Source organism: Coprococcus sp. LG101-27 (assembly GCF_027695515.1).
GTDB lineage: Bacteria > Bacillota > Clostridia > Lachnospirales > Lachnospiraceae > Allocoprococcus > Allocoprococcus comes.
The window spans coordinates 57672-101638 of the sequence record NZ_JAQEUJ010000009.1 but is presented as its reverse complement, the minus strand read 5'-3'; the positions used below and the strand labels follow the sequence as shown (position 1 = coordinate 101638).

44 protein-coding genes and 1 pseudogene (1 of these 45 only partly in view) are annotated in these 43967 nt (G+C 41.8%); 39 read left to right on the top strand and 6 right to left on the bottom strand.

The window, feature by feature from the left end:
• The first annotated feature begins 49 nt into the window (after positions 1-49).
• Genes PG766_RS08550 through PG766_RS08540 form a run of 3 tightly spaced genes read left to right on the top strand, consistent with a single transcriptional unit; the run spans position 50 to position 1222 of the window.
• Positions 50-355 carry a hypothetical protein gene (locus tag PG766_RS08550; RefSeq protein WP_117555854.1) on the top strand — a complete coding sequence of 102 codons (306 nt, stop codon included), beginning with the start codon at positions 50-52 and terminating at the stop codon, positions 353-355.
• A gap of 47 nt (positions 356-402) precedes the next feature.
• Complete coding sequence (locus PG766_RS08545; protein WP_055158424.1) at positions 403-696, top strand: hypothetical protein; 294 nt, start codon at positions 403-405, stop codon at positions 694-696.
• Position 697: 1 nt separating this feature from the next.
• Positions 698-1222: a 2'-5' RNA ligase family protein gene (locus PG766_RS08540; protein WP_117834349.1), complete on the top strand. Its 525-nt coding sequence runs from the start codon at positions 698-700 to the stop codon at positions 1220-1222.
• An 81-nt stretch (positions 1223-1303) separates the two neighbouring features.
• On the opposite strand, the gene PG766_RS08535 is transcribed toward PG766_RS08540, so the two are convergent.
• A complete protein-coding gene (locus tag PG766_RS08535; protein ID WP_118198988.1) occupies positions 1304-2692 on the bottom strand; it encodes an MATE family efflux transporter in 1389 nt (462 codons plus the stop codon).
• 180 nt (positions 2693-2872) lie between these two features.
• On the opposite strand from PG766_RS08535, the gene PG766_RS08530 reads away from it, so the two are divergent.
• The 5 genes from PG766_RS08530 to PG766_RS08510 all read left to right on the top strand — a co-directional run bounded on the left by PG766_RS08530 (position 2873) and on the right by PG766_RS08510 (position 6373).
• Entirely contained in the window at positions 2873-3661 is a 789-nt protein-coding gene (locus PG766_RS08530) for an SseB family protein (RefSeq protein WP_055261386.1), read from the top strand.
• A 20-nt stretch (positions 3662-3681) separates the two neighbouring features.
• Positions 3682-3966 carry an RpiB/LacA/LacB family sugar-phosphate isomerase gene (locus tag PG766_RS08525; protein ID WP_082421164.1) on the top strand — a complete coding sequence of 95 codons (285 nt, stop codon included), beginning with the start codon at positions 3682-3684 and terminating at the stop codon, positions 3964-3966.
• A 164-nt stretch (positions 3967-4130) separates the two neighbouring features.
• Complete coding sequence (locus tag PG766_RS08520; RefSeq protein ID WP_118199032.1) at positions 4131-4817, top strand: TVP38/TMEM64 family protein; 687 nt, start codon at positions 4131-4133, stop codon at positions 4815-4817.
• Positions 4818-4829: 12 nt separating this feature from the next.
• On the top strand, positions 4830-5534 hold the full coding sequence (locus PG766_RS08515; RefSeq protein WP_118198989.1) for a TVP38/TMEM64 family protein: 705 nt from the start codon (positions 4830-4832) through the stop codon (positions 5532-5534).
• 140 nt (positions 5535-5674) lie between these two features.
• A complete protein-coding gene (locus PG766_RS08510) occupies positions 5675-6373 on the top strand; it encodes a site-2 protease family protein (protein ID WP_243006388.1) in 699 nt (232 codons plus the stop codon).
• Between the two features lie 175 nt (positions 6374-6548).
• Here the strand turns inward: PG766_RS08510 and PG766_RS08505 are convergent, their stop codons facing one another.
• Positions 6549-7763, bottom strand: a complete 1215-nt coding sequence (locus PG766_RS08505; protein WP_118198990.1) for a DUF4317 domain-containing protein — start codon at positions 7761-7763, stop codon at positions 6549-6551.
• Positions 7764-7923: 160 nt separating this feature from the next.
• On the opposite strand from PG766_RS08505, the gene PG766_RS08500 reads away from it, so the two are divergent.
• The gene (locus PG766_RS08500; protein ID WP_044998617.1) at positions 7924-8166 is read left to right on the top strand and encodes an AbrB/MazE/SpoVT family DNA-binding domain-containing protein; all 243 of its coding nucleotides are present in this window, start codon (positions 7924-7926) and stop codon (positions 8164-8166) included.
• 3 nt (positions 8167-8169) lie between these two features.
• On the top strand, positions 8170-8469 hold the full coding sequence (locus tag PG766_RS08495) for a type II toxin-antitoxin system PemK/MazF family toxin (protein WP_055158410.1): 300 nt from the start codon (positions 8170-8172) through the stop codon (positions 8467-8469).
• 44 nt (positions 8470-8513) lie between these two features.
• Here PG766_RS08495 and PG766_RS08490 read toward each other — a convergent pair whose 3' ends face one another.
• Positions 8514-8960, bottom strand: a complete 447-nt coding sequence (locus tag PG766_RS08490; protein WP_008369771.1) for a GatB/YqeY domain-containing protein — start codon at positions 8958-8960, stop codon at positions 8514-8516.
• 167 nt (positions 8961-9127) lie between these two features.
• On the opposite strand from PG766_RS08490, the gene PG766_RS08485 reads away from it, so the two are divergent.
• The 3 genes from PG766_RS08485 to PG766_RS17105 are packed head-to-tail and all read left to right on the top strand — an operon-like array spanning position 9128 to position 10858.
• On the top strand, positions 9128-10021 hold the full coding sequence (locus PG766_RS08485; protein ID WP_173686679.1) for a radical SAM protein: 894 nt from the start codon (positions 9128-9130) through the stop codon (positions 10019-10021).
• 14 nt (positions 10022-10035) lie between these two features.
• Positions 10036-10689: a YkgJ family cysteine cluster protein gene (locus PG766_RS08480; RefSeq protein ID WP_022221085.1), complete on the top strand. Its 654-nt coding sequence runs from the start codon at positions 10036-10038 to the stop codon at positions 10687-10689.
• Positions 10690-10720: 31 nt separating this feature from the next.
• A complete protein-coding gene (locus PG766_RS17105; RefSeq protein ID WP_118199033.1) occupies positions 10721-10858 on the top strand; it encodes a helix-turn-helix domain-containing protein in 138 nt (45 codons plus the stop codon).
• A 94-nt stretch (positions 10859-10952) separates the two neighbouring features.
• Here the strand turns inward: PG766_RS17105 and PG766_RS08470 are convergent, their stop codons facing one another.
• Entirely contained in the window at positions 10953-12023 is a 1071-nt protein-coding gene (locus PG766_RS08470) for a CdaR family transcriptional regulator (protein ID WP_330428623.1), read from the bottom strand.
• Between the two features lie 421 nt (positions 12024-12444).
• Complete coding sequence (locus tag PG766_RS08465) at positions 12445-13572, bottom strand: glycerate kinase family protein (protein WP_118198993.1); 1128 nt, start codon at positions 13570-13572, stop codon at positions 12445-12447.
• A gap of 271 nt (positions 13573-13843) precedes the next feature.
• Between PG766_RS08465 and PG766_RS08460 the strand changes: the two genes are divergently transcribed.
• From PG766_RS08460 to PG766_RS08350, 23 genes and pseudogenes are all read left to right on the top strand, one after another.
• The gene (locus tag PG766_RS08460) at positions 13844-14701 is read left to right on the top strand and encodes an aldo/keto reductase (protein ID WP_118199034.1); all 858 of its coding nucleotides are present in this window, start codon (positions 13844-13846) and stop codon (positions 14699-14701) included.
• Between the two features lie 167 nt (positions 14702-14868).
• Complete coding sequence (locus PG766_RS08455) at positions 14869-16848, top strand: sodium-translocating pyrophosphatase (RefSeq protein ID WP_022221079.1); 1980 nt, start codon at positions 14869-14871, stop codon at positions 16846-16848.
• A gap of 197 nt (positions 16849-17045) precedes the next feature.
• On the top strand, positions 17046-17480 hold the full coding sequence (locus tag PG766_RS08450) for a C-GCAxxG-C-C family protein (RefSeq protein ID WP_182438617.1): 435 nt from the start codon (positions 17046-17048) through the stop codon (positions 17478-17480).
• Entirely contained in the window at positions 17481-18164 is a 684-nt protein-coding gene (locus PG766_RS08445) for a TIGR04282 family arsenosugar biosynthesis glycosyltransferase (RefSeq protein ID WP_022221077.1), read from the top strand. It abuts the gene before it with no gap.
• On the top strand, positions 18157-19134 hold the full coding sequence (locus tag PG766_RS08440; RefSeq protein WP_022221076.1) for a (Fe-S)-binding protein: 978 nt from the start codon (positions 18157-18159) through the stop codon (positions 19132-19134). Before PG766_RS08445 ends, PG766_RS08440 begins: the two co-directional genes overlap by 8 nt.
• 18 nt (positions 19135-19152) lie before the next feature.
• Positions 19153-20034 carry a LysR family transcriptional regulator gene (locus PG766_RS08435; protein ID WP_117555897.1) on the top strand — a complete coding sequence of 294 codons (882 nt, stop codon included), beginning with the start codon at positions 19153-19155 and terminating at the stop codon, positions 20032-20034.
• 105 nt (positions 20035-20139) lie between these two features.
• Positions 20140-21399 carry an ABC transporter substrate-binding protein gene (locus PG766_RS08430; protein WP_118198994.1) on the top strand — a complete coding sequence of 420 codons (1260 nt, stop codon included), beginning with the start codon at positions 20140-20142 and terminating at the stop codon, positions 21397-21399.
• A gap of 1 nt (position 21400) precedes the next feature.
• Complete coding sequence (locus PG766_RS08425; protein ID WP_118198995.1) at positions 21401-22264, top strand: ABC transporter permease; 864 nt, start codon at positions 21401-21403, stop codon at positions 22262-22264.
• A 13-nt stretch (positions 22265-22277) separates the two neighbouring features.
• Complete coding sequence (locus PG766_RS08420; protein WP_118198996.1) at positions 22278-23087, top strand: ABC transporter permease; 810 nt, start codon at positions 22278-22280, stop codon at positions 23085-23087.
• Positions 23088-23100: 13 nt separating this feature from the next.
• Positions 23101-24126 carry an ABC transporter ATP-binding protein gene (locus PG766_RS08415; RefSeq protein ID WP_118198997.1) on the top strand — a complete coding sequence of 342 codons (1026 nt, stop codon included), beginning with the start codon at positions 23101-23103 and terminating at the stop codon, positions 24124-24126.
• Positions 24127-24141: 15 nt separating this feature from the next.
• Entirely contained in the window at positions 24142-25029 is an 888-nt protein-coding gene (locus tag PG766_RS08410) for a nucleoside hydrolase (protein ID WP_117834322.1), read from the top strand.
• Positions 25030-25034: 5 nt separating this feature from the next.
• Positions 25035-25712 (top strand): annotated as a pseudogene (locus tag PG766_RS08405) (TIGR04283 family arsenosugar biosynthesis glycosyltransferase); the annotation flags it as partial.
• Positions 25713-25851: 139 nt separating this feature from the next.
• The gene (locus PG766_RS08400; protein WP_118198999.1) at positions 25852-26628 is read left to right on the top strand and encodes an ABC transporter permease; all 777 of its coding nucleotides are present in this window, start codon (positions 25852-25854) and stop codon (positions 26626-26628) included.
• A gap of 8 nt (positions 26629-26636) precedes the next feature.
• Positions 26637-27374, top strand: a complete 738-nt coding sequence (locus PG766_RS08395) for an ABC transporter ATP-binding protein (protein ID WP_117834316.1) — start codon at positions 26637-26639, stop codon at positions 27372-27374.
• Positions 27375-27383: 9 nt separating this feature from the next.
• Complete coding sequence (locus tag PG766_RS08390; RefSeq protein ID WP_117822980.1) at positions 27384-27965, top strand: hypothetical protein; 582 nt, start codon at positions 27384-27386, stop codon at positions 27963-27965.
• Between the two features lie 21 nt (positions 27966-27986).
• Entirely contained in the window at positions 27987-30443 is a 2457-nt protein-coding gene (locus tag PG766_RS08385; protein WP_118199000.1) for a glycosyltransferase family 2 protein, read from the top strand.
• A gap of 3 nt (positions 30444-30446) precedes the next feature.
• Positions 30447-32240 (top strand): glycosyltransferase family 2 protein, encoded by a 1794-nt coding sequence (locus PG766_RS08380; protein ID WP_118199001.1) that lies wholly within the window; start codon positions 30447-30449, stop codon positions 32238-32240.
• Between the two features lie 18 nt (positions 32241-32258).
• Complete coding sequence (locus tag PG766_RS08375) at positions 32259-33608, top strand: undecaprenyl-phosphate glucose phosphotransferase (RefSeq protein WP_118199002.1); 1350 nt, start codon at positions 32259-32261, stop codon at positions 33606-33608.
• Positions 33605-34540, top strand: a complete 936-nt coding sequence (locus PG766_RS08370) for a glycosyltransferase family 2 protein (protein ID WP_118199003.1) — start codon at positions 33605-33607, stop codon at positions 34538-34540. Before PG766_RS08375 ends, PG766_RS08370 begins: the two co-directional genes overlap by 4 nt.
• Complete coding sequence (locus tag PG766_RS08365; RefSeq protein WP_243002752.1) at positions 34533-35822, top strand: LCP family protein; 1290 nt, start codon at positions 34533-34535, stop codon at positions 35820-35822. Before PG766_RS08370 ends, PG766_RS08365 begins: the two co-directional genes overlap by 8 nt.
• 15 nt (positions 35823-35837) lie before the next feature.
• On the top strand, positions 35838-36767 hold the full coding sequence (locus PG766_RS08360) for a rhodanese-like domain-containing protein (RefSeq protein ID WP_117555927.1): 930 nt from the start codon (positions 35838-35840) through the stop codon (positions 36765-36767).
• On the top strand, positions 36767-38101 hold the full coding sequence (locus tag PG766_RS08355) for a glycosyltransferase (RefSeq protein ID WP_182438618.1): 1335 nt from the start codon (positions 36767-36769) through the stop codon (positions 38099-38101). The genes PG766_RS08360 and PG766_RS08355 overlap by 1 nt, the downstream gene beginning before the upstream one ends.
• A 110-nt stretch (positions 38102-38211) precedes the next feature.
• Positions 38212-39120 (top strand): rhodanese-like domain-containing protein, encoded by a 909-nt coding sequence (locus PG766_RS08350; protein WP_117834298.1) that lies wholly within the window; start codon positions 38212-38214, stop codon positions 39118-39120.
• A gap of 115 nt (positions 39121-39235) precedes the next feature.
• Here the strand turns inward: PG766_RS08350 and PG766_RS08345 are convergent, their stop codons facing one another.
• Entirely contained in the window at positions 39236-41551 is a 2316-nt protein-coding gene (locus PG766_RS08345; protein WP_118199005.1) for a rhodanese-like domain-containing protein, read from the bottom strand.
• 191 nt (positions 41552-41742) lie between these two features.
• On the opposite strand from PG766_RS08345, the gene rfbA reads away from it, so the two are divergent.
• The 3 genes in view from rfbA to rfbD are tightly spaced (at most 16 nt apart) and all read left to right on the top strand, a layout consistent with a single transcriptional unit that may run on beyond the window.
• Complete coding sequence (rfbA, locus tag PG766_RS08340; protein ID WP_118199036.1) at positions 41743-42639, top strand: glucose-1-phosphate thymidylyltransferase RfbA; 897 nt, start codon at positions 41743-41745, stop codon at positions 42637-42639.
• A 16-nt stretch (positions 42640-42655) separates the two neighbouring features.
• Complete coding sequence (gene rfbB, locus PG766_RS08335) at positions 42656-43654, top strand: dTDP-glucose 4,6-dehydratase (RefSeq protein WP_008369702.1); 999 nt, start codon at positions 42656-42658, stop codon at positions 43652-43654.
• Positions 43648-43967 carry the 5' portion of a dTDP-4-dehydrorhamnose reductase gene (rfbD, locus tag PG766_RS08330; protein ID WP_118199006.1) on the top strand. Its footprint extends 604 nt past the window's final position, so 320 of the gene's 924 nt are visible here — the first part of the coding sequence; it begins with the start codon at positions 43648-43650; its stop codon lies off the right edge, out of view. The genes rfbB and rfbD overlap by 7 nt, the downstream gene beginning before the upstream one ends.

Genomic DNA, 43967 nt, shown 5'->3' with positions numbered 1-43967 from the left:
ACATAGAAGTTTGTAACTTTTTATAAGTTTTCAGTAACGGTGGATCGGTATGGACATTGCAACAATGGTTGCAATCAATAATCTGAATATGATGACAATGATGCAGGCCATGCAGCAGAGACAGAATGTAATTACGATTTTAAGCAATGGAAAGGAAGAGCGGATTATGGAAGGTTCAATGTTAGATCAGTATATGGGAAAAAGTTGTACAGTAAGTCTTTTTAACGAAGTAGGTGCAATTAAAGGAACACTTATGGAAGCTGATTCCCAGTGGATCAAAGTGGATGCAGGGAAAAAGGGAATACAGCTGATCAACCGGAATATGGTCAGAAATATTACATTTGATAACAAATAAAAATATGCTATACTGTTCTTGAACTTTGAGTAAGGAGGAACAAACAGATGGGAAATGTACACAGTATAGACGTAGAAGAGGATCAGTTTGCATACCGTTATGATACGCAGCTTTTGATTGACAGAAGAGATGAAGATCTGGATGAAGATGAGATTGCAGAATATATATCCGAACATTTTGAAGGAAACTGTCTGATCGCGGTAGGAGATGAAGATCTGATCAAAATTCATTTCCATACAAACGAGCCATGGAAGATTCTGGAATATTGTAATAGTATTGGCGAGATTTACGATATCGTAGTGGAAGATATGATCCGGCAGTCAGCTGGGCTAAAAGGATAGTATGTACCTGATATCACTTTATTTTGACGAAGGGACAAACAAGAAGATCCAGTTATATATGGAACAGATTGCGCAAAGAACGGGCAATATGGCGATGATTGACGGAAAGGTTCCGCCACATATTACCTTGTCGGCATTTGATATGGCAGAAGAAGAGAAAGCAATCGCCGGCTTTACGGCAATGGAACAGGAATTTGAAAAAGGACAGATTTTCTGGTGCTCGGTAGGGATGTTTCTGCCACATACAATTTATTTGTCACCGGTTTTAAATGCATATCTTCAAAAGCTGTCAGAGTCTGTTTTCTCAAAGATCAGATATCTGGAGGAGGTACGGATCCAGATCAGATACCAGCCGTTTTCCTGGTTCCCGCATACAACACTGGGAAAAAGACTGAACCAGGCGGAAATGCGGGAGGCATTTGTTGTGATGCAGAACCAGTTTGCACCGTTTACAGGTGAAGCGGTTGAGATTGGGCTTGCGAGGACGAATCCATACAGGGATTTATGTAAGATAAAGTTAAAATAAAAAGAAGATTTTCGCGGATCTGAATCGACACGTGAAAATCTTCTTTTTCGCTATCAGAGGAACTATCCGAGCACAGTTCTACTAAAGTTTTCCCTCTGGAACCCTGGAAATGATCGTCCGGTTGATCCGTACCAGGAAGAAGGAGGATACCATAAGTGAAATGACCTCCGCAATCGGGAAGGACCACCACACTACATGAAGACCGCCAAGCTTTGCAAGGATATATGCGGCAGGAATCAGTACAAATAACTGACGCATAATGGAGACGATCATACTGAAAAATGCTTTTCCAAGAGCCTGAAATACTGTTCCTGATACAATACAGAACCATGCGATCAGATAGTGGATTCCGATGATCCGCAGGGCAGGAACTCCGATGGTGAGCATCTCGTCCGATGCATTGAACATACCTAAAAGTATCTGTGGGATTCCTTCAAAGCAGAGGAATCCGATGAAGGTGAGGCAGAAGGCAACCAGCATACTGAGCTTGATCGTCTTGAGCATACGTTTTCTCTGACCGGCACCATAATTGTAGGCAATGATCGGAGTAATCCCATTGTTGAGACCGAATACCGGCATGAAGAAGAAACTCTGTAGCTTAAAGTAAACGCCGAATACAGCAGTTGCGGTTGATGAAAACTCGATCAGGATGCGGTTCATGCAGTAAGTCATAACCGATCCGATGGACTGCATAATAATCGTTGGAATTCCAACTGCATAAATGGTGCCGATAATATGGAAATCGAGTCTGAACCCATGAAATTTCAGTTTCACATCATGATTGTACCGGTGGTTACAAAATCCGGCGACAAGTGCGGCAACGCATTGTCCGATCACGGTTGCAACAGCAGCTCCGGTCACACCCATTTTTGGAGCTCCGAGAAGTCCGAAGATCAGGATTGGATCAAGAATGATGTTAGTGATTGCCCCTGTCAGCTGGGAAGTCATACTGAAGATGGTTCTTCCGGTTGAAGTAAGAAGACGCTCAAAGAAGACCTGTGCAAGCAGCCCGAAAGAAAAAATCATGACGGTGCTTAAGTACTCAATTCCGAGTTTCATGATCTCCTGGTCAGCATTTCCAATCTGACTTGCGTAAAAAGGACGGACGATCGTAAAGCCAAGAATGAAAAATACGAGATAGCTGAAAAAATATAAAACGGCAGCGTTGCTTGCAGTTGCATTTGCTTTTTTGAAATTTTTCTCTCCAAGTGATTTGGAAAGGAGTGCATTCATGCCGACACCGGTTCCGGTTCCAACTGCAATAAGCAGTGTCTGGAGTGGAAAGGCAAGTGAAACGGCGGTCAGTGCATTTTCCGATAATTTAGCGACAAAAATACTGTCTACGATGTTGTACAAAGCCTGTACCAGCATAGAAATCATCATAGGCAGAGACATATTAAATAATAGTTTTCCGATGGGCATGGTACCCATTTTGTTTTCTGCAGGTGCAGATGTATTTTCCTGATTCATTTTCTCATTCCTTTCTGTTCTGATAAAAGAGTAAAAATATTGTAAAAACAGCCACTAAACACATATGATATAGGAAAATACGAAGATAATCAAGTGGAATAAGGGAGTATAAATTGACTTCTTTCGGACAGACGGGTATAATTCTTGTTATATGGAGAAATAGGAAAGGGATATACTAGAATGAGTAATACAAATCAGAAAATCGAAACTTTAAATAAACTGCGTACTACAGAGGCAATTTATGTACTGATGTCATCCTGTACAAGAATGCCATATGTGGTCTGCGATCCGGAGACATTTGATGATGAGATCCTTCTTTATTACACAGAAGCGGAAGCGAAAGAAGAGGCTATGAAGCTTCAGAAGGAGGGAAATCCAATGCAGCTTGTCAAGGTGGATGAAAATTCCCGCCTGTCATTTTTTACCGGGTTGTTTCCAATGGGAGTCAACTGTATTCTGGTGGACAAAGGTTTGGACGGACAGATTACTGTGCAGCTTGACGAATTGATCACGAGACCGAAGGATGAAGAACTGCCAGAAGGAAAAATACGTGTAGAGAATCCGGAACTGGTGCTGACTGCAGCGTATTTTATGCAACAGATGAGAAAGCCGGATAAACCGGAGATGACGGATGAGTTAAAAGAACTGAACGAAGAAATGCTTGCCCATTATCAGGAGGGGCGTTATATTGTGACTGTTCAGGAGGACAAAGGAATTCCGATTCTGAAACAGAAAGATGGAAAAGTGTATCAGCCAATCTTTACGGATGTGCAGGAAGTTAAGAAATTCCAGAACCTGAACAAGGGTGTGACATTGAAAACCGCTGTTGTAGAAGGAAGTAAGATTCCGGAAATTCTTTCGCCGGAAGCATTTGGCGTTGCAGTCAATCCGTTTGGGGTGAACCTGCAGTTGCAGATAAAGAGAAAACCGGCGAAAACGAAAGAAAACGAAAACAAAACACAAGAATAATCGAAAATAAAAAAGAAAAAATGAAAATTGCAAGAGGAATCCTGATCTGCGGAACAGGTATCGGGGTAAGCATTGCTGCCAACAAAGTTCCGGGAGCTTATGCAGCACTGGTTAACAATGTATATCAGGCTCAGAGAGCACAGCTCAGTAACAATGCTAACATTATCACACTTGGTGCACAGGTTACAGGAATTGAGCTCGCAAAATGCCTCGTAAAAGAGTACTTAAGCGTAACTTTCGATCCGGAATCCCGTTCTATGCCAAAGGTGGCAAGAATTACAGAATACGAAAAAGAAGGTAAATAATCTGAGTTATTCAGAAAGCGTAAAGGGCAGTCCATCAAGGGCTGCTTTTTGCTATAGAAAAACACGATAAGGATATACAATTATAGTATAAATGTATTTGAGATAGAAGGGAAAATGTGATAACATTAGATAGCAAAATTCAAAAAGGGGAAAAGGAAAAAGAGATGAAAAACAAGAAGCTATGGATATTTGGGGGAATCATCCTTTTGATTGTGATCCTGAATCATATTTTTGACTGGTCTTCTTACATAAGTACTGCAGAAAATCTTGAATTTATGAAGCGGATAGTGCAGAATAATCTTCCTCTGGCAATTCTATTGTATATGGTATTGACAGTTGTTGGGTGTGTGGTGCTTGCGCTTCCGGGAGTGACGTTTGCGATACTGGCAGGACTTCTCTTTGGACCAGTAATCGGTACGATTTGTTGTTCTCTGGCAACAACGATCGGGGCGGTTCTTGCATTTATTGCAGGACGTTTTTTCTTGAAAGACAGTATTGGACCAGTGGTTGCAAAAAACCGTATCTTGAAAAAATGGTTGTTTGACGATACTGGCTGTAATGAATTATTTGTTCTTATGATTACACGTCTGGTTCCGGTATTTCCATTTAATCTGCAGAATTTTGCGTATGGTATTACAGATATCCGTTTTAGTACGTATGCAATTGGTTCGTTGATATTTATGCTACCTGGTACAGCGATGTATACGGTTGGTACAGCAGGCCTTGCGGATAAGGAGAATAGGTTGCTTTATATTGGAATAGCAGTAGTGCTGGCAGTTGTAGTCACGATAATCGGGATGATCCTGAAAAAGCGTTACCTGAAAGATGACCTGGAAGAAAATAAGGAATAAGGAGTAAAAAGTATGGAAAAAAAGAAAAATATTTGGGTGGGGAAAATAGTAGTGATCGTTTTGATTATTGTATCAATCGGAAGTTATTATGTATTTCCGTCCGTAAAACATGTGATGAATCAGGTATTTAAGATGTTTGCTAGTGGAGACTTTGCAGTGGTCAGAGACTTTGTAGCATCTTATGGGGCATATGCGGCATTGATTTCATTTTTGCTTATGATTTTTCAGTCGATTGCAGCGCCACTTCCGGCATTTCTGATTACATTTGCAAATGCGAATCTTTTTGGATGGTGGCAGGGAGCTATTCTGTCATGGAGCAGTGCGATGGCAGGAGCAGCGGTATGCTTTTTCATTGCAAGAATACTTGGACGTGATGTGGCAGAAAAGCTTACGAGTAAAGCTGGAATGCGGCAGATAGATACATTTTTTAAAAAATATGGAAAGAATACAGTTCTGATCTGTCGTTTGCTTCCGTTTGTTTCGTTTGATATTGTAAGTTATGCAGCAGGACTTACTTCGATGTCGTTTATATCTTTTTTTGTGGCAACTGGTGTGGGACAGCTTCCGGCAACGATTGTATATTCTTATGTTGGAGGAATGCTGACAGGAGGAGCGAAGCTTCTGGTGACAGGACTGCTGATCCTGTTTGCTCTGTCGGCACTGATTTTTATGGGGAGAAAGATCTACATGGACAGACAGAATAAAAAAGCAAAATAAATGGTATAAAAAAGTCATTATCTATGGATGGGATAATGACTTTTTCTGTACAATCTTTAGAAAAAATTTACATAATCTTTCTTGAATCCGTTTTCTCTTGGGACTATAATAAACGTTACTAAGAAAATCGGGAGGATATTATGCTGTTTCAGAATATAGGACTGACCAGGGCAATGTATCAGTTTTTCCAGACTTTAATCTACGTTGCGCCTGCTACATTACTTGCAGTTTCGTTGCATGAATTTGCACATGGATATGTGTCATATAAACTCGGGGATATGACACCAAAATATGACGGAAGACTGACCTTGAATCCATTTAAGCATCTGGATGTGTGGGGAACGTTATGTCTGCTTGTCTTTCATGTGGGATGGGCAAAGCCGGTAAGGATCAATACCAGGAATTATAAGAATAAAAAAAGAGATACGATTCTTGTGGCAGCAGCGGGAGTAGTCATGAATTTCCTGCTTGCGTTTGTCTGTATGATTCTGCACGGGCTTTTGTATAAGTACGGATCGAGTGGGTTGATTCTGAATTATCTTTATGTGCTTACTTATTATGGAGCAGTGCTGAATATTGGACTTGGTGTGTTCAATCTGATTCCGATTCCGCCCCTTGACGGATCGAATATTCTTGCTGAGATCTTTCCGAGGGTAGCAGAGTTTTACTGGAAGATCCGACCGTATAGTATGTGGATTCTGCTTCTGTTACTTGGAACAGGAATTCTGGATGTGCCGATCAGTCTGCTGAATTCTGCAGTAATCAATGGAATGTGGAGTTTTGTGAAAGCAATTCTGAGAGTTGGATTTGTGACGACCGGTGGAGGAACTGTGATTTAGGAAAAGATGAAAAACGGGAATTGTAGTAAATGAGAATGAAAAATGCGTATAGAATAATGCAGGTAGTCGAGAGGATTACCTGCATTTTTCGTATACATTGTAAAACTGAAAAGAAATTAGGAAATATTACGAAAGACATTCAATAAAAATGTCTTTCGTATAATATGTAAGGCATTTAGAATGGAACATCCATTTCATTTTCGGATGTATCGCTTTTGGATTCATCAGATTCATCAGGGGTAGAAGACTTTGGAAGTCCTCCGGATACGGCAGTCTTTGCACTGATTCCGTTGATCTCAACGCGGTCGTCAACGACAATGACCAGGCATTTCTGACCATCGATAATACGTGTTTCTACAAGATCTGCGCATTCCGGGTTTATCTGAATGGTGATGTCCGGAGTTTTAATCTCGAATTTTTTGAGGCTTGCAATATTGGAGGCAAGGAGTGTACCGTGCTCGCCGGCAGCGGAATCGTACTGCGTATCGAATGTTTCCAACTTTTCTTCTTCGACACCGCTTTTTGCAAGGAGGTATTTAACTTCTGCTTTGTCAAGGGCGAGTGGTTCCGGATTTTCAGAATTCTGTTCAATCATTTCATTCAAGTTTTCGTGGATATTTTTGACCGTATCGTAGTCGCAGTCATCTCCGAGCGTTTCTTCGATCAGTGTACGGAAAGTTTCTTTCTGATCTCCGGCGGTGAGTGGCGGAACACATCCAAGAAGCAGATCGGTCAGACCGTTTCCGAGATTCTCTGCATTTTTTGAATAATAAAGTAGATTGTGAATATCGGTGCTGCGGTCATTAAAAGCAGGGAAGAGGAAACCGGCATCCGGCATCTCTACGATCCAGTCACGGATACGCTCATGGAAGCTGTTCTCTTCTGCATGATAACTGAGTCCTGGCTTGGAAAGCTTGACCGGACAGAAGGTACACATGATGTAATCATAGACTTCATCGGATGCATCGAACATTTCACTTCCGTCCGTTGATTTTCCCGGAATATCGTAGGCTGCATGGACCAGCAGGATCAGATAGTTCTCGGCATAATCATAGGAATCGATGACGCGATTATAGAATTCTTCCAGAAGAGCGTCGTCAGTAAGCCGGCTGTTTCTTAATTTGAGAAGAAATTCCTGTGTACCACCTTCCGATTCGGTCTCCAGAGGAAATTCCATATTCAGAAGATTTTTTCCGATCGTACCGGACAAGGACTTTCTGAAAATATCAAAATACTTGAACATTTCCTCTTCCGGAAGAGAAAGGAAAGCATCTTTCATCTCCGTTTTTTTCTCTTTTTCACCATCTACATAGCATCCGCAGATGCGGGTGATCGCACAGTTGGATGGGGTGAACTGTTTTTTGATTTCAGTAACTTCTTTTTTATTCATAGTAAGTAAATCCCCTTTTGGTAATTGTGATTTTGTAAAAGACTGATGCTTATGAATTATAACATATTTTGAGGAAGAGTGTGATTAGGAGAGAAAATTATTTGATTATTTTCAGAATAATGTATATACTAAGTATATACATTATATGGAGGTGAATTTTATGCAAACACAGGTAAAAGCATGGGGAAATAGTCAGGGAATCAGACTTCCAAAAGATATTTTACAAGAGGCCAATGTAGAAATAAATGATATGCTGGAAGTAAAAGTATCGGATGGTATGATTATGCTTGTTAAGACCTTCAGGCATCAAAAATTAGAAGAAAGAGCTGAAAAGTTTGGTGGTAAGTTAAATCTTGATGGAGAATACGAATGGGATAAGCCGGAAGGAAGAGAGGTGTGGTAGAAAATGGAGATACAGCAGGGGGATGTTTTAAAAGTGGAAAAAATTAAGGATCCTGTATTTGTTGCAAGTAAAAATTTTTTTAATCAGTCGGGAGAAATAATTGGCTGTCCAATATTAGGAGAGAGTACAGAAAGCCCACTTCACATTTATGTTGAAATGGATGAAAATAAAGGTTATATCCAATGTGAACAAATGAAAATGTTAGACTTGAGAGTCAGGGGGTATAAAATAATAGATCGTGTAAAAATGGCAGATGTAATTAATGTAACAGACGCAATACAGAGTATATTCGACTATATATAAATGCAGGGAACCAATCCGGAACCCTGCATTCATAATATCTGCTATTAAGCCATCATTCCTGTGAGAATATCATTCACAAGCTTTCCGTCAGCTTTTCCTTTTACTTTCGGCATCAGTTCTTTCATGATACGTCCTTTATCCTTTGGTGTCGGAGCATCAATTCCAAGACCGGAAAGGACACCTGCGATCACTTCTTTGATCTCAGCTTCGTCCATCATCTTCGGAGCATACTGTTCAAGAACAGCGATACGTTTCTCGCATTCTTCAATAATGTCTGTACGATCAGCAGGAGTCATCTCCAGAGTTTCTTTTGTCTGTTTGATCTCTTTTAAGATAACCTGAACTTCTTCTTCTTCGGTAAGATCGGCACGTTTGTCGATGGCTTTGTTCTTAAGGGCTGCAAGAAGAGCAGATAATGTCTCTTTTGTGTCCTTATCCTTTGCTTTCATGGCTGCGACCATAGCGCTTCTTACTTCATCAATTTTACTCATTGTATATTCCTCCAAACTTGAGGCAAAATGCCTGTCTGCACTTTATTGTAGCAGATGGGAAAAGAATTTTCAATCTCTGGAAGAGGAAAACTTGGGTGGCTATTTTTCAAAAAGTGCGGTATACTGATAGGAATGAATCAGGGATAGATGAGAGGTTAAGCGATAGGATGAGTGGCTGTACATTATGTCCGCGGATGTGTGGGGCGGACAGGGAGAATGGAAAGACAGGTTTTTGCGGAGAGACAGGGGAGATCCGGGCGGCGAGAGCGGCGCTTCATATGTGGGAGGAGCCCTGTATTTCTGGAAAGGAAGGATCAGGGACGGTCTTTTTTACGGGATGTACCTTAAGATGTGTGTTCTGTCAGAACCATGAGATTGCGGGAAGCAAGGTTGGCAAAGTGATCTCAGAAGAGCGGCTGGCGGAGATCTTTCTGGAACTGCAGGGGAAAGGTGCGAATAATATCAATCTTGTGACGCCGACGCATTTTGTGCCACAGATCATCCGGGCGCTTCAGAGTGCGAAGGAGCAGGGGATGTATTTGCCGGTTGTTTATAATACAGGCGGTTACGAGAGAGTGGAAACTTTGAAAATGCTGGATGGTCTGGTGGATATTTACCTGCCGGATTTCAAATATTTAAATACAGATCATGCGAAAAAATATTCGATGGCGGAGGATTATCCGGAGATTGCGAAGGCGGCTCTTGCCGAGATGGTAAGACAGACAGGAGAGCCGGTATTTGATGAGCGCGGAATGATGAAGCGTGGCGTGATCGTGCGTCATCTGCTTTTGCCGGGATGTCTTGCGGATGGAAAAAGAGTGGTGAAATATTTGCATGAAACTTATGGAAACCGGATTTATATGAGCCTGATGAGCCAGTATACGCCACTGGAGAGTCTGGATGCGGTAAAATATCCGGAGCTGAACCGGAAAGTGCCAGAGTATGCGTATGAGAAACTGGTGGACTATGCGATCTCGCTTGGTGTGATGCAGGCGTTTATACAGGAAGGGGATACGGCAAAGGAGAGCTTTATTCCACCGTTTACACTGGAAGGAGTATAGGAAAGGAGATTGATATGAAAAGACAGGTGACAATGGAAGAAATTTCAGATGGAAAATTATATACCAGCAATGATCTGGTAAAAGCAGACTGTGGCGATTGTGAGGGATGCCACGCCTGTTGTACGGGGATGGGAAGCTCGATTGTGCTGGATCCGCTGGATATTGTCCGGATTTGCAGGGGAACAGGAGCGGCTTTTGAGACTTTGCTTGCAGGAAAGATTGAACTGAATGTGGTAGACGGAATCATTTTGCCGAATCTGAAGATGGCAGGAGCGGAAGATGGCTGTGGTTTTCTGACTGAGGAAGGAAGATGTGGGATTCATCCATTTCGTCCGGGAATCTGCAGGCTTTTCCCGCTTGGAAGATATTATGAGGAAAATGGTTTCCGCTATTTTCTTCAGGTACATGAATGTCAGAAAGAGAACCGGGCGAAAGTAAAGGTCAAAAAATGGCTTGATACACCGGATCTGAAAAAGTATGAAACGTATATTGCCAGATGGCATGGATTACTGATTCAGTTACAGGAATTCATTGCAGCACACCCGGAGAGCGCAAAAGCGGTCAGCATGGATGTACTGCAGAGATTTTACCTTACTCCGTATCAGACGGAAGAATTTTACAGTGAATTTTTCCAGAGAATGGACGAAGCAAAAAAGGCATATTGTTAAATACAATTGAAATAATCGGCAGCCAGGGAGTATTGATCTGTCAGAAATTCTGGAAAGGTGCCACGGAAACCGGAACCTTGCGGCAAAAGAGCTGGGGATCAGTACGACGACGCTCTGGCGGAGGATGAAGGAAAGGCTGTCCTGTTTTTTGACGAAAATCTGTAAGTAAACTTATCTGTCAAGAATATTTTCTTATATGGACAAACCTGTACACGGATATGGAAGATGTGTGCACAGGAATCCGTGTCTGGGATTTAAAAATATCACAACTGCAAGGCAAGATATAAAAGCACCGCATCCTTGAAAACACGCGGATTCAGCCCGCATTTCTGATAAATATGATTCAGCTTGTACTGCACTGTGTTTTTGTGAAGAAACAGCTTCTGGCTGGTTCCGAGAAGAGACATATTTGCTTCAAAGTAAGTCTGAAGCAGATTTTTTTCTTCATCAGAAAGTGCAGAGATCGTTTTTTGCAGATAAGCATTTTTTTCCTGCTCCGAGATGGAAGAGAGCAGAATTTCCAGTGTCATATCATCGAAAAAAGCAATCCCGTTTTCCGAACTCCGGCAGTATTTCAGCGCAGTGAGTGCAGACTGGTAAGAAAGAGAAAGCTGGAAAAGCTGACATTTCTTTCCGACTGCAATGGAGAGCAAAGCTCCACAGTCTGCGGTAAAATCAGCCAGTATCTGATAGAGAGCGGCTTTGCCGGAGTTTTCCAGCACGGCAAGATATTCATTTGGATAATAAAAGGTATAAAGAGTAATACCAAGCGTGCCGAAAAGTCCGATGATCTTCTGTTCAAGGGAAGAAGAGTTGTTGTGTCCATCCGGTGATGACTGGATGATCAGAAGCCGTTTCTTTGTCCCTGGATTTACCTGAAGATCTGAAAGGCAGGTGTCCAGATAATCCGGATCAGCAATCTCATTCCGGATCAGGGCATCGATAACAAAGTGTTTTTTATCTTCCAGAGAGCGGCTCAGTCGGTTCAGCTCTTTTTCACGGATCAGCAGATGGGTAATCCGGTCGGCAAGATGGACGTACTGGCGGACCTGGTCCGGTTCTCCGGTAATTCCGATCACTGCAAGAAAACTGCCGTGATAATAGAGTGGCATATTGATCCCTTTTTGTGTTCCGGGAAAATCATCATCTGAAAAAACTTCGATTGTCTGTTCTGTCTGGGCGGCTTTGTGACCGATGGCATGAAACGTACCAATCCGGTCGGCGTTGGTACTTGCAAAAATCATTCCCTGCTTATCGATAAAATTGATATCCTGTCCGCAGGTGTCTTTGATCGTGTTTACTACCTGAAAGGCAAGTGATTTGTCTAACTTCATTTTAAACATCCTCCGATTCTGGAAAAGAAGTTGCGGGAATGATGCAGATGCTTATCCAGTATTTAACAGGATAAAGAGAACGGTATCATTACCACTTATTTAAGAATTGTAGCATTATTTGGAGAGAGGAACAAGGTGGAAAGGTACAAGGGGAAGATTGCATAAAAGAAGAACTGGAAAATGTATATGATTCACAAAAATGCAATATATGAATGAAAGATTTCAAAATATGAAATAAAACAATTGCTGAAAAAGTATAGATTGACAGAAAAATATCATGTTGAAATGAAGATCTGTCAGGTCGTAGATCGTTGTGTTGTTGATGGTCAGTGTAGGAAAAGAAGAAAATCATAAAGAAAAGAGAGTATTTCTGTAAAAACTATACAAAAACACTCTCTGAAATTTGTAAATAATATTAAAACTATAACAGACGGAATACCTGTTCTACAGCTGCTGCCATATTTGATTTTGCATTTTTGGGATCCATTGCTTCGGCTAGTGTTGTGATTCCACGGACGATCGGGAAGAATGCATCGATTCCGGCCGCATTGCAGGCTGTTGCTTCCGGGGTGACGCTTCCGGCAAAAGCAACGACTTTGGAGCCGTATTTTTTTGCAAGTCTTGCCACACCGACAGGAGCTTTTCCCATAGCGGTCTGGTGATCGAGGCGTCCCTCGCCGGTAACAGTGATATCTGTGTCTTCTAATTCTTTTTCCAGTTCGACAGCGTTAAGAATCAGATCGATTCCAGGAGTCAGCGTAGCATTTAAATAACTGAGAAATGCAAAGCCAAGACCACCTGCAGCACCGGCACCTTCTGCAGATGCATAATCATTATGAAGAAATTTGGAGGTAACAGAAGCATAATGATTCATTGCCTGATCCAGTTCTTCTGCTATTTCCGGTGTGACACCTTTTTGTGGACCATAAATATAGGTAGCTCCGTTCTTTCCGCAAAGTGGATTAGTTACATCACAGGCAATATGAAAACTGCATTCTTTGAGAATTGGGTTAGCTTTTTCTATTATAATAGAAGATACCCGTTCAAGCGCCTGTCCGCCTTCGCCGACATCCTGTCCATTTTCATCAGAAAATTGATAGCCAAGTGCCTTAAGCATTCCAATTCCACCATCATTTGTTGCGCTTCCTCCAATTCCAATAATGAAATTGCGGATACCGCGTTCCATGGCATCTGCGATCATTTCACCGACACCGTAAGTGGTTACAGTAAGTGGATTTTTTTCAGATTCTCTTACCAGGATAATTCCGGCAGCGGCAGCCATTTCGAGGATGGCAGTATTTTTTTCTGCCAGATATCCGTAATGTGCATTTACCGGAGTACCAAGAGGACCAGTCACTGTAAGATCAATACGCTCACCACCAAGTCCTGCAATCAGGGCATCTGTGGTGCCTTCACCACCATCTGCAAGTGGTTTTACGACAACATTCGCATCCGGGTGTGCTTTTAAGATTCCTTCCTTTGCAGCCATTCCGGCTTCAATCGAAGTGAGACTTCCTTTAAATGAATCAATTGCAACTACAACTTTCATAATTTCTAATCTCCTTATCATTGAATTTATTTTATGATAAATCCAGTGTATCATGGATTGAAGGAAAAAAGAATGTTATAAGAAATAATAAAAAGAATAAATAAACATAAAAATATGTCCCTTATAACATTTGCAAAAAGTGGGATTTTTCCTATAATATGAGGTGTTCGAGGATTGCGGGAATTGCATAGCAATGGAGCAATCCGGTTACATCAGTATAGTAAAAACAGGCAGTAAGGAACAGAAAAACAAAATGCAGGGAGTGGAAATCATGAATAAAAAGGAGATAAAACTGAGTAATGGAATGGAAATGCCAAGACTTGGAATGGGAACCTGGTTTCTTGGAGAAAATAGGAGCAAAGACGCGGAAGAGACAGCGGCACTCAGAGCAGGAATTGATGCGGGAATACGATTGATCGATACAGCGGAAATGTATGGAGATGGAAGATCAGAGCAGTTGATCGGACGAGCAATCCAAGGGTATGACCGCAGCAGGTTATTTCTTGTATCGAAGGTATATCCGCATAATGCCGGAAGAAGAAAAATTTTCAAAAGTCTGCAGCAGACACTGAAAAATCTACAGACAGATTATCTGGATTTGTATCTTTTACACTGGAGAGGAGGGATTCCACTTGAGGAAACGGTAGAATGCATGGAACAGCTTGTGAAAGAAGGAAAGATCCGTAGCTGGGGAGTATCGAATTTTGATACAGACGATATGGAAGAATTGTTTTCAGTGCCGAATGGAAATCATTGCGTGGTGAATCAGGTGCTGTATCATCTGGGCTCCAGAGGAGTAGAATTCGATCTTCTTCCGTGGCTGAAAGAACACAATGTGCCACTTATGGCATACTGTCCGCTGGCGCAGGCAGGTGATCTGCAGAAAGATCTTCTGCAAAGCAGTGCAGTGAAGGAAGTAGCGCGGATTCATGGAATTACACCAATGCAGGTGCTTCTGGCATTCGTTTTGTATAAGGAAAATGTGATTGCCATTCCAAGAAGTGGAAAGGCAGAACATGTACTGCAGAACTTGGAGGCGGGAAAGGTTCATTTGACAGTGGAGGAATATGCCAGATTAGATGCTGCTTTTCCGGCACCTCGGAAAAAAACATATCTTGATATTGTGTAAATCCCAATGGAATGTGGACGGTGAGATACAAATTAAAAACATAGAGAAAGACCACACTTATAGATAAACAAAATAAAACTTATTGAAAATTTAAAAAATTGTTTTGCATTCTTGTTCTTTTTATGATATTGTCTTTAGAGGTACAATAATTCAGGGAGGAACAAGAAATGAATAATTACATGTATCTGGTCCCGATTGCAGCTGTTATTGCTTTATTATTTGCAGCATATCTTGCTGGTAAAGTAGGAAAACAGGATGCAGGTACGGACCGCATGAAAGAGATTGCAGGCGCAATCGCGGAGGGCGCAAGAGCTTTCCTCATGGCTGAATACAAGATTCTGGTCATTTTTGTAGTAGTGCTTTTTGTACTGATCGGATTTGGTATCAGCTGGGTAACAGCAGTATGCTTTGTAATTGGAGCACTTTTCTCAACAGTTGCAGGATACTGTGGTATGACAGTCGCTACAAAAGCGAACGTAAGAACTGCTAACGCAGCAAAAGAAAGCGGAATGAATAAAGCATTATCAATTGCTTTTTCTGGCGGGGCCGTTATGGGAATGTGCGTAGCAGGTCTTGGAGCACTTGGCGTAAGCCTTGTGTACATTGTTACAAAGAACGTAGATGTGCTTTCAGGATTCAGCCTTGGTGCATCTTCAATCGCACTGTTCGCCCGTGTTGGTGGTGGTATCTACACCAAAGCAGCAGACGTTGGTGCAGACCTTGTTGGTAAAGTAGAAGCAGGTATCCCGGAAGATGATCCGCGTAACCCGGCTGTTATCGCTGACAATGTAGGTGATAACGTAGGTGACGTTGCAGGTATGGGAGCTGACCTTTTTGAATCTTATGTTGGTTCACTTGTATCAGCACTGACTCTTGGAGCAGCAGCAGGAGCTGTATCCGGAGTTCTTTATCCGCTTGCGATCGCAGGATGTGGTCTGATTGCTTCTATCATCGGAACCTTCTTTGTAAAAGGTGATGAGAATTCGAATCCACAGAAAGCTCTCACAAAGGGAAGCTATGCAGCTTCTATCGTAGTTATTGTTGTAGCACTTGTACTGAGTAATGTACTCTTCGGAAAGATGAGTGCGGCAATTGCCGTTATCGCAGGTCTGGTTGTTGGTGTGATCATCGGTAACATCACAGAGTACTACACATCAGCAGACTACAAACCGGTTCAGGGAATCGGAGAACAGTCAGAGACTGGTGCAGCTACTACAATCATCAGTGGTCTTGCAGTAGGAATGAAATCTACAGCAATCCCGCTTCTCCTGATCTGTGTAGGTATTTTTGTATCTTACTCAGTTGCAGGACTTTACGGAATCGCACTTGCAGCAGTAGGTATGCTTTCTACAACAGGTATCACAGTTGCCGTTGATGCATACGGACCGATCGCAGACAATGCAGGTGGTATCGCAGAAATGTCAGGATTGGATGAATCTGTTCGTGAAATCACAGATAAGCTTGACTCAGTAGGAAATACAACTGCAGCTATGGGTAAGGGATTCGCGATCGGATCAGCAGCCCTTACCGCACTTGCACTTTTCGTATCTTATGCACAGGCAGTTGGTCTTGAAGCAATCAACCTTCTTGACTACAGAGTAATCATCGGTATCTTTATCGGTGGTATGCTTACATTCCTCTTCTCAGCATTTACTATGGAGTCTGTATCAAAGGCTGCATACAAGATGATCGAAGAAGTAAGACGCCAGTTCCGTGAAAAACCGGGCATTATGAAAGGTGAAGAAAAACCGGATTATACATCATGCGTTGCAATCTCTACCACAGCAGCTCTTCACGAAATGCTGCTTCCGGGTGTGATGGCAGTCGTAGTACCGCTGATCGTTGGTATCGTTCTTGGTGTGGAATCCCTCGGTGGATTACTTTCCGGAGCACTTGTTACAGGTGTACTTATGGCAATCTTCATGTCCAACGCTGGTGGAGCATGGGATAATGCTAAGAAATACATCGAAACAGGACATCATGGCGGAAAAGGAAGCGAAGCTCACAAAGCAGCAGTTGTTGGTGATACAGTAGGTGATCCGTTCAAGGATACATCAGGACCGTCTATCAACATCCTGATCAAACTTATGACAATTGTTTCACTTGTATTTGCACCGTTATTCTTATCAATCGGTGGATTACTGTAAGAATTGAATAAAGTAAAAGAAATCCTTCATTTGCGGGAAACCGCAGATGAGGGATTTTTTTGTAAAAGGCACGAATTATTTGATTTATAAATAAGACAAGCAAATTATAGTTAAATACGATAAGACAATCTATAGAAATAGGACTGGTTTGATGTTAGAATGAAAAAGTGATGTAAGATGACAAAGGAGAGAGAAAAATGATAGAAGAAAGTATGATTCGGGAAAAATTTATAAAAGGATATGATTGCTCTCAGGTCGTTCTGTCTTATTTCGCAGAGAGACTTGGGATTACGGAAGAGATGGCGAATAAAGTCTCGGCTTGTTTTGGAGGTGGAATGATGCATGGGGATATATGCGGTGCATTTACCGGAGCAATCATGGCTGTTGGATTAAAATATGGACACTGGGATGTGAATACTCTGCTTCGGCAAAAAGAAGAAATGATGAACAAATATGCAGAATTTAGAGCATTGTTTCTGGAAAAGTTTGCAACAAACAGTTGCAAAGAGTTATTAGGCTATGATGTATCGCTTCCGGAACAGCTTGAAGAAGCACTTTCGAGTGGCAGAATGCTGGATTTTTGTCCTAAAGTAGTGGAAAGTGTGATTGAAATGTTGGAGGAAATATTATAGATGAAAGATGCACTTATTTTATTTACGAGGGTGCCGATACCAGGACAGACAAAGACCAGGCTGATGCCTTTTCTAACTGGGGAAGAGTGCGCGCGTCTACATGCCTGCTTTGTAAAGGATATATATGAAAAAGCAAAGCAGGTGGATGCGGATATTTTCGTGTTTTTTACACCAAAGGATGAAAAGAAGCTGCTACAGCAAGTTCTTGATAATGAGACAGTATGTCTTCCACAATTTGGTGATGATCTTGGTGAAAGGATGAAGAATGCGATTGGAATCGTACTGAGAATGGGGTATGAGAAAGTAATTCTGATCGGGACAGATATTCCGCAGATTCATCCGGAAACACTGAAAAATGCATTTGATAATCTTGGGGGAAAAGATATTGTGATTCATCCTACATTTGATGGAGGGTACTATCTGATCGGAATGAAAAAAGAATATGATTCTATATGGAAAATTGAACGATACGGAACGAATACAGTTATTTATGATACCTTACAGCACATGAGAAATGAGAAGCTCTCTACGGCGGTAGGTCAGATGTATTATGATGTGGATGATAAGGGAGATTTGTACCACCTGTATGAGGATATTGAAAAGGGAGCAATTTGTAACTGTCCAATTACGATTGATTATCTGGAACTGGGACTGAAAGGAAAGCTGGATAAAAATTATGAATAAGTGGGATTTGGATGCATGTATCCATTGTGGAAAATGTACCAGAAGTTGTCTGTTTCTGGAAAAATACGGAATTGATCTGCCGGTATTAAAAGAAAAACCGGAGCTGGCATATCATTGTTTCTTGTGTGGAACCTGCGGGTGTGTCTGTCCAAAAGGAATTGATGGAAAAGAGATTGCACTTGACAGTCGGAGAAAATTGGTTGAAGACGGAGGTGGGAAGCTTCTTGATAATTCATATGACGGACTGCTCTTAGAAAAGAATCCGTATAAATTTGCAAATTACCGCCATTCAAAAAAGAAAGCAGTTTTTTTTACGGGATGTAATTTTCCGTCTTTTTTTCCGAAAACGACAGATAAGTTGGTGGAAGAATTCGCAAAATATGATGTGGGAGTTGTATATGACTGTTGTGGGAAACCGATTGAAGAACTGGGACTTGTTTCAGAGGCAGCGGGGATCATTGAGCGAATCAACTGGAAATTAAAAGAGTCAGGAGTAGAACAGGTGATCATGGCATGTCCGAACTGCTATTATTTTTTAAAAGGACGACTGGATGCGGAGATTATCAGTGTTTACGAAAAAATGGCAGAGCTTAAAATTGGAAATATTTATCAAAAAGAAAGGATTCCAATGTATTATCCATGTCCGGACCGGAAAGACAGAAAGTTTGAATATGATATGAAGCCATTCCTTGTCGGAAAGGTAGAAGATGCATTCAGAGATGTACAGTGTTGCGGGCTTGGTGGATGCGCAGCTGGAAAAGAAGCGGATGTGGCACAGGCACTGACAGACCGTGTAAAAGCATCGAGGGAGCCGGAACTTTATACATATTGCGCTTCGTGCATCTGTAGTTTCAGAAGGAGAGGATATGAAGATGCAAAGCATTTGCTACCGCTTATTATGGGAATCGATGAAAAGGTACCTCTTGGGAAAACACCTATTTTGAATCGGGCAAAATGTAAATTTAAATAGGGGAGTCGTGGGAAAAGAATGACGATTAAAGAATTAGAGGAATTTCGGATGATTTGTCAAAGAGGAAGTCTTGCGAGGGCTTCAAAAGAGCTTTTTATGTCACCACAGGGACTCAGCCGTGTACTGAAAAATCTGGAAAATGAACTGGAATGTACGTTGCTTGACAGGGTTGCCTCCGGGATAGAACTGACAGAGAGTGGACAGAGGCTGTATGATTATGCGAATACGGTTCTTAGCGAATATGACAAATTGAAAAAAGAAATTGATATGATACGTGCGAGTGAGGAAGGGACAGTAGAACTTCTGGTTGCCTATGATATCCTACGTTACCTGACGCCAGACTGTATTCTGGAATTTCAGAAGAAATATCCGAATGTGACATTTTCTTATATGGAATATCCGGATCGGATCGTAGAGAAAATGCTGCTTGACAAAGAAGGGAATGTGGCATTGTCGATCGGACCATTTGCAGGAGATTGTTTTGATATGAAAAGTTTAAAAAAATGCAGTCTGGGGCTTCTGGTCTATGAAGGACATTCTCTGGCGAAAAAAAGAGAAGCAACTATTCTGGATCTGGAAGGCGAGCCTCTTTATCTTGAAAACAGCAGTTTTAAACTCAATGAGTTTATTCAGAGCAGATGCTGGAACCGGGGATTTGAACCGGATATTGTATTTGAGACAAATGGATTTGATCTCTGCTATAAAATGTGCCGGCTGAAGAGAGGGATTTCTGTGACGATTGACTTTGTCCATGAAGATATGAATACAGAGGGGCTGGTCATGATTCCTTTCGCAGAAGATGATATGATCTGGGAAATCGGTCTTCTTACGCTGAAGGACAGAGCAATGGAATCATCGGTAGAAAAATTCTATAAGTATATAGAAAAATACAATAGCTAAACGAAGTGTTGAGGGGCAACAACAAAGCAGGAATGAAAAACAGCGTGCTTTTTGTTAATAATTTGTTATAATGAAGGACGGAGAAAATGAAGGAGGAAAATTTTAATGAAAAAGAGAATTGCAGCGCTGCTTTTAAGTACTGTGATGGCGTTTTCCTTAACAGCATGTGGAAACAGCGCAAAGACAGAAAAAGCAGACAACAAAGAAACCAAGCAGACAACCGAAGCCGTAGAGGATATGAGCTTCGATGAAATGGTGGATGCAGCCAAGGGTACAACCGTTACATTTTACGGATGGGGCGGAGATGATAGCTTAAATGACTGGCTTGATAACTACTATGCACCGCGTCTGAAAGAAAAATATGACATCACACTGGAACGTGTACCGATGGATATTGATGCGATTTTAAGTCAGCTTTCCGGTGAAATTTCAACAGATAAAAAAGATGGCGATATCGATATGATCTGGATTAATGGAGAAAACTTCAAGACCTGTAAAGAAAACAACATGCTTTACGGACCGTTTGCAGAAGAACTTCCGAACTTCCAGTCTTATATTGATACAGATGATGAAGAGACAAATGCAGACTTCTGCTTTCCGATTGAGGGATATGAAGCTCCATACGGAAAAGCACAGCTTGTTATGATCGCAGATACAGCAGTAACACCGGATCTTCCGACAAACACAGATGAGTTCATGGAGTTCTGCAAAGCGAACAAAGGAAAAGTAGCTTATCCTGCATTACCTGACTTTACAGGAAGTGCATTTGTTCGTAATGTGATTTACGATATCTGCGGATATGAACAGTTCATGGATATGGAAGCTGATAAAGAGACTGTAAAAGCAGCAATTGAGCCAGCTCTTGAATATCTGCGTGAACTGAATCCATACCTGTGGAATGAAGGAAAGACTTTCCCGAAGGATTCTACGGCACTGACCAATATGTACTCTGACGGAGAAGTTGTAATGGATATCTCTTACAGTGCATATTCAACAGCTACCAATATTGAAAATGGTACTTACACAGAAACATCTCAATCCTTCCAGTTCGATAAAGGAACAATTGGAAATACAAATTACATTGCAATTGCAGCAAATTCAGGAAACGTAGCAGGAGCCCAGGTAGCAATCAACGAGATGATGGATCCGGAAGTACAGGCAGATCGTTTCACAGAGATCCGTACCATTCCGGTTGTAGATTACAACAAATTAAACAATACACAGAAAGAAGCATTTGATAAAGTTGAAATCGGTAAGGGAGCAATCTCTCAGGATGAACTTTTATCAAAACGTCTTCCGGAAATGCCTTCCGCACTTGTACCGATCATCGAAGAGATCTGGGCAGAGGAAGTAGTAGGAAAATAAAATGAAGAAAAAAATGACACCTTATATACTGTTGGTGCCGCAACTTATATTAGGCGTAGTTTTTATTATTGGTCTGGGAACTGGAATCATCCAAAGTTTAGGGGTGATTCCAGCTTTTGGGTTAACGGAACCGACGCTGAAATATTATAAGGAGGTACTGATAAGACCGGATCTTTTGCAGTCATTAAAATATAGTCTGTACATTGCATTTATGTCGGCTTTTCTTGCCACAGTAACAGGAACATTTCTGTGTGCAGTTCTGGTGAGTGCCGGAAAAGTGCGCGGAATCATTATGCGGATTGTTCAGATTCCGATCATTGTTCCCCATGTTGTTGTGGCACTCTTTATTGTAAATATTCTTTCGCAAAATGGAATCCTTGCGAGAATCCTTGCAAATGCAGGACTGATTACGGATCAGCAGCAGTTTCCGATGCTGATCTATGACAGATATGGACTTGGTGTAATTCTTGCCTATCTGTGGAAGGAAATTCCATTCATAATCTATTTTGTGATTGCTCTGATGGCGAATATCAATGGCAGTCTTGGAGAAGCAGCGACCAATCTTGGAGCGAATAAACTTCAGACCTTCATGAAAGTAACGCTTCCTTTATGTATGAATACAGTGCTCAGTGGTTTCCTGATCATCTTTGTATTTACACTTGGAGCATATGAGCTGCCGTTCATACTTGGAGCAACGACACCAAAGGCGCTGCCGGTTCTGGCTTATCTGGAATATACCAAGCCGGATCTGCGGGCGCGACCGTATGCGATGGCGATCAATGGAATCCTGATCGTGATCTCTCTGATTGCAGCAGTTTTATATTACATATTACTTCGCCGGAGCACGAAGAAGCTGGCAGGTTAGGAGGAACAGGAAGATGAAAAGAAAAAAGAACATCTGGGAAGGTCTGATCATAGGCATTTTTATTTTCCTGGTGATTGTACCAATTCTTACGATCCTTGTCTGGGTAGGGACAGAGAGATGGGCATGGCCGTCACTTATCCCGCAGAAATTTTCGATGAGAGCGGTGAATGGAATACTGAGAAACAGGCAGCAGCTTGTGCGACTTTGTATGTCCAGTCTTTTCATATCGGCTTCGGTCGCGTTCCTGTCGGTTGTGATCGGAACAATGACGGCGAGGGCGCTGGAATGCTATGACTTTTTTGGAAAGCGGCTGTTTTCATTTATGTCGATGCTTCCGTTTCTTGTTCCGGGAACCGTGTTTGCGATGGGGGTTCAGATTACATTTATTAAGTGTGGACTTAGCGGAACTGTTCTGGGGGTTATTATTGTCCATCTGATCTGCTCTCTTCCATATGCAGTGACACTGATGCAGGATGGAACAAGAGCAATGGGGGTAAAGCTGGAGGAGCAGGCAAGAGTTCTGGGGGCTGGTGCGCTTCAGGCGTTTTTTAAAGTGACACTTCCGAATCTGTTTCCGGTCATGCTTTCTGCGTTTTCGATGGCATTTGTTGTTTCATTCAGTCAGTATTTCCTGACGTTGATGATCGGCGGGGGAAATGTCAAAACATTTGCGATCGTCATGGTTCCATATCTCGGAAGCGGAGAACGTAATTTTGCCAGCATTTACAGTGTGATATTCCTGGTGTTCATGCTTCTGGTGTTTGGAATACTGGAATGGATCGTGGGACGTTTTACAAAGGCACAGGAAGTAGAATATTATTAGGCAGGAGGAGCACATGAGTCTTACAATTAAAGAACTTTGTGTAGATTTACAAAAGATAAGAATACTGAAGAATATAAATCTGGAGATTAGAACGGGAGAATTTATTTCGCTTCTTGGCGCCTCAGGCTGCGGAAAGACAACACTGTTAAAAAGCATTGCAGGTCTTCTTGAAACGCAGGAAGGGGATATCCGGATCGATGACACATCGATTACAAATCTTGCACCGGAAAAAAGAGGAACCGTGATTGTTTTTCAGGATCTCAGACTGTTTCCGCATATGACAGTAGAACAGAATATCAGTTTTTCGATGGATCTGAAAAAAATCCCGAAAAAAGATAAGCAGGCGCGGGTAGGAGAACTGTTAAAAGTTGTTCAGCTGGAAGGATTTGAGAAGCGTAAGATCCAGGAAATGTCCGGTGGACAGCGTCAGAGGGTCGCGCTGGCAAGAGCGCTTGCGGCAGATCCGAAAATTCTTCTTCTTGATGAACCATTTTCAAGCCTAGATGAGAATCTGCGGTGCGAGATGGCAGATCTGGTAAGAAAGCTGCATCATGAGATGGAGCTTACGGTCGTTATGGTCACGCATGATAAAGAAGAAGCAATGAAGGTGTCTGACCGGATCGCTCTGATGAAAGCTGGAGAAGTGCTTCAGTATGATAAGCCGGAGAGGATATTTTACCATCCAGAGTCCAGAGCGGTGGCAGATTATATGGGACAGACAAATTATATTTTGGGGAAAGTGGAGAATGGCAGATTCGTAAGCCGGGCAGTTTCATTTGAGACGCAGAAAGCAGAAGGAGAGTATGAGCTGATGGTCCGACCATCGGCGATCACGCTGACTGTAGATGAGACGGAAAGAATGTATCAGATTGAAGAAGTTATGTTTGAGGGGGAAACAGCAGAAATCCTGTTGAAGTATGTAGATGGAAAGCTGACAGTATGGCTACTTCACCGTGACTGGATGAAACTGGGGGTAAAAACAGGAGAACTGGTTGGCATCAAAATTGATGAAAGACAGGGGATTTTGTTTCAGAAGTGATAAAAGGAGAATGGTATGCGAAAAATAATTCATGATTGTGACTGTACGTTTGGAATTAACGGGTGTGATGTAGATGATGGACTGGCACTGCTGTATCTTCTGGGGGATCCGGAAGCAGAGGTTCTGGGAGTGACGACAACTTATGGGAACAATACGCTGGAGAAGGTTTACGAAAATACAAAGAAGTTTGTAAAGAAAATTGGGCATGACGAGTTGCGTGTTTACAAAGGTGGAGCGGCACCGGGAGAAACCGAAGGGGAAGCGGCACATTATCTTGCCGAGATGGCAGAAAAATATGCCGGGGAGCTGGAAATTCTGGTGACGGGTTCCGTGACAAATCTTTATGGAGCCTGGAAACACAATCCTGAGTTTTTTCATCAGGTGAAGAGTATCGTATTGATGGGAGGAACAACAGAACCACTGATCTTTGCAAAGCGGGAAATGGATGAACTTAATTTCTCCTGTGATCCGCTGGCAACTTATACGACACTTACCAGTGGAACGGATGTTGCGGTTATTACGGGCAATAATTGCCTGAAGGTACTTTTTACAAGAGAAGAGTATGAAAGAGAGCTTTCGGATCTGAGTAAGGGAGTTGTAAGGCTGATTAAGAATGAGACGGATTACTGGTTTGACAATAACTGGGATGAATATGGAATTCCCGGATATTATAACTGGGATGCGATTGCTGCGGCTTACATGATGCATCCGGAACTTTTTGAGATACAGAGAGTGGACATGCAGCTGTCAACAGAAAAGCTTACAAAGGGAAGACTGATTCTGGCAGAGGATGAAACGAAAAAGAACTGCACTCTCAAGATCCCGGTGATCAGAGATGCGGACGAGTTCCGGAGAAATCTGTATGATACCTGGATGAACGTAGAAATTGAAACCGTGAAGTAGAGATGAAAATATCAATTATTATACCAACATACAATGAAGAATCGACAATTGAAAGGCTGATGAAGACACTGGAGCCGCTGAATGAAAGATGTGAGATTCTGTTTGTAGACGGGGGAAGCACGGATGGAACACTGGCACTTTTGAAGGACCGGTATCCGGTAATTCAGTCCCCGAAAGGAAGGGCAAAGCAGATGAACAAGGGAGCGGAAGAAAGCAGTGGAGATGTACTTTTTTTCCTGCACTGCGACAGTGAAGTTCCAGCTACAGCATTAGAAGAGATTGAGACTGTAATGAAAAAATACCGGGCAGGGTGTTTTGGAATTGCATTTCATTCATATAACTTTTTTATGTTCACCTGCAGGGTGATCTCCAATCACAGGATTAAAGACAGAAAAGTAATGTTTGGAGACCAGGGGATTTTCATTGACCGGAAGTTGTTCTTTGAAGTGGGAAAATTTCCGGAGATGCCGATTCTGGAGGATTATCAGTTTTCACTGACACTCAAAGAAAGAGGGATTCCGCTTGGGATGACAAGACATAGGATCTATACTTCAGACAGAAGATTCGTCGGAAATACAATCGAAAAGCTGAAAGTAATGTGGCTTATGAACCGGCTGAGAGCCATGTATCGGGATGGTGTTCCGGCAGAAGAGATTGCAAAAATATATAAGGATATCCGTTAGGGAGTCTGCTTTATGCAGACTCCTTTACTTATTCAGTAAAACAATAAAAGAAATAGAGAAAATCAATAATAAGTGTAAGCGATTTGATTGAATAAAGACTGAAAAAATAATATAATTATAATTTAAAGGGGAAGAAAATATGTCAGTTTATATTCAAAATTTTGTTAAATTTAAGCCGTTTTTAAAAGAACTGGTTTCAAGAGACGTGAAGGTGAAATACCGGCGTTCCATACTGGGGGTTTTATGGACACTGCTGAATCCTCTTCTTATGATGACGGTTTTATCCATCGTTTTCTCAAATCTGTTTAAATTTGATATAGAGAATTTTCCGTTGTATTTGTTATGTGGGCAGGTTATTTTTAACTTTTTCAATGACGCTACGACAAATGCAATGTCAGCAATTATCGGGAGTGCATCTCTGATAAAGAAGGTGTATGTACCGAAATATGTATTCGTGATGTCAAGGGTGTGTTCCAGTCTGATCAATCTGATGTCATCCTGTGCAGCGTTATTTCTGATTATGATCGGTATGCATGCGGAACTTCACTGGACAATGCTTCTTTCAGTTGTGCCACTTTTTTTGTTGGTGGTTCTGGCTCTGGGGATTGGACTGATTCTGGCGACGATTGCGGTGAAATACAGGGATGTTCTGCACTTGTATTCGGTGCTGATGGCAGTGCTGATGTATCTGACACCGGTTATCTATCCAATGTCGATTCTGCCGGAATGGTTATACCATCTGGTAATGATAAACCCTCTGACCAGTATTCTGATCATGTTCCGGAATGTTGTGATCTATGGCAGACTTCCAGGTCTGGTGATGCTTCTGGTGACAGCAGCAGAAGCTGTACTGTGTCTTGGAGTGGGATGCTGGGTTTTTTATAAGCATCAGGACGGATTCATCTTTGATTTGTAGGAGTAACAATGGAGAATGAAGTAATCGTAAAAGTAGAGAATGTTTCAATCAAATTCTGTCTGGCATCAGAGAAATTTGACGGATTTAAAGAATATTTTATACAGAGAGTAAAGAAAAAAATTACCTATCAGGATTTCTGGGCATTGCAGGATGTGTCGTTTGAGGTCTATAAAGGAGAAACACTGGGGCTAATCGGTGTAAACGGAAGTGGAAAGAGCACGATGTTGAAAATCATTGCAGGTGTCATGAAGCCAACCCGCGGCAGTGTTAAGACTTCTGGTGTGATCGCACCGCTGATTGAGTTGGGAGCCGGGTTTGATTTTGATCTGACTGCAAAAGAAAATGTATTTCTGAATGGGACGCTTCTTGGATATACGAGAGAATATTTGGAGGAGCATTATGAAGAAATCGTAGAATTTTCAGAATTGGAGCAATTTATGGATGTGCCGGTGAAAAATTTTTCATCTGGAATGTTTTCACGGCTTGCATTTGCGGTCGCAACGATTGGGCAGCCGGATATTCTGATCGTAGATGAGGTATTGTCGGTAGGAGATTTCCATTTTCAGCAGAAATGTGAGGCGAGAATTAACCGGATGAAGGAAAATGGTGCCACGATTCTTTTTGTTTCACATAATATGGAGCAGGTGAGAAATTTGTGCAGTCGGATCGTGTGGCTGGAGCATGGCAGGGTTCACAGTATCGGAGACGCGGATGAATTGTGCAGGGAATATCAGGAAGCAGAATAAGAGGGAAAAATGAAAAAAATAAAAAAGATGGCAGCAGTCATTATACTGATTCTGATTGCATTTATTTATGGACATATTCATAAGACCCATGCGATTTATGACCGGACGGTTGAAAATGATCAGTATATCATGCTGGACGGATCACAGAGTCAGATAACACAGGAGTTTATCTGTGAGGAAGATTCGCTGGATGGAATTCAGGTGAAATGTCAGAATTTGCAGGAAGATCCAGAAGCAGAGATTCGAGTTTATCTTCAGGATTGTGAAAATGGAGGAATTGTCGCAAAATCTGTGAAGAAGGCAGGAGAAATCAAAACGGGCAAATTCAATGAATTTTCGTTTGATACGGTCAGCAGATGCAGAGGGAAGGCGTATAAAGTAGTGTTTGAGAAAGATTTTCTTGCACTTTATGCAGAAAAGACATCAGAAGAAGGAACAAATTTGAAAATAAATAGTGAAGAAAGTGAAGGAACTTTAATTTTAAAGACGGTTACATATCGGTTTGATATAGAAACATTTTGTGTATTTATGTTATTAGTATCGTACATCTGTGTTTTCTTTCAGTTTTTGAACTGGTTATTTTCCAGATAGTATGGAAGAGAGGACTTGAAAATGGAAAATGCTTTTTATATTGTGGCATGTCGATTTCATGTAAGAGAAAAAGACAGATTGCTTATTACAGGATATTTTCTGGAAAACAGACCGGATGGAAACCGGATTGAGATCCGGCTGGATGGTAAGAAAATGTTTTATACAATGGATGGAATTCGTCTTCACCCAATGAAATTCCGCAAGATAAAAAAAAGACTTATTACCAAACAGTTTTTTTTCTGGGTACATCTTCCAAAAGACTGGAGAGAGGCATCCAGACTGGAGGTAGCACAGTCGTACCGTGGAAAAGAAGAAAAGATGAAGACATTTGCAGTCAGTGAGTTGAAAAAACTGGAAAAATGGCAGGCAAATAGTATTGATAAAGTGAATATGGAAGAGAAAGGCTTCTCAATCGAGGGATGGTATTATAACAGGAAAAATGCATCAATCCGGTTTTTAGATGAGAATCAGAATGAGCTGGAGATGAAAGAAGAAAAAGTACGGCGGCTGGATGTTTTGCGGGAGTATCCGGAATGTAAAAAAGAAGAAATTGTCGGATTTAAGGCATTTTATGAGGAAGTCGTTCCGCGAAAATTAGAAGTGTGCTTTGAAGAGGATGAAAGGCATGCGGAAGAGACAATGAATCTTAAAAGAAAACTGAGACGCCAGAAAATGCAGGATGATCTTCGCAAAGTCAGAATCTATTATCGTCAGTTTGGAGTCCGTGCGGCATTTATAAGGGTTGGTGACAAATTAAGTGGAAAAAACGGTACTGAGTATGAAGAATGGCTGCGAAGACATGAGCCGTCCAAAATCAGGCTGTATCAGCAGAAGAGAAAGAAGTTTGCCCGGATGCCAAAGATTTCGATTGTTGTTCCCCTTTATCGGACACCAGAAGAATATCTGCGGGAAATGCTGGATTCTGTAAGAAGACAATCCTATCAGAACTGGGAACTCTGCCTCTCAGATGGAAGTGGGGAAGATTCACCGATTACAGAAATTCTGAAAGAGTATATAAAGAAGGATAGCCGGATCCAAGTGAAGAATAATAAAAAACAGCTGCATATTTCAGACAATACAAATGTGGCACTGGATATGGCAACAGGAGATTATATCGCTTTTATGGATCATGACGATCTGCTGACACCGGACGCATTGTATGAGTGTGTGGCAGAGCTGAATGAATATCCGGATACAGAGCTTATTTATACGGACGAGGATAAGATTACAATGGATGGAGAAGAGTATTTCTTCCCTCATTTTAAATCGGATTTTAATCTGGATATGCTCTGTACAACAAATTATTTCTGTCATCTGGTGGTTGTTAAAAAGGAATTATATCAGGCGGCAGGAAAGTTGAACGGCGAATACGATGGTGCACAGGACTATGATTTTGTACTCCGGTGTGTTGAGAAGACCGATAAGATCCGGCATATACCGAAAATCCTATATCACTGGCGAGCATGCGAAGGATCTACAGCAGGCAGTGCAGACAATAAATCCTATATTGTGGATGCAGGTGCAAAAGCGGTAAGAGCGCATTACAGAAGAATGGGAATTGAAGCAGAAGTCATTCCAACGAAGTATCCGGGAATGTACCGGACAAAATATCCGGTGAAACAAACGCCTAAGATATCAATCATTATTCCGAACAAAGATCATACCGATGATCTGATCAAGTGTCTACGGTCGATCCGGGAGAAAAATACATATGAGAATATAGAAATCCTTATTGTGGAAAATAACAGCCAGAAAAAAAGAACTTTTAAAGATTACAGAAGGATCATGTATGAGGATTCCAGAGTTAAAGTTCTGTACTGGAAAGGAGAAGGGTTCAATTATCCGGAAATCAACCAATATGGAGTTGACCATGCGGCTGGAGAATATCTGCTGTTCCTGAACAACGATACAGAAATGATCGGCAGTGATTGCATCAAAGAAATGCTGAGTTATTGTATGCGGGAGGATGTAGGTGCTGTCGGAGCGAGAATGTATTACGAAGATGGAACGCTTCAGCATGGAGGAGTGATCATCGGACTTGGAGGAGTGGCAGGACATGCATTCCTTGGCATAGACGGAGATTCGCCGGGATACTTTGCGAGGGCGCAGGTGATCCATGATCTGAGTGCGGTGACCGCAGCCTGTATGATGATGAAAAAACGGGTGTATGAAGAAGTTGGAGGATTTGACTCGAAGTTTGCGGTGGCATTTAATGATGTAGATCTGTGCCTGAAAATACGAAAAGCCGGATATCTGATCGTATATGATCCATATGCGGAACTGATTCATTATGAATCCAAGTCAAGAGGATATGAAGATACGGAAGAGAAAATCGAACGTTTCCACGGAGAAGTAAATCTGTTTCAGACAAGGTGGAAAGATTTCCTGAAAAAGGGTGATCCATATTACAGTCCGAATCTGACACTGGATCATAATGATTTTGGACTGAATCATCTGGCAAAAGTGGAGAGGAGATAGGAGATGTTCAATAAAATGTCTCTGTATCGGGTAAAAAAAGGATTCGTATATCTGCGGTACTTTGGACCAAAAGAGTTTCTGATACGATTAAAAGAAAGAATCCGTATTCAGAAGATTGATTATGAAAAATGGTATGAGAATCACAGACGAACAGAAGAGGAATTGGAAAGTCAAAGGCAGGAAGTATTTGCGTATGCACCCCTGATCAGTATTGTCGTGCCGGTATATCAGGCACCGGAAGAATTTTTGAGACAGATGATTCTGTCTGTATGCCGTCAGACGTATAAAAATTGGGAATTATGTATGACTGTTTCAGATGAAGAGAGACACAGAATGGAAGAAATTCTGGAAGAGGATGAGTTCAAAGAAAAAGCGATTCACCTGATCGGTATTTCAGAAAACAGAGGAATTTCTGAAAATACAAATGCAGCGATAAAGGAAGCTACCGGAACATATATCGGTTTTTTGGATCAAGATGATCTGCTTGCGCCGGATGCATTGTACGAGATGGTAAAGAAGTTGAATGAGTATCCGGAGGTCGGACTTCTTTATTCAGATGAAGATAAAGTGACGGCAGATCTGAAAAAACATTTTCAGCCGCATTTTAAACCAGATTTTAATCTGGATCTGTTGCGAGCCAATAACTATATTTGTCATTTTTGCGTGATAAGAAAAAGTCTAATTGAAGAAATAGGTGGATTAAGAAGTGATTTTGACGGAGCACAGGATTACGATCTCGTTTTCCGCTGTGTGGAAAAAACGATAATGGCGCATGTGCCGAGGATTCTTTATCATTGGAGGGTACATCAGGTTTCTACTGCGGACAATCCAATCAGTAAAACTTATGCATTTGAGGCTGGACAGCGTGCCATAGAAGCACATCTGCTAAGATGTGGTGAACATGCAGAAGTTTTACCGGAACTGGATAGAGGGTTTTATCGTGTCCGGTATAAGATGCAGGGGAATCCAAAGATTTCCATTCTGATTCCCAATAAAGATCATATAAAAGATTTGGAGAAATGTCTACAATCGATTTCCAGATCGGATTATAAGAATTACGAGATCATAATTATCGAAAATAACAGCGAAAAAGCGGAAACATTTGCTTATTATAAAACAATAGAGTCAGACCGGATCCGGATTCTGAAGTGGGAGGGATCATTTAATTATTCGGCGATCAACAACTACGCAGTAAGCGAGACTGATGGAGAATATCTGGTACTTCTGAATAATGATACAGAAGTGATTGGAAAGGACTGGCTAGGAGAAATGCTTGCGAACTGCCAGAGAAAAGAAGTCGGGATTGTCGGAGCAAAGCTTTATTATCCAAATGGTCAGGTGCAGCATGCTGGAGTCATTGTTGGGATTCGGGGAATTGCTGGTAATATGTTCCGGGGACTTCCAAAAGGTTATTCCGGGTATATGCACAAAGCAAGTACTCAGCAGGATTTGTCAGCGGTGACCGCAGCATGTATGATGGTAAAGCGTTCTGTATATGAAGAAGTGGGTGGATTTGAGGAGCAACTTGCAGTGGCGTTCAATGATGTTGATTTTTGTCTGAAGGTACGCAGATGTGGATATCTTGTAGTGTATGATCCTTATGTGAAACTGTATCATTATGAATCCAGATCGAGAGGGGCAGAAGATAATGAGGAAAAGATCAGAAGATATCAGTGTGAGATTGATTATGTACGCCGGACCTGGTCTGAAATCATGGAAAAAGGAGATCCGATGTACAATCCCAATCTTACGTTGGTGAAGTGTGATTATTCTTTGCGCGAAAAAGAGAATGGATAGAGAAAAGATGGTGGTATTTTGATAAAGAACAATCAACGGATGCTAAATAAAGCACAGGTATGTGTAGATGCAGGAATTATTGCTGTCGCATATTTTTTCTCGTGGTATCTGAGATTCAGGAGTGGGATTTTTGCGCAGGACGCAGGAGTCCTGCCGGTGCAAACATATTTTTCAGCTCTGTTTTTTATAATTCCCGGATATTTGCTTTTGTATAGCAGTTTTCAACTTTATATGCCAAGAAGGATAAAAAGTTACAGGCAGGAATTGTGGGATATCATTCGTGCAAATGGGATTGGTCTTATGGCTTTTATCCTGGTACTTTATTTTATAAAGCAGGAGCATTTTTCAAGACAGATGCTGTGCATTTTCTTCCTTGTAAATATCTTCCAGGAATTTATTTCAAGATATCTGATCCGTACAGTGCTGTGGAAAATACGAAAGCAGGGGATGAATCAGAAACATATTCTGATGGTCGGAGAGAGTCAGGCAGCAGAACAGTATATGGACAGACTGAGACAGAATCCAAAGTGGGGATATCATGTGTTTGCCCATCTGAAAGATGAAGAGAAACTGGAAAGAATACTGGAGGAGAATGAACTGGATGAGGTTGTGATTGCGCTTCGTGCAGAGGATTATGGGAAACTGGAGAGGATTGTGAATGTTTGTGAGAAGGCAGGGGTGCACACGAAAATGATTCCTGATTTTGGAAATGTGATTTCTACCAGGCCTTATATCGAGGATATGCAGGGAATTCCGGTGATCCATGTCCGCAGAGTTCCATTGAATATCATGCGAAACCGAGTGGCAAAGAGGGCAGTTGATCTGATTGGGACAACGGTTGCAATCATCCTTTTTTTACCGGTCATGCTGCTTACTGCGCTGGTGGTTGCCTTTACAGAGGAAGGAAGTGTGATCTACCGGCAGGAAAGAGTTGGACTGCATAACCAGGTATTTTATATGTACAAATTTCGGTCTATGATCATGCAGGATGAAGAAGAGGAAAAAACAGAATGGTCTACCAGGAATGATCCGAGGATTACACCGGTTGGAAAGCTGATCCGCAGGACGAGTATTGATGAACTGCCGCAGCTTTTTAATGTGCTGAAAGGAGAGATGAGTCTGGTAGGACCAAGACCGGAAAGGCCACAGTTTGTGCAAAAGTTCCGGGATGAAATTCCACGTTATATGGTAAAACATCAGGTGCGTCCGGGAATGACTGGTTGGGCGCAGATTAATGGATATCGTGGAGACACTTCCATTGAGAAGCGGATCGAATATGATCTTTACTATATTGAAAACTGGACAATGGGACTTGATCTGAAAATATTGGTTCTGACATTTTTTAAAGGGTTTTTTAACGGAAGATGAAAATAGATGTGATCATACCGGTCTACAGACCGACAGAAAAACTAAATAAAGTATTATATGGACTTAGCAGACAGACATATCTTCCGGAACGAATTATTCTGCTGCATACCAGAGATGGGATAAAGCTGGATGTTTCGGCCTGTAAAGACAGGGTTTCCGTTACAGAGATTCCGATTCCGGAAAAAGAATTTGATCATGGAAGAACCAGAGATCTGGGGATTCGGATGTCGGATGCAGATATTGTGGTCATGATGACCCAGGATGCAGTTCCGGTAGATTCGTTTCTTTTGGAAAAGCTTTCAGAAACGTTAAAGGAGCATTCGGATGCTGTGGCAGCTTATGCCAGGCAGATACCGGATCAGAACTGTGGTCTGTTGGAAAAATATACGAGAGTATTCAATTATCCCCCAAAAAGCCAGATTAAATCTCAGAAGGATTTGCCAAAACTGGGAATAAAAACTTATTTTTGCTCCAATGTGTGTGCTGCCTATCGGAGAGGAGTCTATCTGGAACTGGGAGGATTTCCACATCCGGTCATCTTCAATGAAGATCTGATCTTTGCGGCAGGAGCAGTTCGAAGTGGATGGAAGATTATTTATAAAGCAGATGTACGGGTGATACATTCTCATGAGTATACTTACAGAGAGCTGATAAGGAGAAATTTTGACCAGGGTGTATCGCAGGCATGTCATCCAGAAATATTTGAAAGAGTAAAGTCAGAGAAAGAAGGCATACACCTGATTTGCACACTTGTGAAAAAGCTTTTAAAAGAAAGAAAATATTTGCAGATTATACAGCTGTTTGTGGAAAGCGGGTGCAAATATCTGGGCTACCAGATGGGAAAACATTACCGACAATTACCGGAAAGTTTCATCATGAAACTGACAATGAATCATAATTACTGGAGAGGAAGGAATGATGAGGATGCTTAAAAAAATTGCAGGATGGTCATGGAAGAAAAAGATAATAGTGATTATTTGCGTAGTGTTGACACTTGTTCTGGGGGCGGCAGGTGCCGTATTCGGATATGCTGCCAGTAAAGTGAACAAAATTCAGAAGATTGAAGTAAAAAAAGAAACGTTGAAAGAGTCTATTACAGAAGAGGTGGAGCATAAAAGCGGATATCTGAATGTGGCAGTATTCGGGCTGGATTCTAGGGATGGGTCACTAGATAAAGGAAATCGAAGTGATACGATCATGATCGTAAGTTTGAATCAGGAAACTTATGAAGTGAAAATGGTATCGGTGTACCGTGATACTTTTATGCGGCTGAAAGATGGAAGTTATAATAAGGCGAATGCAGCCTATTCTTATTTCGGACCGGATGGGGGTGTTGCTCTTTTGAATGAGAACATGGATATGAACATTGAGAAGTATGTATCTGTGAACTTTAATGCCTTAGTCGATGTAATTGATGCGGTGGGAGGAATGGATCTGGAGCTGACTGATGCAGAAGTAGTCCACATGAATAATTATTGTGTGGAGACTTCTGAAGTAACCGGAAAAAGTTATAAGAAGATTGAGCCGGAAGTCGGAGGTAGCTATCATCTGAATGGAGTACAGGCGGTTTCTTATGCGAGAATCCGTTATACAGATGGTGGAGACGCGCAGCGTACAGTGCGTCAGAGAATCGTCCTTCTGAATATCATGCAGAAGCTGCAGCAGATGGACCTGACGACGATCAATAAGATTGCTGACAGTGTTTTTCCACAGATTGCAACCAATTTTTCTTTTACTGAAATTCTGAATTATGCGAAAGATTTTCAAAAATATAGAGTAGGTGAAACACTTGGATTTCCAAATGTAAGATATTCCAAAATGCTTTCTGGAGTGGGAAGTACAGAAATTGCAGATACACTGGCATCCAATGTTGCCGAGGTACATCAGTTCCTGTTTGGAGATACAGATTATCAGGTATCCGGGACGGTAAAAGGAATTGATGATGAAATAAACGATGCGCTTTCCAGTGGAAAATATGAGGAAGCAGACGAAACTGAAAAAGAGGATGAAAAATCGGAAGATAAGACATCTGAGGAAACAAATCATACAGAAACAAATATAAAAGTAACGGAAGATGGAAATGCAGGAACGGATTCCGGCAGTTCATCGGGAGACAGTGGTTCGGGTTCGCAGGCAGTGACAGAACCGCAGCAGCCGGATACAGAAGCACCACCGGATTACTATGAGGAAGATTACTATTACGGTGATGATTAGAGGAGGAAAAAGGAAATGAGAAAAAGAACAAAGTGGTTATGCAGTGTATTGCTTGTTGCAACAATTGGTCTGACAGGATGTGGACAGAAACAGAAGACAGAAAGTAGGGCAGAGAAATCTGATGAAAATCATTTTGTAGGAGAGTGGATTGTTGAGCCGGAGTATGCAATCAGCAAGGTTGGAGATGAAAATACGCTGTTTGTAGATGGAAGGGGAGAAAAAAAGGCAATCCTTGGAACTGTAAAAGGTGCAATTGCTACAGTATGGCAGGACTGGAGTATTACAGAAGGAAAGCAGGGAGATGAGAAATGGGGGTGCATCCAGAAGCCGGAACAGCTGGAAGAGACTCTTGGCAATCTTGGAATTACAAAGGATAAAGAAATTATTCTGATCGGTGAGACCCTAGATGGATGGGGAGATGATGCGAGACTTCTCTGGGAACTCCGGGCAGCCGGATATGAAGATGTGAAGATGGTAGATGGCGGATGGAAGGCGTTGAAAGACAGTGGAATCAAGACACAGTTCCTCGCATCCAAACCGGAACCGGCAGAAGTAAAAATCGATGAAATTGATTATTCCCATGTGATGACAACCGAAGAATTACAGAAGAATTATGACGAGTACAAAATTGTGGATGTGCGTACTGATGAAGAATATGAAGGAGCAATTCTGTATGATGAAGCAAAGGGAGGACATCTTCCGGGAGCAATTCATATCCGGTACACAGATCTGTTCAATGATGCAGGATATCTGAAATCCAATGAAGAACTGACAAAAATGTTTGAGGATGCCGGACTGTCTAAAGATGATGAGATCGTCACTTATTGTACAGGAGGAATCCGCTCGGCATATACACAGCTGGTAATGGAAATGTGTGGATTTGAACATACATACAATTATGATCAGTCATTCTGGAGATGGGCTGTTGTTGGAGATGTAGAATAATGGTTAGCGTTTTGATGTGTACTTATAACCGGAGATTTTGCCTGCAACAGGCGATTGACAGCGTACTTTGTCAGACGTATCCGGATTTTGAATTTGTCATCGTAGATGACGGATCGACCGACGGAACAGAAGAACTGATTAAAAGCTATCAGGATCCACGGATCAGATATTTTAAACTGGATCAGAATTCGTTTTACTGTTATGCGGCAAATCAGGGGCTTGATCACTGCCAAGGAGACTATGTGGCATTTATGAACAGCGATGATGCATGGTTGCCGGATAAACTGGAAAAACAGGTGTCAGTTATGGAACAGAACCGAATGCTTGGTGCATGTTTTACAAGAGTGTATCTGGTAGATGAGAGCGGCAATGAGATATCGGAAGAATGCAGAGATATGGCAGCACTTTTTGACAGAAAGTGTACGACACAGAACGAATATCTGCATACGCTTCTGCAATCTGGGAATTTTCTTTGTCATCCTTCGGCGCTGGTCAGAAAATCCGTTTTGGACAAGATTGGATATTTCAATCTTTTGTATCGTCAGCTGGCGGATTATGACCTGTGGCTTCGGCTTGTAAGTGAGTCAGAGATCACGATTTTGGAGGAACGGCTGATTCGGTTTCAGTGGGATATAAAAGGGAAAAAACAGATCAGCATGTCGACAAGAGAAAATTCGGTGCGTTCATTTAATGAATCTGTTATGATCCGAAAAAACTACATTGAAAAGATGTCTGAAAAAAATTTTTTCCAGTTTTTCAGGGGAGATTTTCAGAATCCGGATTCTACATCACATTTACAACTGGAATTTGAAAAGGCATTCTGGCTGATGAAATGTACAACTAAAGAGCCAGGACTGAAAGCGGCAGGGATGGAAATGCTGGAGAGGGCTATGAGAGAAGAGAATGCAATGGAAACTTTAAGAGCGCATTTTCATATGGATATTTTTGATTTGTATCAGTGGACTGGAGAGCATATGTATAAGACGCCATGGCTTATAAGTGAAATTGAAGAAGGAAGCCAGCAACTGGCGTATTATAAAGATATTATCAGACAGAAAGATGAGTATATCGGGCAGCAGAAAGAACAGCTTGAAAAACAAAATGCAGCGATTGAACAGCAGCAGGAATATATAGAAGGACAGCGAAGGCAGACCGCGCATTATGAAAAACAGCTGGATGAACTTGGCAGACGGATGGAACAGAAAACAGGGCAGCTTAAGAAATATGAGGATAAGATCAGGGAGCAGGATGAAATGATCCAGACATATGCAAATTCAACCAGCTGGAAAATAACAGAACCGATGAGAAAAATCATGCGTCTGCTGAAAAAGTGATTTATAGAAAAGATAAATATACTTAATCCGGGATAAGGACAATCAATTAGTGAATAGATTGTAGATATGTTATAGTTAGAAGAAAGAAGATTAGACGAGGAGAAAAGATTATGAAAAGAACAGCATTATTTCTTGCAGGAATTCTTGCGATTTCATCACTTTCAGGATGTGGTGCAAAGAATTCGGCATCAGACAGCAGTGAACCATTTGAAGGAAAGTATGTAGTAACCGCCGATTATGTGAAAGAAAATCTGGACGATATCATCGTAGTGGATGCAAGAGGTGAAGATGAGGCGAAAAAAGGTACTGTAAAAGGTGCAGTGGCAACGACATGGCAGTATCTGGCAACCTGTGAAGACGGGGAAGCGGGAGATGCAAACTGGGGATGTATCCTTGATACAAAGCGCCTGAGCGAAAGATTAGGAGAGCTTGGGCTGGCAAAAGATAAGGAAATCGTGCTTTTTTCAAATGCGGAGAAAGGCTGGGGAGAAGATGGCAGGATTGCATGGGAGCTGATCGCGGCAGGCTATGAGGATGTGAAAATCGTAGATGGCGGGATCAAAGCACTGAAAGCAGCAGGAGTTGAGACTGTCAAAGGAGCAGCAGAGCCGAAACCGGTATCGGTAGAAATTGATTCGATTGATGAAACACATGTGATCAATACGGATGAGCTGAAAGAGATTTATGACGACTGTAAAATTGTGGATACCCGTACAGATAAAGAATACAATGGAAAGACAATGTATGGGGAGGCAAATGGGGGACATCTTCCAGGGGCAATCCAGATCCGTTATACGGATTTATTTAACAGTGACAGTACATTAAAGAGTAATGAAGATCTGACCAAGATGTTTGAAGATGCAGGACTTTCAAAAGAGGATCATATTATTACTTACTGTACCGGAGGAATCCGTTCAGCTTATATGCAGCTTGTAATGGAAATGTGTGGCTTTGAAAATTCAGAGAACTATGACGAATCTTTCTACAGATGGTGTGTGGAAGGAAATCTGGAGAAATAAAAGAGAAGCAGATCAACGAGATCTGAACATCGTATGAATATGAATGGATTTGAAAAAGCGGGACGTTGGCAATTTAGTCAGCGTCCCGCTTTTGTAACCTTTTTGGGAATAATTATTATTTTACAATTTTTTTCTTACCGAATGCAATGATTGCGCCAAGAGCAGCGAGCATTGCAACTGCGAGAGAAGCGATAGGAGCGGTATCTCCTGTCTTTGTTGTAGCAGCAGTAGTGGTTTTACCGTTATTCTGGTTTTTATTGTTATCTTTGCCATTGTTGTCTTTCTTTGTATCAGGATCAGCGACAGGATCTGTTACAAAATGCTTCTGGATCACTTCACTTTTTGCACCGTTTTCGATGGTGAATACGTTAGTGATTCCGGCTTCTTTGAGAAGCTGAGTTGCTTTTGCAGCACCTCTTGCTCCACTGTTGCAAAGAACGTAAATTGTTTTTCCTTCAAAATCTGCTTTGTGAGCAGCTACATATTCTGTAAATGCTTTTGCAAGATCATCCGGAAGTTTGTTATCTTTGTCAAAAAGTGGAAGGGAAAGGGATCCCTTTAAGTGTCCTTTGGTGTAAGATTCTGTAGAACGTACATCAAGGATCAGGTAATTCTTTGTATCAGACATTTTGTTGATCACATGAGTATCAGATACATAAATGGAAGCAGCTTTTACATCTTCATTTTTTGCACCACCAGTGATGGTATGAACTTTTGCAAGATCATATCCGGCAGCTTTTAATAAAGCAGTAGCAGCTCTTGCACCACTTGCACCACTGTTACAGAGAAGATAGAGATCTTTTTTCTCAAGAGTGGCTTTGTTGTCTGTTACATATTTTGTGAAATCTTTGGAAAGCTGGTCATCTGTAGTTTTGGCAACTCCGTTTGCATTGAATACAGGTGTTGACATAGAGCCTTTTAAGTGTCCACTTCCATAGTTACCTGTCGCACGGACGTCAAGGATTACTACGTCGTCTTTTCCGACAGCAGCAACAGCTGTTTTCCCATCTACAGCATTTCCGTCTGTTCCAGACATTGCGTACAGAAGTTCCAGACCTTTTGCACCATTTTCAATGGTGTATACTTTACCATCTTCTTTGGCGCTTGTGTTATAGCCAAGTTTGCCAAGAAGCAGAGTTGCTTTTTGCGCACCTCTTGCACCACTGTTGCAGATAATGTAGATTGGTTTGTCTTCTGTTGTTTTTTGAGGAATTTTTTGAGGAATTTCTTCCATGAAAGCTTTTTCAAGCGCTTCCGCTTCAGCAGTGTCAAGTTTGTTGTTATCATCAAACAGAGACTGAGAAATAGATCCCTTCAAAGTACCTGTCTTTGTCTGTGCTTTTGAAGAACGTACATCAATAATGTATGCACTTCCGTCTTTTGCAGCGGCAATAGCATCAGTTCCGCTTACGAATTTGTAGCCGTCTACAGTTACAAAAGCACCTTTTACTGTTTCATCGCCTTCATCGCCTGCACCACCGGTAATGGTGTAGATTGTGTTCTTGTCAACACCGTTGTCTGCAAGTAATGCAGTGGCGGCTCTTGCACCTCTTTGGCCGCTGTTACAGAGGACGTATACTTTTTTGCCTGAGAAGGTAGAACGGTTAGCCTTCACATATTCAGCAAAGGTTTTTGCATATGGATCTTGGTTGGTTTCTGCTACAACCTGTTTTCCTTCTTCATTTAGATAGAAAACAGGAAGAGAAAGAGAGTTTTTCAAATGACCGTTTGCAAAGTTCTCTTTTGTACGTACATCTACGATAACCACGTCATTTGAATCAACAGCAGCTACAGCTTCAGCACCGGTTACAGAATTGTTTGTTCCAAGGAATGCGTAACGAACTTCAAGACCTGTTGCTCCGCCTGTAATGGTATGAATACGACTGGTATCATATCCAGCACGTTGTAATAAAACAGCAGCAGCACGAGCCCCTCTTGCACCACTGTTGCAAAGAAGGTAAAGCTCTTTGTTCTGGAAATTTGCGTTATTAGTTACAGTTACTGTGAAAGCTTTTGCAGTAGCATCTTCAGAAGTTTGGATGATACTGCCATCCTCATTAAATACAGGTGTTGAGAAAGAACCCTCTAAGTGAGAAGTAACATAGTTTGCAGAAGAACGAACGTCTAAAACAGCAACGGTATTTTTATCGGCTGAAATAGCATCTGGGCCGCTTACATTTGCACCAAAAGTATATGCTTTATATGCAGTTTCGAAATCTGTGATAGCATCAGATTCATTAGCTGGAACTGCTTCGTCTTCAGAAACTTCTTCCTGAGTAGTTTCTTCTGGATTCCCCTGATCTTCAGAAACAGTAGTCTGCACATCACTTTCTGTAACGGCATCAGCAACCGGATCAGCGGCAAAAGCTGTCAGAGAGCCGTTCGCAAGTAATGCGAAAGACAGAAATACTGGTAATAATTTTCTTTTCATTTTTCCTCCTTACTCTCAAAATTAGGTTACGATTACATTGTAACAGTTTTCACAAAAATTTCATAATTGTTTTAATCTATATATAAAAATGAAATAGATAAAATCTATAGGTATAATTGAGAGATTTTATTAAACTAACTGCTGTTTCGTGGTAGAATAAAAAGATAAAAATGAAAAACGGGGATATGAAAATGAAAGGAATTATTTTGGCAGGCGGATCAGGAACCCGGCTCTATCCACTTACGATGGTGACATCCAAGCAGCTTTTACCTGTGTATGACAAGCCGATGATCTACTATCCGTTGTCAGTTCTTATGAGTGCAGGAATTCGGGAGATCCTGATCATCAGTACACCACAGGATACACCGAGATTTGAAGAACTTTTCGGGGACGGGCATCAGTTCGGCATCGAATTAACCTATGCGGTGCAGGAAAGACCGGAAGGTCTTGCGCAGGCGTTTATAATAGGAAAAGAATTTATTGGCAATGATGCGGCGGCAATGATCCTGGGGGATAATCTGTTTGCCGGGCATGGGCTTAAGAAACGTCTTTTAGAAGCGGTAAAAGCAGCGGAGAGAGGAGACGGTGCAACCATATTTGGATATTATGTGGATGATCCGGAACGGTTTGGTATCGTGGAATTTGATGAAAAGGGCAAGGCGGTTTCCATTGAGGAAAAACCCGAACATCCGAAAAGTAATTATTGTGTGACAGGTCTGTATTTTTATGATAACCGGGTGAGCGATTATGCAGGACAGTTAAAACCAAGCAGACGCGGGGAGCTGGAGATCACGGATCTTAACCGGATCTATCTGGAACAGGGAAGACTTCGGGTAGAGCTTCTGGGTCAGGGCTTTACCTGGCTGGATGCGGGCACCCATGAGAGTCTGACAGATGCGACCAATTTTGTGAAGACGGTAGAGACTCATCAGCACCGGAAAATTGGATGTCTGGAAGAAATTGCCTATCTGAATGGCTGGATTTCCAGAAACGCACTACTGGAAGTCTGTGAAAAATACAGACAGAATCAGTATGGACAATATTTGCATGACGTAGCAGAAGGAAAGTTCAGAGAGAATCTGTTTTAGACAGGGGAGAGAGTTTATGAAAATCATTGTTACCGGCGGCGCCGGATTTATTGGCAGCAACTTTATTTATTATATGATGGAAAAGCATTCGGAGGATCAAATCATCTGTCTGGATGCACTGACTTATGCAGGGCATATGTCAACCCTGGAAGTAGCAATGAAAAATCCAGCGTTCCGTTTTGTGAAAGCATCTGTGACGGATCGGGTGACTGTATACCGGCTGTTTGAGGAAGAACACCCGGATATAGTAGTTAACTTTGCAGCGGAAAGTCATGTGGACCGGTCGATTGAAAATCCGGAAGTCTTTCTGGATACCAATATAAAGGGAACGGCAGTGTTGATGGATGCGTGCCGGAAATATGGAATCTGGCGTTATCATCAGGTTTCTACGGATGAGGTGTATGGGGATCTTCCGCTTGAACGGCCGGATCTGTTTTTTACAGAAGAGACACCGATCCATACGAGCAGTCCGTACAGTGCATCCAAGGCAGCGGCAGATCTTCTGGTACAGTCCTATCACAGAACGTATGGACTTCCGGTTACAATCAGCCGTTGTTCCAACAACTATGGGCCATATCATCTGCCGGAAAAGCTGATTCCGCTGATGATCGTCGAAGCGCTTCATGACCGGCCGCTTCCGGTCTATGGTGATGGGAAAAATGTCCGTGACTGGCTTTATGTAAAGGATCACTGCCGGGCGATCGATCTGATCCTGCGTCACGGAAAAGAAGGGGAAATTTACAATGTCGGCGGGCATAACGAGATGAAGAATATTGATATTGTGAAGCTGATCTGCAGGGAGCTTGGAAAGCCGGAAGAGCTGATTACTTATGTGGAGGATCGGAAAGGGCATGACAGAAGATATGCAATCGATCCGTCAAAAATCCACAGAGAGCTTGGCTGGCTTCCGGAAACTTCTTTTGCAGAAGGAATTAAGAAAACAATCAACTGGTATCTGAATCATCAGGAGTGGTGGAGACCGATCGTAGAAAAGGAAATGAAAATAAAATGCTAAAGTTTTTGGTGACGGGTGCTGCCGGGCAGCTTGGAAAGGATGTTGTACGTGAACTGGAAAACCGGGGATATGAAGTGACGGGAAGCGGCAGCAAAAAGAGAAAAACAGCAGGTCGTTATGTGAAGATGGATATCACAGACAGAAACGAAGTCGAGGCAGTAATGAAAAAGCTTAGACCAGATATTGTGATCCACTGTGCGGCGTGGACGGCGGTGGATGCGGCAGAAGAGCCGGAAAACTATGAAAAAGTAAGGGAAGTTAATGGAAAGGGCACAGCAAATCTTGCATCCGCCTGCCAGAAAATTCATGCTAA

Excerpts from the sequence above, each read along its gene's own strand:
- PG766_RS08550 (WP_117555854.1), top strand. The coding sequence starts at position 50 with ATGGACATTGCAACAATGGTTGCAATCAATAATCTGAATATGATGACA.
- PG766_RS08545 (WP_055158424.1), top strand. The coding sequence starts at position 403 with ATGGGAAATGTACACAGTATAGACGTAGAAGAGGATCAGTTTGCATAC.
- PG766_RS08540 (WP_117834349.1), top strand. The coding sequence starts at position 698 with ATGTACCTGATATCACTTTATTTTGACGAAGGGACAAACAAGAAGATC.
- PG766_RS08535 (WP_118198988.1), bottom strand. The coding sequence starts at position 2,692 with ATGAATCAGGAAAATACATCTGCACCTGCAGAAAACAAAATGGGTACC.
- PG766_RS08530 (WP_055261386.1), top strand. The coding sequence starts at position 2,873 with ATGAGTAATACAAATCAGAAAATCGAAACTTTAAATAAACTGCGTACT.
- PG766_RS08525 (WP_082421164.1), top strand. The coding sequence starts at position 3,682 with ATGAAAATTGCAAGAGGAATCCTGATCTGCGGAACAGGTATCGGGGTA.
- PG766_RS08520 (WP_118199032.1), top strand. The coding sequence starts at position 4,131 with ATGAAAAACAAGAAGCTATGGATATTTGGGGGAATCATCCTTTTGATT.
- PG766_RS08515 (WP_118198989.1), top strand. The coding sequence starts at position 4,830 with ATGGAAAAAAAGAAAAATATTTGGGTGGGGAAAATAGTAGTGATCGTT.
- PG766_RS08510 (WP_243006388.1), top strand. The coding sequence starts at position 5,675 with ATGCTGTTTCAGAATATAGGACTGACCAGGGCAATGTATCAGTTTTTC.
- PG766_RS08505 (WP_118198990.1), bottom strand. The coding sequence starts at position 7,763 with ATGAATAAAAAAGAAGTTACTGAAATCAAAAAACAGTTCACCCCATCC.
- PG766_RS08500 (WP_044998617.1), top strand. The coding sequence starts at position 7,924 with ATGCAAACACAGGTAAAAGCATGGGGAAATAGTCAGGGAATCAGACTT.
- PG766_RS08495 (WP_055158410.1), top strand. The coding sequence starts at position 8,170 with ATGGAGATACAGCAGGGGGATGTTTTAAAAGTGGAAAAAATTAAGGAT.
- PG766_RS08490 (WP_008369771.1), bottom strand. The coding sequence starts at position 8,960 with ATGAGTAAAATTGATGAAGTAAGAAGCGCTATGGTCGCAGCCATGAAA.
- PG766_RS08485 (WP_173686679.1), top strand. The coding sequence starts at position 9,128 with ATGAGTGGCTGTACATTATGTCCGCGGATGTGTGGGGCGGACAGGGAG.
- PG766_RS08480 (WP_022221085.1), top strand. The coding sequence starts at position 10,036 with ATGAAAAGACAGGTGACAATGGAAGAAATTTCAGATGGAAAATTATAT.
- PG766_RS08470 (WP_330428623.1), bottom strand. The coding sequence starts at position 12,023 with ATGAAGTTAGACAAATCACTTGCCTTTCAGGTAGTAAACACGATCAAA.
- PG766_RS08465 (WP_118198993.1), bottom strand. The coding sequence starts at position 13,572 with ATGAAAGTTGTAGTTGCAATTGATTCATTTAAAGGAAGTCTCACTTCG.
- PG766_RS08460 (WP_118199034.1), top strand. The coding sequence starts at position 13,844 with ATGAATAAAAAGGAGATAAAACTGAGTAATGGAATGGAAATGCCAAGA.
- PG766_RS08455 (WP_022221079.1), top strand. The coding sequence starts at position 14,869 with ATGAATAATTACATGTATCTGGTCCCGATTGCAGCTGTTATTGCTTTA.
- PG766_RS08450 (WP_182438617.1), top strand. The coding sequence starts at position 17,046 with ATGATAGAAGAAAGTATGATTCGGGAAAAATTTATAAAAGGATATGAT.
- PG766_RS08445 (WP_022221077.1), top strand. The coding sequence starts at position 17,481 with ATGAAAGATGCACTTATTTTATTTACGAGGGTGCCGATACCAGGACAG.
- PG766_RS08440 (WP_022221076.1), top strand. The coding sequence starts at position 18,157 with ATGAATAAGTGGGATTTGGATGCATGTATCCATTGTGGAAAATGTACC.
- PG766_RS08435 (WP_117555897.1), top strand. The coding sequence starts at position 19,153 with ATGACGATTAAAGAATTAGAGGAATTTCGGATGATTTGTCAAAGAGGA.
- PG766_RS08430 (WP_118198994.1), top strand. The coding sequence starts at position 20,140 with ATGAAAAAGAGAATTGCAGCGCTGCTTTTAAGTACTGTGATGGCGTTT.
- PG766_RS08425 (WP_118198995.1), top strand. The coding sequence starts at position 21,401 with ATGAAGAAAAAAATGACACCTTATATACTGTTGGTGCCGCAACTTATA.
- PG766_RS08420 (WP_118198996.1), top strand. The coding sequence starts at position 22,278 with ATGAAAAGAAAAAAGAACATCTGGGAAGGTCTGATCATAGGCATTTTT.
- PG766_RS08415 (WP_118198997.1), top strand. The coding sequence starts at position 23,101 with ATGAGTCTTACAATTAAAGAACTTTGTGTAGATTTACAAAAGATAAGA.
- PG766_RS08410 (WP_117834322.1), top strand. The coding sequence starts at position 24,142 with ATGCGAAAAATAATTCATGATTGTGACTGTACGTTTGGAATTAACGGG.
- PG766_RS08400 (WP_118198999.1), top strand. The coding sequence starts at position 25,852 with ATGTCAGTTTATATTCAAAATTTTGTTAAATTTAAGCCGTTTTTAAAA.
- PG766_RS08395 (WP_117834316.1), top strand. The coding sequence starts at position 26,637 with ATGGAGAATGAAGTAATCGTAAAAGTAGAGAATGTTTCAATCAAATTC.
- PG766_RS08390 (WP_117822980.1), top strand. The coding sequence starts at position 27,384 with ATGAAAAAAATAAAAAAGATGGCAGCAGTCATTATACTGATTCTGATT.
- PG766_RS08385 (WP_118199000.1), top strand. The coding sequence starts at position 27,987 with ATGGAAAATGCTTTTTATATTGTGGCATGTCGATTTCATGTAAGAGAA.
- PG766_RS08380 (WP_118199001.1), top strand. The coding sequence starts at position 30,447 with ATGTTCAATAAAATGTCTCTGTATCGGGTAAAAAAAGGATTCGTATAT.
- PG766_RS08370 (WP_118199003.1), top strand. The coding sequence starts at position 33,605 with ATGAAAATAGATGTGATCATACCGGTCTACAGACCGACAGAAAAACTA.
- PG766_RS08365 (WP_243002752.1), top strand. The coding sequence starts at position 34,533 with ATGCTTAAAAAAATTGCAGGATGGTCATGGAAGAAAAAGATAATAGTG.
- PG766_RS08360 (WP_117555927.1), top strand. The coding sequence starts at position 35,838 with ATGAGAAAAAGAACAAAGTGGTTATGCAGTGTATTGCTTGTTGCAACA.
- PG766_RS08355 (WP_182438618.1), top strand. The coding sequence starts at position 36,767 with ATGGTTAGCGTTTTGATGTGTACTTATAACCGGAGATTTTGCCTGCAA.
- PG766_RS08350 (WP_117834298.1), top strand. The coding sequence starts at position 38,212 with ATGAAAAGAACAGCATTATTTCTTGCAGGAATTCTTGCGATTTCATCA.
- PG766_RS08345 (WP_118199005.1), bottom strand. The coding sequence starts at position 41,551 with ATGAAAAGAAAATTATTACCAGTATTTCTGTCTTTCGCATTACTTGCG.
- rfbA (WP_118199036.1), top strand. The coding sequence starts at position 41,743 with ATGAAAGGAATTATTTTGGCAGGCGGATCAGGAACCCGGCTCTATCCA.
- rfbB (WP_008369702.1), top strand. The coding sequence starts at position 42,656 with ATGAAAATCATTGTTACCGGCGGCGCCGGATTTATTGGCAGCAACTTT.